The organism is Robertmurraya sp., assembly GCF_036676585.1.
GTDB lineage: Bacteria > Bacillota > Bacilli > Bacillales > Cytobacillaceae > Robertmurraya_A.
Genome location: NZ_JAKFCQ010000156.1, coordinates 1 through 44,774 on the forward strand (window position 1 = coordinate 1; position 44,774 = coordinate 44,774).

Genomic DNA, 44,774 nt, shown 5'->3' on the forward strand with positions numbered 1-44,774 from the left:
AGTGCAAATTCCTTGGTGTTCGGTCTGAATCCCCCTTGGATTCGGACTCTCAAAGGCAATTCCTTCAAGTTCGGTCTGAATCCACTTTGGATTCGACCTCCCAAGTGCAAATTCCTTCAAATCCTGTCCGAATTTCCTCTGGATTCGGACTCCCAAAGGCATTTTCTATCAAGTTCTGGCCGAATACCCCCTGGATTCGGACTCCTAAGTGCAAATTCCATCAAGTCCAGTCCAAATAACCATTGCAATCATTCAAGCAACAGGCAATCAAGCTTGGAACTCATTTATGATTATGACCATGCTTGGGTTCGGTATTGTATTATTAATGACTATGAAGCTCGCCATGGTCGGGTCTCTTGTTATACTTTTGATTTCGGTTGTAATTGGATACGTACTAGCTACCATGATCCTAGGAAAAGCTTATAACAATAGGAGCGGTAGAAGGGGAGCTGTTTGTTTCATTGATCACCGCTTCTAAAATGGCTCTTAAGCGTGGCAAGTTAATCAGGGTCCCATAATAGTCATATCGATAAGAGTCGCTAACCAAAGATCAACCCAACCCGTTCCCCAGCCCCAAGTCGTAAATACTAAATATAAACCAGGAAATAAAATAAATACAAAAAAGGAATTGGTAATTCAAAGGTGCTTTCGAAATGTGGTTCCGAATGATTCGCATGTATTTATTCATGGGTTTCGAAGGTCGCTTGCGAATGATTCGGAAGTATATATTCCTAGTTTCGAAGCTGGCTTTCTAATCATTCGTAAGGTAAAAAAAGTACGATCCAGGTTTTCGAAGGTTGTTTCCGAGTTGTTCGAAGGTTCTAATGAAACTTAAATAACCCTTATTCATTACCTATACGAAACAATAATATTGCAAGCAAAGCAGTAATTGGAGTCATTATGATGGTTTCAAAGAACGACGTAGAGGCTAAATTTCCAATCGTATTTAGGATCATAAGTACAAACATAGCCCAAATACCCATATTTACAACTCTATTGAATTTTCCCTTGAACATATATCCTGCCTTTACCAAAATTACAAAGAGAAAAAGGATTTGCACGGTGATGGAGATAGTTTCAAAGATGAACAAGTCAGTCGAATTGTTTAGTCGGCCACCCCAAACAAAATGATACGGAATGACTTGAAAAAGGATCAGGATATGCATGAAAAGGGCTAATGTACAGATGGTTATGATACTAGTACTTGCAAGTTTAAAACTGATGAACTTTTTCATTTAAATCCTCCCAATAAAACGAAGTTTCTCTTATTAATACTATTCATTGGGAAAGGAGATATGTTAGTTGAGCTATTTTATCAACTAGCCACACACCTGTAACAATTGGAAATTAAGTTGTGTAGGAACTGGCCGATATAAGTTAAGAGGGAACTAGTTATCATCTGAAATTTATATATACAATCACACAACAAACATGATTTCCTGGAGGTAGGTTTATGATAAAGAGAAAAAGTAGTATTAAAATGAAAATGCTCAGTATGTTTTTACCTATTATTCTTATTTCAACCATTGCAATCACGGCTTTAAGCTTTTTTAGCTCGAAAAAAGAAATTACGGTACTTACAGAATCTAGTGTAAATAACCAGATGTCAACGATTTTAGAGGAAATGGAGCATGGTTTCACGGCCCATACAAGGCTTGCTGAGTCCATTGCCACGTTGTACAAGGTAAAAGGGAACACTCTCGTAAAAGAAGATTACAAAAAGTCCTTAGAAGAAACCATAAAATTAAACGCCAATACATTCGGGCTAGGCATCTGGTTGGAACCATTCCAATATAACCAGAATACAGAATTTTTTGGGCCGTATGTTTATAGAGATGGTGAAACAATTTCGTACACAGAGGATTATGAAACTGCTGAATATAACTACCCGGAACTAGACTGGTATATTCAGGGGAAAGAAGTCGGGGAAGGGAAGATCGCATGGTCAGCGCCTTACTATGATGAGGGATTAAATAAAACATTAATTACAGCATCTGTTCCTATTTTTGTGGATGGGAAGTTCATTGGAAATATTACGGCAGATTACGATTTGACAACGATACAAGACTTGATTGTTACTCAAAAGTTTGAACAATCGGGCCATCTGTTCCTTGTAGGCTTAGCGGGAGAATTTATCGCCCATAAAGAAAAATCTATGACCGAGAACATAATGGAAGATTCCGAGCTAAAACAACTAGGAGAAGAGATCCTTGATAACGAAAATGGAACCAAGGTTTTTACAACGAACAATAAAGAATGGGAAGCTTTTTACTCTACCTTTCCTGAAACAGGATGGAAACTGGTTGCTGTAGCCCCTGCAAGTGAACTATATGATGGGATTACTTCTCTGCTACTGAAATCAATAGGTATTACTGCGTTCTTTTTAGTAGTGTCCATTACTTTAATTTTTGTATTTAGTTCGAGCTTGTCCAAAAAGATGAAACAGTTTGTTGAGAAGATAGGATTCCTTGCGGAGGGTGATTTAACCCATCCGATTCAAATAAAAACAAGTGATGAGCTGGGACAAATGGGTGATCATTACAATCAAGCCTTGAGTCAGTTAAACCAGATGTTTTATACGATCCGTTCTTCTTCTGAACAAGTAGCGGCTAGTGCAGAAGAATTATCAGCGAGTGCCGAACAGACAAGTTCATCCGTAGCGGAAGTGGCAGGGTCTATCCAGGATGTTGCTGCGAATAATAATGAGCAAAACAATTATACGAGCCAAATGAAAGACAGTACGAGTGCTATTTATCAAAGTATGGAACAAATTACGTCCAATATAGAAAATGTGAAAAACTCTTCTGCTCAAACGACGATTCTCGCCAAAGATGGAACCGACGATGTGAAAAGGGCCATTGAACAGATGAATGAGATCCATTCAACGGTTCAACAAACAGCTCAGTCTATTAACCAGTTAGATAACAAATCCAGGCAAATTGAAGAAATCGTCGGTCTGATTAATTCAATCGCTGAACAAACCAACTTGCTTGCATTAAATGCAGCGATCGAAGCTGCGAGAGCTGGGGAACATGGAAAGGGCTTTGCCGTTGTAGCAGATGAAGTGAGAAAACTAGCAGAGCAATCAAGTAAAGCTTCTGGAGATATTAAGGAATTAATTCACGAAATTCAGAATGAAATTAGTACCTCCGTATCTGTTATGAAATCGAGTACTGAGTCAACTCAGTCAGGAATTCATGTGGTTGAACAAACAGGACAATCATTCAATCAAATTTATGATGCGATTGGAAATATGACGCAGCACACGGAAGAGGTATATCACTCCATCGTTCATATCCTTAAAGAAGTGGATCAAATGAAAGATGTAGTAGATGCGGTGAACGAATTGGCTGTAACCAATGATGAAAAAGCTCAAAATGTATCGGCTGCAACGGAAGAACAAGCTGCCATGGTACAAGAAATGACGGCTTCGAGTGAAGCATTAGCACAAATTGCAACGGATCTTCAACTAGAATTAGCCAAATTTAAGCTGTAAAAAAGGGAAGGAAAGATGGGAATCATACATCTTTCCTTATTTTTTTCCGTCAAATTAATTCTTTCGCTTTCGATTGTTTTCTTGCAATCTCGAAGTCATTACAGAAACAAAATTCTGTATAAAGGCATTGTAATTGAAAGATAAAGCGATCTTATCAAGCGTTTCCACCGGTTCAACATCAGGTTTTGCTCGGAAATCTGCACTTGATGTTCCCCTAGAAAAATTCGAAATGTCAACTCTCGCTCTCCTCGAAATGAATTGAAAGGACTCGGGGCTGACAATGGAGTATAGAGTAAGAACATCATGAACTGCGGCAGCCTGTAAGCCAGGGATTAGTTTATTATACGCATTAATATAGTAATCCATTATGGGCTTAAATAAGCTTGAGAAAGGATTACTGTTAAGTGAGGATATATAGTTTACTATTTGAGGAGATATAAGAGAATAATTCGTAACATTTAGCGGTAAAATCGTAATGTTCCTGCCTTTTTCTAAGACCAAATCACTCGCGATTGGATCACCATAAAAATTAGCCTCTGCCGAAGCTGTTACATTTCCTGGGTGATTAAATGCACCTCCCATAATATACATAGAGTTTACTTGATTCATAAATTCTGGCCCTGCTAATATAAATGCGGTTGCAAGTGAGGTTGAGCGACCAACATCCACGATCGTTAATTCACTTTTGTACGTCTCAATAATTTTAAATATGCTAGAAAAATCCTGAATATTGGCTGTAAAGGTATCAGGTGGACGTATCGGTCCAAGCCCTTCTGGTCCATGTATTTCAGGATAATACTGTACTAATTCTCCGGAAAAAGGTCCTTTTGCTCCTCGTATGACCGGAATGTCTTGTCTCCCACCTAATTGGAGCAAATAAGCAGCATTTTTTGCAGCCTGTGTTTCATCCACATTTCCATATCCCGTAACTACACCCACTAATTCTATTTCTGGATGCAATAAGGCATAGATAATGGCAACTGCATCATCAATCCCTGGATCACCAAATAGCAACACTTTTTTCATTTCATTCACCTGTTTTACTAAGACTTTTTTATAATATATAGCTCTCGATAAAAACAGGTAACTTGTTTGTTTTGATTTGGTAATTCTTATCGGAGGAGTTAGTGAAAAGTGGTGAAAGCGTTAACCCGAAAAAACGTTTTCAAATTAAGACTTTATTGTTAAAATGGATAGGTTGGAGATATTTGGTAAATGGGTGATTATATTTCCAGTTGACCTATATGACGTTTTTTTTACGGAGGAACATAAAATGAGCTTTTTAAAAAATAAAATTGCGATTGTTACAGGGGTTAGTCGGCTGAAAGGAATTGGCGCGGCTATTTGTCAGGAGTTAGCAGAGGCAGGCTACCATTTATTTTTTACATACTGGACGAAATATGATCAAACGATGCCTTGGAGTGTTCAGAGTGATGAGCCAGAAAGATTAAAAGAAGAACTGCTGAAAAAAGGGGTGAAGGTGGGATGTATGGAGTTAGATTTAACGCTAGATGATGCGCCCACGCAACTACTCAATCAAGTTTGTGAAGAGTTGGGTGAGCCTGATATTTTAATTAATAATGCCGCCTACTCTACAAATAATGATTATTCAAATATAACCTTCGAAGAATTAGATAAGCATTATCTTGTAAACATTCGGGCAACTACATTAGTTAGTACGACATTTGCTAAAAGGTTTCATAAAAAATCTGGTGGAAGAATCGTCAATCTTACTTCCGGTCAATTTAAAGGACCGATGCCAGGTGAATTAGCGTATGCAACCACAAAGGGAGCTATTGATGCGTTAACGATTACGCTGTCAGCTGAAGTGGCTCCTTTAGGTATTACGGTGAATGCTGTGAACCCAGGTCCAACGGATACAGGCTGGATGACGGAGGAACTGAAAGAGGAGTTAACGCCCATGTTTCCTTTTGGTCGAGTAGGGATGCCAAGAGATGTGGCAAAAACGATCAAGTTTCTCGTCAGTGAAGAAGCGGACTGGATCACTGGACAGATTATTCATTCAGAAGGTGGATTTAAAAGATAACAAAAAGGCGGGGAAAATCCCGCCTTTTACGTGACGCTTAGAACTCTCTTTTCTTCCTTTTTAGGTTCTTTAATTAACATAACTCCGATCAAACCCATAAATGAAAAAAGCACGGGAATTAAAAACCCATAATGATACCCAATATGAATGGCTTGTTGTGGGAATAAATCTAGGATCTTTCCAAAAATACTAGGCAATAAAACGGCACTTAGAAATCCGCCTGTATTGGCAAAGCCTGATACCACACCAACTTCTTCTATAGGAAAAGACTTTCGTACGACAGCAAATGTTAGTGAACTCGCACCATTTCCAAATCCAATGATAAAAAGCAAAGCTACTACCATGAAAAAAGAAGGATTTACACCAGCAAAAAACAGTCCTCCCCAACTAAAAAAGACGGTTATATGAATGAGGGTGTAAACTCTTTTGATCGAATCTAATCTGCTTGTTATCCAACTGATTAACGGTCCACCAATAATGGAGCCAAATAGACAATACATAATCAGTTGACTGGCCTCAGAACGAGACAAGTCAAACACTTGAATACCATAAGGAACACCCCATGAACCGATAAATCCGATATAGGTACCGACGATTCCAAAGTGACAGAGGAACGTGGCCCAACCTTGCTGAGTGGAAAACACTCGCTTTAAAATCGCCCAAACACTTTCACGCTTTATGGTCGAACGTTTTTTTGATTTTGGATTTTCTGTAAATAGTTTTTTAGGTTTAGAAACGAGAACGGTATAGAGAAGAACCGATGATGCCACTAGGATAAGCCCGATGGTAAGAAAGGGTGTTCTCCAACCAGAAAAAGAAATCCACGCGGAAAAGGGAACAGTAGATGATAAGGATCCAAGACTGGCTGTCATAGAAACTACACCTAATAAACTAATAAATTCCTGAACTTTAAACCACTGATTCATAATTAAAACAAAATTGACAAAAATCGTGGCGTCTCCCATTCCCACTATTATTCGAGAGAGCAATAAAACATACTCATTCGGGGCAACACTGTAAATCACGCTTCCTATTCCATTAAGAAGGGTTCCAAAAATCAGAAAATGATTAGGTCCAAATCGATCAGACAACAATCCGACCGGTATTTGAAGTCCTGCATAGGCTAAAAATTGAATTCCCGTAATTAGTCCAATGAGAGAAGCGGAAACTTGAAAATCAGTCATTAATTGGTCAGTGATAAGACCAGGTGCCGTTCGTTGACTTACAATAATAAAATAGGCAAACAAGACGGTGCCAAACACTACCCATCTGTAGTTGCTTTCCTGTTTGTTCATGTAGATTAGATCCCTTCTGAGTACAAATAATTATTCTATTACATTTGATGTTTTACTTCGAAAAAAGCCACCTAAATCGGCGATAGAAGGAAAGATAAAACGAAAGGTTGTCCCGATACCGACTTCACTTTGCACACGAATCATTCCATTCATGGCTTTCACAATACTATATACCACCATCATCCCAAGACCCGTACCCTTTGATCCTTTTGTCGAATAATAAGGCTCTCCCAGTCGATCCAATTGTTCCTTTGTCATTCCAATTCCGTGGTCAATGACTGATATGGTTACATTTTTTTTGGTTGTATCTGTACGTATGATTAACTGCCCACCGCTAGGCATGGATTCAATTCCGTTTTTTATCACATTCAAAAAGCATTGATGAAACTTTAGGCGATCTCCTATAATATGTCCTTCTTTTTCAATTTGGGTAATTACCTCCACTGAATTTTGATTCGCAGTGGGTTGCAGCATTTTTACAATAAGAGTGAGCTCCTTGCTAACATCAATGGGTTCCACTTGTTCTAATGATGGTTTTGAAAAGGTTAGGTAATCTTTTATGACCTGTTCCGCTAAAATTAATTCATGTGAAATGATCTTCAGATAGTCTATATGTTTTTGAGATGTTTGTGGACCTTCTAGTAGCAATTGAACAAACCCTTTAGCCGAGGTAAGGGGATTTCGTATTTCATGGGATATGGCGGCACCCATTTGTTCCACGACTTCTAACTTACCTGATTTAATTAATTGATTTTGTAAATGAAAATTCTTTATAACAAACTCACTAGTTATGGAAATCATGGCGATTCCTAAATTAGGAACAACTAAATACGCTATGTATGCATCCAATCGATTGACATTTAAATCCATAAATACCAAAGAAGAAACAGTTATGACACTAAGTACAATACCAAACGAGATGGAAATGACTACCCGACGTGTTGGACGTTGATTCCAGAACCAGGGGTAAACCTTCCAAAAGAAAAAGGCTAAAGGCAAATAAAGGGCGATATTTGCATAGAATCCTGAATCGAATCCATATAATCCTCTAATAAAAATAACCATAATCGAAAGAATGGGTCCAATACCTAAGTAAAGTCCACCAATGAGCACGGGAAGCTCTCGTAAATCCATTGAAATATGTGGAACGGGATGGTAAGAGAACTGGAAGCATGACCAAAGGAGAACTATGCCCCAAAACAGTGAAAACCGTTTAGAAATAGAAAAATTCCTCATCTTGGCTGACCATACAAGTGCAAAGAACAAGAGAATGATGATTAAGGAAAGATTAAAAAAGAAGTGTTGAGTGATTTCCATGAGACTTCCTCCGACAGATTCAACCATTTGATTCTATTATATATAGGGTGATTAGAAAAAACATTAACATATTTTACGTTACTTTCTTGCTGTTGTAATCAAATTATAATATGGAAATTTATGTTATGATAGATAAAAAGAAAAATAGAAGGAGAGTGAATGGAATTTTACCTAGAAAAATCATCGCTGCATCCATATCGGGGTCTATTTTTACGATTATTTTAGGATTCGTATTTAATACTCTCGGTGAATCCAATAGCCAAGGATATTTGGTTTCCGCTATTACGATTATTCCTGTTTATATGATGTATAGCTTTCCAGTTATTTTAATCTACGGAGTAAGTACATCGATGATTAGTGACAAAATCGGTGAGTTTATTTCAAAACAGAATAAAAAGACCGAATGGGTCGTTTCAGCAGGGTTGCATATTCTTTTTGGCTCCATTTTGAAGTGGGTTAGCTTTGGAGCATCCGTCCTATTTTTTATAACTGATCGGTTATTAAGAAGACGTAAGCCTCATTACCCGTGGGGACAAGCGTTGAAAAGTTTGTGTATACCTATAGGAATCTGGCTAGTATGCATGGGTATGGTTTGGGCTGTTTTTTAATAAAATTAATCCACTAATGCAAGTGTATCTGGATTAGAACCACATGAGGATGAGTGATCATATGAAATGTAATTGCGAACAAGAGAAATGTAATGAAATAAGAGTGGAAGCGGATGTTGGGGCAGATCCTTTCTGGTGTCAAAGATGCGGATACAATTTTGACCTCGACCCATTCACACTATCTATGGAATTAAAGAAAGAATTGTTGAACTGGATGGTCCAATACGGTGAGTGGATCGATTGGGACACAGATAAGTTGGTTGAAAATGGTGTTAAATTGGAAGAGAAACATAACAAACAAGGAGAAAGACTTACAGAAAGCGTGAAAAAAGAACTTGGTGCAGCATACAGAGTTGTTTTTTCGCCATCCTCAATGGCACGTAGTTATGCTGAATAATTGCGATTAAAAAAACCAGCTTCCCAAGGGAAACTGGTTTTCATATGTAGCGCCGCCTTTGCCGTACGTAGTGTAAGAAAGTTTTAAACCACCACTCCTCAAAGTGGGTGTCCGCAGAAACATTCCTGCCTGTCCTCCAAATCATATAGATGGAGACTTGTCATTCCTGTTTCAATGTTAAACTCCCTATTACAGCTTAAAGGTTAAAACTTACTTATGAATACGAACAACGCAGCTTGTATTGTTATATTAATATAATAGTGAATGTTGTTCAATGGTAATTGTTTCCCAGTTGGTGGGTTTTAGAATGTGTTTGAATTAGCTGCTTGAAATTAACCAAAATCCAGTCACTCTTTTTGGAAAAACTCATAGATGAAGGACGTTCCGGTGTAGGTAGATGTTTGAAATGTTCTTCGTAAAGGTGATGAAAGACGTTATGGCATAAAAATAGTTTCAAAACGATCTTCATCGATGCTATGAAGATCGTTTCAGCTTTATACCGAGGCCGAAATGATGTTCATCGATACTATGAAGGTCATTTTAGGTTTAACCAAAGCCCAAAATGAAGTTCATCGATGCTATGATGATCATTTCAGCTTCAATCGCAGCGTTAATTGATGTTCATCAAGTATAGGAAGCTCTTATTTCACAAATATCCGCTACATTCCACAACTCCAACCACTCTCGGCTCCATCTATCTAAATAGCAACCTCCCAAATTTAGAACCATTTTTTTCACTTTTAGTTGGGAAAAGAAGAATATGAAAACGGTTTCAACATAAAATGAAATACACCGAGAATCAACCAGCTAGAATTGAAACGAAAGGGAGGGGACAAAGTGAGGATTTTATTATGTTGTGCCGCGGGAATGTCTACGAGTCTATTAGTGACGAAAATGGAGAAGTCCGCGGAGGAACAGGGGTTAGAGGCGAAAATTTGGGCGGTATCCGCGGACGTGGTTCGAAATCACGTCGATAATGCAGACGTGCTGCTCGTGGGTCCACAGGTTCGCTACATGCTGCCTCAACTGAAAAAACTAGGCCATGAAAAAGGGATTCCGGTGGACATGATTAATACCGTGCACTATGGAACATGTAATGGCGCCGAAGTGTTGAAATTTGCAAAACAGTTAGTCACCAAATAAGGAGTGATTGGAATGAGCAAATTTACGGATGTGTTGGAAAACAAGGTAATGCCAGTGGCTGGACGCATTGCCGGACAGCGTCATTTACAAGCTTTGCGTGATGGACTTATTTTAACGATGCCTCTTATTATTATAGGTTCGATTTTCTTAATACTCGGATTTTTGCCGATTCCTGGCTATGAAGACTTCATGGCGAATACTTTTGGGGACCAGTGGCTCACGAAGCTGCTCTATCCTGTGGGTGCGACCTTTGACATCATGGCGCTCATCGCCGGATTCGGGATCGCCTACCGGTTAGCGGAAAAGTACAATGTGGAACCATTGTCTGCGGGTGCGATTTCGGTTTCTGCCTTCCTGCTTGCCACTCCATTTGAAGTGTCCTTTTTAGCAGAAGGAGCAACAGATGCCGTTATGGTTGGCGGTGCGATTCCTGCTGCTTTGATGGGAAGTAAAGGGTTATTCGTGGCGATGTTAATCGCGATGCTGTCTACTGAAATTTATCGATACATTATCCAGAAGAATATTGTTTTCAGACTACCTGATGGAGTTCCGCCCGCAGTTAGTAAATCATTCGTTGCGTTAATTCCAGGTGCGATTGTTATTTTCGTTGTTTGGATTTTACGTATATTAGTAGAAAATACAGACTTCGTGAGCTTACACAATATCGTCGGAGAGCTTCTTGGAAAGCCACTTGGCGTGCTCGGTGGAAGCTTGATTGGTAGTTTAGTAGCCGTTTTCCTTGTACAGCTCTTATGGTCATGTGGATTACACGGTGCCTCCATCGTTGGTGGCGTTATGGGTCCGATTTGGTTAGCGTCAACGGATGCAAACCGCCTTGCTTTCCAAGAGGGAGCGGAAGAGTTACCGAATATTTTCACTGCTCAGTTCTTTGACTTGTTTGTCTATATCGGAGGATCTGGAGCGACGTTCGCATTAGTGGTCATGATGCTACTAAGGGCGCGGAGTCAGCAAATGAAGCAGCTCGGGCGGCTAGCGTTCGGACCGGGACTTTTCAATATTAACGAACCGATCACGTTCGGGATGCCAATCGTCATGAACCCGCTGATGATTGTTCCGTTCATTTTAGCACCACTTTCGATTGTGATTACCACTTATATCGCAATGAGCACCGGTCTTGTAGCGAAACCAGCTGGTATTGCGGTGCCATGGACGATGCCACCAATCATTGGAGGTTATTTAGCAACAGGAGGGAAGATTTCCGGAGCCCTGCTGCAACTCTTTAACTTCTGCGTCACCTTTGCGATTTACTATCCATTCTTTAGAATGTGGGATCGCCAGAAGTATGCGGAGGAACAAGGGAATTAAAGCATTTTAGGAGGAGCATATGACAAAGTTAGTGATCAACGCCGATGATTTCGGGTACTCGAAAGGAGTCAACCTAGGAATCCTTGAAGCTTACAACCACGGAGTCGTCTCCTCAACCACCATGATGGTCAATATGCCTGGAGCTGCGCACGCCGCAGCTCTAGCGCTTGCCCATCCAGGGTTGGGAGTCGGGATTCATCTTGTCTTGGACTGTGGATATCCTGTCCACTCAAACGTTCCATCGCTCGTCGATGGTACAGGCCGATTTTACAAAATGGAAGAAATGCTTGAAAAGGCAGATCCTCATGACATTGAAAAAGAACTGAATGCTCAAATCGAGAAGTTTTTCTCATTTGGCTTAACTCCGACACACTTGGACGGGCATCATCATGTCCACGGACAGGAAAAGATCTATCCTTTTGTGGAAAAATTGGCCAATGCCTTCAAGCTTCCGATTCGGAAGGTGTCAGCTGATAACAATCATTCAAGCAATCAACTTCTACAAACCACCCAAACCTTTCTGTATGAATTTTACGGTAACACATTAACTCCAACTTCTCTCATAGACTTAGTAAAGAAGTCTACTTCCTATGAAACCGCAGAAATCATGTCTCACCCAGCGTATGTTGACGAAGAGGTGCTAACGGGCAGTTCGTACAATGTCCAGCGTGCACGGGAGTTATCGATTTTAACCAATCCAGAAATCAAACAGATGATTGAGGAGAACCACATCGAGCTTGTTACATACAAAGACGTATTCAAGTAAGAGGGGGAGAAACATGGAACAAGAACAAATTGTGTTTCAAATCATTTTACACGGGGGAAACGGTCGGAGCTCTTCGATGGAGGCGATCATTGCAGCGAAGGCTGGAGATTTTGCAAGAGCACGGGCCAAGCTTCAGGAAGCAGCGGACGAGTTACATGAAGCACATAAAATACAAACAAATCTTATTCAATCTGAAATACGAGAAGGTCCATCTACAGTCTCGCTGTTAATGGTGCACGCGCAGGATCATTTAATGAACGCGATCGTCGTGAAGGATCTGGCATCTGAATTTGTGGATTTGTATGAAACACTAGGGTTTTCACAGGAGGGGGAAGCATGACAAAAAAACTCAAGGTAGCCACGATTGGCGGAGGATCTAGCTATACTCCGGAATTAGTGGAGGGGTTTATTAAACGATACGACGAGTTTCCGGTCAGTGAGCTTTGGTTAGTGGACATTGAGGCAGGCAAGGAAAAACTGGAGATTGTCGGAAACCTAGCGAAACGGATGGTGAAAAAAGCAGGCCTTCCGATTGATGTACATTTAACATTGGATCGCCGGGAAGCGTTAAAGGACGCGGACTTTGTGACGACTCAATTCCGCGTTGGGTTGCTGGAAGCCCGCGCGAAGGATGAGCGAATTCCGTTGAAATACGGTGTGCTCGGGCAGGAAACAAATGGTCCGGGAGGCTTGTTTAAAGGGTTACGTACAATTCCTGTGATTCTAGACATTTGTCGCGACATGGAGGAGCTATGTCCAAACGCGTGGTTGATCAATTTTACAAATCCAGCTGGTATGGTGACAGAAGCCGTTCTTCGTTATTCTACTATTAAAAAAGTCGTCGGGCTTTGTAATGTTCCGATTGGCATGGAAATGGGAATTGCGAAGTTGTTGGGTGTGGAGCACTCTCGTATCCGCATTGATTTTGCGGGGCTCAATCATATGGTGTACGGCTTGGATGTGTTTGTGGATGGGGAGAGTGTGAAGGAAAAAGTATTCACCCTTTTAACCGATCCGAATAACACAAGCTTTGTGAAAAACATCCCAGGCTACGGGTGGGAGCCACAGTTTTTGAAAGCACTAAATGCCCTGCCATGTCCGTACCATATGTATTATTACAAAACAAAAACGATGGTCGATAAAACACTTGAAAGTGCCGAAAAAGAAGGCACGCGAGCCGAAGTTGTTCAACGGCTCGAAAAAGATTTGTTCGAGTTATACAAGGACGAAAACCTAAACATCAAACCACCACAGCTCGAAAAACGTGGAGGAGCGTATTATTCAGATGCCGCCGTTCGCCTGATTACTTCTATTTATAATGATAAAGGGGACATCCAACCAGTCAACACAATGAATGCCGGTGCGATCGCAAGTATTCCGTACGACTCGGCCGTCGAAGTAAGCTGCATCATCACAAAGGACGGACCACGGCCCATCACGATGGGAGACCTCCCAGTCGCCGTTCGCGGATTGGTTCAGCAAATTAAATCGTTTGAACGAATAGCAGCAGAGGCAGCTGCGACCGGTGACTATTCCACCGCGTTACTTGCGATGTGCATTAACCCGTTGACTCCGTCGGATACAGTAGCGAAAGAGATCTTGGACGAAATGTTAGAGGCGCATAAGGAGCATCTGCCTCAATTTTTTAAAGAGAGCGACGTGTGAAAACACGTCGTTTTTTTGTTGGGGAGTGATTTATGCTGGTGGTTACCAGAATTTAGTGGGATGAGGGTGCTGGATGGGTGTAGTATCTGGTGATTCCATAAAGACTGATTTATTATGTTCATCATAGGTCGAAAATGGTAAAATTTACATTAACGAAATATTAAGGAGGTCCGGTTACGTATGCCCGTTATCATAACTAGTATTTTCTCAGCTCTCATTATCCTGATGACCGTATCATTCATGATCAAAGTGTTACATATCGCTTATAAACGTAAAGAAATTAGTTTTCGCCAGCTCATTTTGTACGTTGGTTCCTCCGTGGCTGTTGGAGCAATTGTTGCTATCAGCCTGCCTTTTGCTTATACAAAGCTTTTTCACTGGGTGCTAGGAGCTTAATTTTAAAAAAAGGAGTGGCCCTAATGACGCTATCAACCGAAAGATTAATCCTTAGAAAGCTGGAAACAACCGACGCCAAGCGAATTGAAGAATTAGCAGGAGACTATGATGTGGCAAAAACGACACTGAATATTCCTCATCCGTATCCAAAGGGATCAGCAGTGGTCTTTATTCATAGTGTAAAAGAATCTGAGAGCAAGGGGAAACTAGTCACTTACGCGATCACAAAAAAAGATACGAATGAGCTAATTGGACTGATGGCCATCAGCATTAACTCCACCTTTAACCGTGGGGAGCTTGCGTATTGGGTCGGAAAGCCTTATTGGGGACAAGGCTACGGAACCGAAGCGGCAAAGGCTCTTCTACAATATGGTTTTGAAGTACTCCAGCTTAACCGAATTTACGCACAAAGCTTTACCACCAACCCAGGCTCGTGGAGAATCATGGAGAAAATCGGTCTCAAATACGAAGGAACGTTGAGACAGCATGTTTCCCGTTTTGGTCAATACTATGATTTGGCTCAATACGGCATCCTTAATGAGGAATTTAATTAAAGAGGACCTGAGGTTGGAGAAGCAGACTATGAGAAAGCGAGATTTTTAAAGGTATCTACTTGAAACAGATGTTTATATAACCTTGAAAGCTGAAGAACATAAAATGTCCTCAGCTATTTTTTTTGAAAAATTAAAAAAATCCAGATGAAACCAATTCCTTACTATTGAAAAAGATTATAAATGTATTGTAAAAATATAAAATTAATCTGTAGAGATTTTATAAAATAGGAGGAGGTTTAGTATGTAAATGTTTTTAGGACGATTTTATGCTCAAAAATATTTTGTAAGCGCATTCACAAAAGGGCTACATCCTAGAACAAATCTAATTTAATAGGATTGGGGGATGGATAATGAAGACATTTAAGAGTTTAATTGTGATGATTCTATCTGTTGCTTGTGTTTTTTCCACCATTGAACCTTTACAATCTCAAGCAGCTCGACAGGAGGGGAAGAAAGTAGATATCGTAAAGGTTGAAGGCGGGTTAGTGAAAGGCGTAAAAACAGATGTGGACGGTGTTCAGTTATTTAAGGGAGTACCATTTGCGGGTTCTACTGCTGGTGAAAACCGCTGGAAGGAACCTCAACCAGTGGAGCCATGGAATGGAGTAAAGGTAAGTGATAGCTGGGGCGACCAAGTCATGCAAGAGGTCAATTTAAATCCTGTTGGAACGTTTTGGGGAGACGAGTTTTATTTCGATGATAGCTTTACTCCTAAAGCAAGTGAGAATGGACTAAACCTAAATGTGTATACTCCTGCTAAAAAAACAAACGATAAGCTCCCTGTACTTGTTTACATCCATGGCGGAGGAAATAATCATGGGCATGCATCGGAAATGGAGTTTTATGCATCAAAGTTAGCTGAAAAAGGGATTATTGTTGTTACGGTTCAATACCGTGTAAGCATGTTTGGATTCCTAGCCCTACCAGAGTTATCAGAAGAAAGTGAACAGGGAGTGTCAGGCAATTATGCCGTATTGGACTTGGTAAAATCTTTAAATTGGGTGAATGATTATATTGCTGGATTTGGTGGAAACCCAAATGAAGTTACCATTGCAGGACAATCGGCTGGAGCGATGAATGTAACGGCGCTTTTAAGAACGCCATTAGCTGATGGCTTATTTAATAGAGCTATTATTCAAAGTGGTTTTTACGGCCTATTAACGGCACAAGGTGCATCAGCCTATAAACCTCTTAAAGCAACAGAAACCCAGGCTGAAAATGCTGTTACGAAGGCTTTCGGAAAAGAGATGAGTCTAGATGAGTTAAGAGCTCTACCTGCGGAATATTACATGACAACAAAAACCGCTGATGGAACCCAAACTCTGTATGATTCATTAACGGCAGCTTCCTTACAAGGTGGTGGGTACATATTGGATGGGTATGTGTTCACAGAAGAATCTGTTGATCTTATGAGAGACGGTGCCTTAGATGGGATCGATATTATGATTGGCGGTACAGCAGATGAAATGACATCGCTTGTTCCTGGACCGTCTAACATGTCGTTGGAGGATTTTCAAAATACGATGAAAGCAACATATGGGGAGGAATATTCAAAGGCATACAATCCTACAAACACAACGGAAGCCTATAACTTATCTTTACGTGCACGAAGTGATCAGTTACATCAAACATACCTTCTATCAGCCGAATATATACAAGCACATAATAAAAACCTAAATGTTTACACCTACTACTTCGATCATGCTCCTCCTGGAAGAAATGAAGAATTTTATGGCGCATTTCATTCCTCAGAATTATGGTACTTTTTCAATTCAATAAGAAATACTGCTGGTCAGAGATCCTGGACCCCTGCAGATTACTCCATGGCAGAGAAGATGTCCTCTTACTATGCTAATTTTGTAAAAAAAGGGAATCCAAATGGAAATGGTCTAGCGAAGTGGCAGGAAACGAGCTATAAAACTGGCGAAAATTCTGCATTTGTAAGATGGTTTGATGGGAAGGCTGAAAATGTTACAAGCACTCCTTATCCATTGCGAGATGCTTTAAACCGAAACGTAGTTTTAAAAGCCTTTGGAATGACAGAGGAAGATCTTAAATAATGATGATAATAGCGCCTCTGTTTCATTGAGCATTCATTTAATGAGTGCTCTTTTTAACCTATTTGATAGAGCATCTAGAGAAAAAAATGAGTACATCACTAAAAAAGTGAGACTTTCTGTAAAAGACTACTCTTGATATGATCAAATTATAAAACGCTTACAACTTTTTGGGAGAATTGAGGGGAGGGAGAAGAAGAAGCTTTTTACTAGTGTTATAGATCTTAATAAATAGTTTGAAAGGGGAGTAAAAAATGAAATCACTGTTAAAAAGGTATATGTATTTTTTATTAATTGCCATATTTATAACGAGCGTCTTAGCATTGCCAGTTAGTGCACAAGATATTGGGGTGAATGTGGAAAATGGTGTAAAAAAAGAAGGAGTAACTGTTAATCGTGATAATCATTCCCCTACAGGATATACAGCAACTTTTGTATATAAGAATGAAACGGCTAATTCCGTTCAGTTTTATGGACAATTCCAATTTGCAAATCCCGGTGTAGACTACCCAATTGAAAATGTACCAACGTATAGTCCAGAAGAGTGGACAAAAGAAATGTTTCCGTTAAATATGAGCACGCCATACGTAAAGGAAATGACGAAAGTAGAAGGAACTGACTTTTGGACAATAAGCATGCCACTTCCTAGTGGCGGGTACCCATATTCCTATATTGTTGATGGGGTAACCATTGCAGATCCATCAAATATGCCAATCGCAAACCAGGATACTGGGAAACAGAATCTAAGCATGGCCTATGTACCTTTTGATTCAAAAAAACAATCCTTTGATTATTCCTATGTATTACCAAAAAAAGGAGCAAAGACTGGAAGTGTTTCCTTTGAAACATATTCAACCAGTGGATTATTAACAACCGATCAGTCTCTAGGAATCTATTTACCACACGGTTATGATCCGAATCGCAATGAGCCGTATAAAGTGATCTATCTTTCACATGGTGGAGGTGGTAATGAAGCGGATTGGTTTAATACAGGTAGCGCTGCCAATATTCTTGACAACCTAATTGCACAGAAGAAAACGGAGCCAGTGATTGTGGTAACGATGAATAATTCCGTATTTGGTTGGGACATGGCTAAAATTACAAAAAATATGATGGAAAATATAATTCCATTTATGGAATCAAACTATCATGTTTCTAAAGATTCCAATGATCGAGCATTTGCTGGTCTTTCCATGGGAGCTTTAACCACTACGAACATTTATTACAGCAATCCAACTAATTTTGGATATTTCGGGATCTTTAGTGGAGCAGATGCCAGGGTTGATTTAAGTAATTACAATTTAGATGACTTACGTAAACCTAAGCTATTCGTGGCTGCGGCATGGTATGATATGGCATACCATGATGTAGGCTTTAATTCGGAGATAAATACCCTAAAATTCATGTCAGTACTAGACGCAAACCAAATACCTTACGAATTTGAAAATGTAAATGGTGCTCATGATTGGTTCACATGGCCTCAATTATTGAATAAATTCTTAACAGACGTAGTGTGGAAATAGTAGGTTCGTAAACACTCTTATACTTTTACTCGTATAGGAGTGTTTTTTTTCTATAATAAACCACCTACTAAAGTCTGATTTTTCCGAATCGTTTGGAACTGTTACATTAATTTTGATAAAATTTATATCATAATTAACGTTCGTACAAACGATTTAAAAGAGAGGAAGATGGATTTTTCAATGAGAGCCCAATCAGATATTCAGTCAATGGACGCATCTATGCAAGACTCAGAAAATATGTTCATTGAATTTGAAGTATTTACTAATGATAGAATTCAAAAACAGTTTCTAATCGTAAAACAATTGATTGAGGGTGATCTAGAAAGTGCAGATCAATCAATCAGAGAATTATTGGGACTGATACAACGAAGTCCATTGCCCAATCATATAAAGAAACAAGTTGTATACGGATTTTTAGATATTTTAATGTTTAAAATTCAACATCTTTCCCTTTCAAAAGAAGGTACAAAGAAAGAAGACCTTTTATCGTTTTCTGAAATCAACAAAATGTTAACTACGAATGATTTCCATGAGATCGAGAGGATGTTATTAGTGGTTTATAGAAGAATAATAGATTTTGAAAATCATTTGAAAAACAGCAGCAAAATGAAAGAAGTCTTGAATTATATTGATACGAATTACCGAGACCCGGAGCTTACCTTAAACAGTATAGCTCAGAATTTTGAATTAAATCATTCATATGTCTCTAATACGTTTAAGAAAGAATTCGGTTATAATATCCTCGAATTAATCCAAATAAGAAGAATAACAGAAGCGAAATACTTACTTGAGAACACACAACAGAGCGTCTCTGAAATCGCATATAAAGTGGGCTATTACAGCTATAGAACACTATCAAATATTTTTAAACGCTTGGAAAAAATGACACCAACGCAATTTAGGGAATTAAAAGAGAATTTTAAATCAAATGGTTTAACGAAACATCCATCAAAATAATGTAGCTAGGGGACCAAAAAGGGTTTTTATACTTTCTCGTAATTTATCTGAAGTCATACCGATTTCAGGTTTTTTATTTGTAAATTTTTCTAGCTATTAGGAAAAATATGGTGTAACATTTAAGTGTACTTAATATTTAATAAAACTAAACTATTCATTCTTCTTAAGAAAGGAGAACCCCTATGGACATAAAACAAATTCTCATCGAAGCCAATCATTTTTCTGAAGACATCAAATTTGTTTTTATCAACGAATATAAAAAGCTACTCGACGAAAATGAGTTATCCCAAAAGCAATCTCTCGTTTTAAGCATTTTAGAGAAAAAACAACAACTGACGATGAACGAAGTAGCCAATATCATCAATGGAACCCCAAGTGCAGCAAGTCAGTTTGTCCAAAAGCTGGAGAAAAAGCAGTACGTGAAACGGGAGGTGAACAAGGACAACCGAAGAGAGGTGTTTGTGTTACTTGATGAAAAGGGAGAGGCCTTTTTTAACGAAATGACTGAGATTGATGAAAGGGTGTTAGAAAAATACTTTCTGCAGCTTCCAGAAGAGGATATTATCAAGTATCACGAAATTTTGAAAAAGCTCCACCAAATCGTCGTGAGAGGAGGGGAAGGGTAATGGAGACGGCTGTTGTCAATCAGCAATTCACGTATCATAAGAAGTCCGGGTACACGGGGTTTATCATTGCGATGGTCTGTGTATGTATGGTAGAAACGGTGGGGGTATCCTATCTACTCTACAAATGGAGCCCCTTTCTTCACTGGATTCATCTATTATTATCAATATCCACTATTCTTTTCCTCATCCTTGATTTACGAGCGGTCAACAAGAACCCTATCATCCTTCAAAACGACGAACTCATCATAAAAGTAGGACTTCGCCCGGCTGTTCATATTCAGCTTTCAGATATCTTAGAGATCAAGAGTGGAAAATTGAACTTTGAGAATGACCGAAAAAATAAAGAAGTGCTCGACCTCTCGTTATTAGGTTTTGACGAACCGACTTTTGAAATCGTTTTATCGGAGCCGATCCAAAACAAAAGCAAAACCATACAACGAATTTTTTTCACAGTTGACGATGAACGTGCCTTTTATGAACTAGTGAATCAAGGGAGGGGAAATCATTGAGTATTTTCTATTGGATCGTCCTTCTATTTCTCGTGACGTACGAACCCGTCTATGGTTATTTTGATTATCAGAAATTTAAACGGAGAGTCGCACAATTTCCATTGGAGAGAGTGAAGTATTATAAAAAAGTCATGCTCGGACTTTGGATTCCAACTTTTATAATCCTTGGAGTAACTGCATTTGGTCCTTTGAACTTCCATGACATCGGCTTAAAAGGAATCTCCATTAATACATCAACTTTAGGACCTTGGGTCACGTATGGTTCTTTCGGATTAGCAGGGATCTATTTGGTTAGTCTCATATATTATTTAGTAGGTTCCAAGGTTAGTATAAAAATGAGAACCGACATTGCCGAGCTAAAGAAAAGACAGCACGAGAAAATCGCGTTTAAAGACATCTTGCCACATTCGAAAGAAGACAAACGTGTATGGACGTATGTGTCTTGGACAGCGGGAATCACGGAAGAAATCATTTATCGAGGGTTTTTAATTTTTGTCCTATTTCAGCTATTTCCGGGTCTTTCCATTTGGCCCGTGTTGATCCTTTCCTCCTTGTTATTTGGTTTGGCCCACACTTACCAAGGAATTCTGAATGTCATTAAAACCTCATTGTTTGGCTTGTTTTTCGCCATTTTATATATTGGATTAGACTCGATTGTCCCTCTGATGATTTTGCACTTCCTCATCGATTATGTAGGAAAGATCGGGGATGATGAGGAATGAAATAACCCGATTTGTTTAATACCTATTTTAACAAGTACTTTCAGGATAATTATGGTAAAATCAAAGGGAAGATAGAAAAATTTTCTGGAGGAATTAACTCATGGAGAAAATTTTAGTGAAAACAGGGATATATTCATTTATAGGTTCTTTCTTCTTATTAATTATTTTTATGAAAAGGGAACAAAACACGATAGACGTAGACGGGATGACTACATTTACGGTGACACCTTACCCAGAGTTTTTCTTTAATATTTTAAGATATTCGGTAATTTCTGCAGTCATTGCAGTTGTACTTGTATGTGGTTATTTACTGACAAATAAGAAAAGTTCGGAATAAACTTAACAGATTTATTTTTGGTTTATGATGGAGCGTAGTTTTTTAAGCACCCGAGTTGAGAAATAGGCGGAGAAATTCCGCCTAATTAATAATTATTATTAAAAAACATTAAAATAGACGGAGAGATTCCACCTATTGGCTCAAAAAAATCGAAAAGGAGTGATTTTGCTTTGCGTAAGCGGAAAAACTCCTCTTATTCACCTCATAACAAGCTCCATTCTGCATTTAACGGAAAAATATCCGCTTATTTTACTTTAGCTGGTTACTCGATTAAGGACAATACATCTTATGAGTTTTACTTTTTTATATACCAATAGCGATGCCCATATAACTGTCATTTCGGCACGTATTTTGAAAATAGTACCTCAAAACGGAACCCTTTATTTTAGCACTAGTGGCTTTTTTTTTATGAAAGAAACCACCATAAAAAGCATATATTAAGGACAGGCCATAAATAGTTCGGAGATGAGTCAACATGGTGTATTTCCTTAAGAAAACAGGAATTGTCCTACTTGGCAGTATGTTATTGTCTTTTGGTATCAATTTTTTTTTAGTTCCTTTTGAGGTACTTGATGGTGGAATCATTGGGATTGGTTTAATAATAAAGTATTTAACGGGGATACAAGCGGGTTTAGTCATTATATTTTTGAGTGTCCCGATTTTTGTGCTAGCTTGGTTATATAACAAAAATTATTTTTATAATAGTTTGCATGGGATGCTCATATCTTCCTTTATCATTGATTTACTGGCCTCTTCTCAACTTTTACCATCTGATATGATTTTTCACCCGATAGTTAGTTCGATATTGGGAGGGATTTTTATTGGAGTGGGTATTGGGATCATGCTTAGATATGAAACAAGTACAGGAGGAACAGACCTCATTGCCCAATTTATATCAAAATTTTTTAACATCAATGTTGGAATGATCATATTTGTCATCGATACGGTTGTGATTTCCATAGGAGGATGGCTCATTTCAAAAGATACCTTTCTCTTGTCGATTTTGACCGTGATCTTTGTAGGCTTTTTTACTAGCTTTTGTACATGGAACTACAAAACAGAAAATGGTTAGAAATCTTCATTAGTTGTGCAAAATCTAACTTATATGAAAACGGGCATTCCTTTAAAATAGGGATGCCTTTTACTATTAAACAAAACTTGAATGTCAAATTCTTTTTTTACTCGAGCAGGGAGTTAAAAAAACGTTATAAAGAATAGATATTTGTAAAAAGTGTGAAATAAATGTGGCTGTGAATCGACTAATTGATGAGTATAAAAAATCGGGGGGAAAATGGAGTTGACCAGCTGATGATTAGCAACAAAATTTCGGAGTGGTTTTACTTGTACAACAAAGATATTTATCATTTTTTGGTTTATTACATTGGGTCGAGTGATGTTGAGGATCTGGTGCAGGAAGTTTTTATCCGAGCCATTAAAGGCTTTGATACGTTTCAGCAAAAATCGAGTCCTAAAACCTGGCTTTTTTCGATTGCACGCCATGTAGGGATGGATGAAATGAGAAAAAGGAAGCGCGTAAGGATGATGCAAAAGCTTTGGTTCTGGGAAGAGAAAACAGAAAAGGAAACACCGGAGATCATTTTTCAAGAAAATGAAAATAACCGGTTACTTTACGAGGCGATCCAAGCATTAAAATCAAATTATCGAGATGTTATCATCCTGAGAGGAATTAAAGAACTTTCTGTATCTGAAACAGCATCCATATTACAGTGGAATGAAAATAAGGTTCGAATCACCTATCATCGTGCACTAAAGGCACTGCAAAAAGCAAAGGAGGATTTTCTATATGAAAGATAATGAGAAATTTCATGATTTAGAGAGAAACATCCGATCCTTACCTGAACCGGATTATGATAAACAGTTTACAAAGGAAACCCAAAATCGCATCCATGAAAATGTATTACAGTTTGCAAGTTCTTATGATAAAAAGAAAAAGAGAGTGACCATTATGAAAAAGATTTCATTAGGTTTAGTTAGTGTAGCAGCCCTCGTGTTATTCGCCATTCTTACCCTTCCAATAAATGAGGATCGTCCATCTAGTTCTGATCCAAATGAACAAACACCAACAGATGAAACGATAGTGGACCATGAAAAAGAGGTTATTGATCAGAATAAAGACACAGAAATTCTTTATAAAAATACAGAATATGGTTTTACTTTTAACCTTCCAAAAAGTTGGGGTGATTACCAGATTGTATCGGATTCTTGGGAAGGGATTTCAGAACAAAATAATACAATGGAACATGGTCCCATTCTTTTCATTAGGCATCCTCAATGGTCAGAGGAAAAGCCAAGACAAGATATTCCGATATTGATTTTTACTCTTACTCAATGGTCCTCGCTTGAAAAAGGGGAATTTCATATAGGTGCTGCTCCTGTTGGTCCAACTTTATTAGGGCAAAATAATGAGTATGTTTTTGCGCTTCCAGCAAGGTATAACTTTGCCTTTTTAGAGGGGTACGAAGAAGTAGAAACGATTTTAGCAAATCAGCCACTTCAAGCGAATGAAGAGAGATAAAGAACAAATAATTGAGGAACAATAAGTGGAAAAGGTATATAAAGGCGAGGGAATTTATGAAAAAGAGTGCAATAGTGTTCCTATGTTTTCTTATTGTCCTGCTTCCATCACAAGTTTTCGCTCAGCAGAAAGTCCCTATTTTAATTTATCATTCGATCGATGAATTTAAGGGTGTGGGTTCTAAAGAGTTATATGTAACCCCTGAAAATTTCGAGAAACAAATGATATATTTACGAGATCATGGTTTTACCTTATTAACGTTTGAACAATGGGAAGACCGAAATAAAATTAAAAAGCCAATTTTCATTACCTTTGATGACGGATACAAAAACAATCTGAATGCATTTGCCATTTTTCAAAAACTAAAAAGTGAAAAGTTTCAACCAACCGGTACGGTGTTTGTTCTTTCTGACTTTATCGGCCGTTCCAACCGATTATCATCATCGGATCTAAAAATGATGGTTGGTTCCGGTATGATCTCGATCCAGTCTCATACCGCCACACATCCTGATTTGACGAAAATAACCAATTTTGAAATCGAACTAAAAAAGTCCAAAGAAAAAATTCAACAGATAACGGGCGAACAAGTGATTGCTCTTGCTTACCCATATGGCAATACAAATAGAAAGGTGGTAGAAGAAACGAAGAAGTACTATAGGTTTGGACTAACGACAACTCCTGAATTATTTTCTGAGAAGGGCTTGAAGGATGAGCTTTACTTTTTACCGAGAATTTATATTACGTATTCCACTACTCTTGAGGAATTTGCAGAGATTGTTGAGGGGAAATGAAATGCATATATGAATGAGAACAGCTGCTTACCAGGCAGCTTTTCTTGTTCAACGGATAATTTATAGTGGGAATTTGTTGAAAACTCATGAAATCTGCGATTGTATTTTTTTAGTAATGCAAGAGATGATAAAAATGACGGAAAATATGATTTAAGGTGTGGCTTACTTGTATTATTTACTATCTATTGGATTGATTGGATTAGGAACAGTAGGACTGTATGTGACTATTTTTAAATATACAAAAGAGCAATACAAGTCGGTGAAATTCACAGGAACGGGTCAAGGTTTAGATGGTGCTATCTTCGCAGCCATTATGAATGTACTTCCGTGGTGGATGGTCAAAACCTTTCTTATTTTTAGTAGTGTGGTTGCGGTTTTCATAGGCGTCATGATCCTAATAACGATGTAAAAACCAATTTGACCTAATGTTGCCAGATTTAAGGTTAGGGAATGTTTGAGGAACGCACAAAAAGATAAAATTCTTATTAAATGAACTCTTGGGTGAATATATATGAAAAAGAATGTAATCATTATTTCATTGTTGTTACTTTGTTTATTTGCATATGGTGTATACTGGCTGTTATTTGATATTAATCGATTAAATTCAGGAGAATTTATTTCACAATCTACTTCCCCTAATGGTGATTACACGATAAAAGCTTATGAAAATAATGGTGGGGCAACAACAGATTATGCTGTTCTAGGAGTATTGTATTTCAATGAAGAGAATAGAAGGCCAAAGAATATATATTGGAACTATCATGAGGAACAAGCGGAAATAAAGTGGGAAAATGAAAATACGGTTGTTATTAATGGCCATAAATTAAAGATACCTAACGAAACATACGATTTTAGAAAAGATTAATTTTTCGATGACCGTATAGTGTAACTGGAAGGTATTACGAATTTTCATGATTTTAAGTACGCTGAAATTTAGAGCTACGTTAGTTTCAAGTAATGCGAAAATACCTTCTTGAACGAACCCTGTTAGATTGAAACTTTTCCCATGTTTAATCGTAAATAAGCTAGTGACAAATCGTTCTATGGAGGGGATAGAATGAAATTTATTGTAATTCTAGCTGTTCTGCTTTTGTTGTTTTATGTATTAGAAAAATTAATCAATAAGTTCCTTGGAGTAGAAAAAAAGAAAATCTCTGATACACCTGGGAAAAAGATAGATCAATGGGGTAGAGGGATTATTCTTGTCATTTTTTTAACCATATTATGGTCTACCGTAAATAATGATTCGATATTTATTAAAAAGCTGTTTTGGATGAGTTACCTTATCCTTTTAGGAGGATTTCAAGCCGTTCTAGAATATATTTATCTAAAGAATACTAAGCAATATATTACGACAGTAATTATGGTAATAGTAACTCTTATCTTTATTTTTAATATGGAACTTTTTATAGACTTATAGTAAAGATTCTAGACTCTTATCAAGAAGGATTAGAGTCTTTCACTACTTATACGGATTTTATTTATCAGGGGGCTATTCAAATGGAATCAATAATTATGGTAATATTCGTGTTCTTAATTTGTTTTTGTATTAGTTCCGTTTTAAATATTCTTTTTAAAAAGACAGAGAAAAGGGATTGGCTTATCACATTATTAATCAGTGTAGGTTTTTCTATGATCATTGTTCCCTTGCTTGCTGGTTAAGAAATTGAAAAGATTGCTCCAACTGAAGCATGGAATAAAAATTAGCAGAATAACAGAGTGGATTAATAGATTAAAACTGAATATTGGACCACAAAACTCTCAACTTTTTGTTCCCCAATGATAGTTTTTATGTTTAAATGAGGACAGAAAAGGGAGAGGATGGATCCAATGGCAGAATTTACGAATGTAACAATCTCTACGAAAGCAAATATTTACTTTGAGGGAAAGGTAACTAGTAGAACGGTAGTTTTTCAAGATGGAACCCGAAAAACGTTAGGAATTATGCTTCCGGGAGAATATGAATTTTCAACATCTCAAAAAGAAGAGATGGATATTCAAGCGGGAGTACTTGAATATAAATTACAGGGACAAGATTGGAAAACGATCGAAAATAATGGCGTGTTTTATGTGCCTGCAAACGAAAGCTTTTCTTTAAAAGTTCATTCGGTTGTTGATTATTGTTGTTCCTATTTTTCTGAGGAATAATGAATGTAGAATGACCAATTTGTTAGTAAAAGGAATTAATCCATCTTTTCGGATTAATTCCTTTTTTAATTAGAATGGTTGACATGAATTCGCTTACAAAAAAATCCAGTCTATTTAAAGAATAATTAAATAGTTTGTGTCAAATGATGATGGTAATATGTCATTTTATCTTTAGGGGGCAAAAAAATGGATGATTTCGGATTAATTATTGCTTTGCTTGCACTTGTAACCACATTCATATTTTTAATCATAGGGATTCTCTCTTTAGTGAGAAAATCTGGTAAAGCTAAAAAACAATTCAGGAATGCGGGTATCTCTTTTGTTGTGATGATTATTGGTTTTGTAGTCTTTGGCATGAACAGTGAACCAACGGAAACTGCAACACCTGAACCAACTACAGAAGAAGAGAAGGATGTAACCGACGAAGAGAGCGCATCAGAGGAACAAGTTGAAGAGGAAGAAGAGGTAGTAGAAGAAGCGGAAAAGGAAGCAGAGAAAACGCCTCAGCAAAAAATGATAGAAGGTATTCAAGCGTTGTTTGCGTCGAAACAAGCATTTGATTCTGGTTCGTACATTAAGGGGGATATTCCTCCAGGTGAATATGCGTTCGTATCGTTTGCAGGGAGCGGCAAGTATTATTCCGAGAATGACGCATCCAATAACATTATTGATAATAATAATTTTGACAGTTTCGGTTATGTGTATGTCCATGGTGCTGGTAACATAGAATCACAGGGTGTATTAATTAGTACGGTTGCCTTCCCTACATTAGATGTGTCGGGAGCAAAGCAAATTTATGAAGTCTTAAACAATGTGACAGATTATAAAGATGCTGGCTTTTATAAAGTGGGAGTCGATATTCCAGCAGGAGCATATGTTTTGGAAAGCTATGGCGAAGGTTACGCCGCTGTTCTAGCAGGGCCTATCGGAAAAAGTGATATCGTTGATAATGAACTATTCAATGGGCGGTATAGTGTAACGGTAAGCAATGGTCAATATTTACAAATGTCACAAAGTAAGATTTCACAATAGAATATCTCTGAACATGGGGTGTCTTCGGGTATCCCTATTTTAGTTTGAATTATTAAAATGCCCTAATAAAATACATTACAATAAAGGCCGGCACATGATCCTATTGGGCAGTGTCCGGTCTTTTTTTGGTAAAATATTCTTGACTTCATGTAAAGTTTATTATACATTATGTATAACAAGTTTAACATGATGTAAAAGTAAATTGACAAGGGAGGTTTATTATGACGTATCAAGAAAAGAAAAGTATCGTTTCGTTGATTAGTGCTATTCTCATTTTCGGATTTTATTGTTTGTATATGTACCCTCAGTATCCCGAAGGAGGGCTAGAGTCTTCTGAAGCCTTTCGTTTTTGGGGTAGTTTCGTCCTCATCTTGACTGTCGTTTCAATCGTCGCACACATCGTAATCAGCATCATCTTTAACATCATCTTTAGAATGACAACCAGAGAAAAAGAACCAAAATTTGCGGATGAATTGGATAAGTTAATCGATTTGAAAGCGTTCAGAAATTCGTTTTTTGTGTTTGTCATCGGCTTTCTTCTTGCCATGGGATCACTGATCATCTATCAGCCGTTACACGTCATGTTCATGATTCTGATCATTTCGGGCTTTGTTTCTGATGTGACCGGATCGGCTACGAAACTTTATCACTATCGGAGAGGAGTCTGAAATGGGTAAAAATCTTGTCGGCAATCACATTCGAAGATTACGATTCAATCATGATGAAATGACCCAGCAGCAATTAGCTGACAAGGTGGGCGTAACAAGACAAACCATCGTGGCTCTCGAAAAGGGAAACTACTCCCCATCTCTTGAACTCGCTTTTCGCATTGCTCACGCCTTTCACTTACCGTTGGAAGAAGTATTCTTTTATGGAGATGATCCAACGCAGTAAGAATTATTGATTGTTTTTGCTTTACCGTTTGTCATTTTATGTACAGAAGGGGATAAGTAAATGAAGTCAAACCAAAAAGCAGCCAAAATAGTGGGAGTATTGTTTATTCTTGCAGCCGTATCGGCGGTAGCAGGTGTGATGTTATACGATCCGATCCTAAACGGTTCCGATTACTTGATCAATGGTTCCAAACACGCCAACCAAGTCATATTGGGAGCACTAATGGAATTAATTCTTGTCGTTTCAGCGGTTGGTACAGCAACCACAATGTTTCCGATTTTAAGAAGGTATAACGAAACCATCGCTTTATGGCATGTTTGTTTTCGGTTTCTTGAAGCGATTGTCATTACGGTTGGTGTGATCAGTGTGCTGTCTCTTTTGACTTTAAGTCAGGAATTTGTTGCTGCTGGAGCTCCAGATGTAGCAGCTTTTCAAACGTCAGGTACCGTATTAAAAGCCATCCATGAATGGACATTTATGCTAGGTCCCAATTTCATGCTCGGTATCAATACGATGATGTACAGTTATATATTTTATAAAACAAAGCTCGTACCAAGGTTTATCCCAATCTTAGGTATGACAGGGGCAACTCTTGTATTTATTTGTGCCTTGTTAGTCATGTTTGATGTCATTGAACAAGTGTCTGTTTGGGGTGGGCTGTTGGCATTACCAGTAGCAGCGAATGAAATGATTTTAGCCGTATGGCTGATCATGAAAGGATTTAATTCCTCAGCGCTTGCTAGTTTATTTTCAAAAAAGGATTAGACACATGTAACGGACCTCCATATCACTGGAAGTCCGTATTTTTAAATCTTGCTAGAAAAATAGTTAGTAATTCCCTTATTTTGGTCATGTTTGTTGTGTTATCTTGTGTTAAGAAGATCTACTAAAGTAAAGTTGGTGCAATAATATTGAGTAAAAAGAAGCGGAAAGCAAAGAAGGAAGCGAAGTCATGGATGACCGGACTGAAATTGTTCGGCTGTTTCTTCGTCGTATTACTATTGGGCTGGTATCTGATCGTGGACCATATTGAAGGGGATTCCTTTCAAGGAGTCGTGGAGCTGCCACTAAATGAGAGTTATGCAAACGCCTTATATGGGTGGGCGCTGATATATTGGGTCTTTGGAATTCCGGCGGTCATTGTAGCATTGGTGCTGATCATACGAGAAAGCAAAAAGGAATTCATGGCTACCTGTTTTTATAGTGTGCCCTTGTTTTTACTTAGCATGAGCTTTACGATTCAGTACATGGTTTTCTTAATCAAGGTCGATGCGGAATTTTCGGGCTGGTTGTATATTGTGGTTGCCGCAATAGGGTTCATCCTTGTTAATGTGTTAATTTATTTGAACAAATCTAAGATACATAGTTGGTTGGTGCGTCTCGGCTTGGTGTTAGTGACTCTAAGTTGGGTAATCTTAATCATTGCGGACTCTGCGGTTGGGAATTATATCATAACCTATAAATCAAGCTTAAGAGGAAGCTTTATGGTGAAAACAATCGTGGGGACCTTTCAGACGTTGGGAATCTTTATTTTCTTAGCTATGTACGGGTATCTATTAAAGCTTCGATTAGATGGGGAAGAGTGAACCTCTCTTTCCCAACCCCATCCACTTCTATGTCCATTCCTTCCTTAACAACTCGACTGCCGGAATATCGGCAGGTGCCCAAACAAGGGAAGACAGATCTTCTCGTTTCAGCCAAAGGAGCTTCGAGTGTTCACTCGGCAGGGGGATCCCATCCACCAAACGACATTTGATCGTGATCAATTGAATGAAAAACGAGTCATATTCATGGATATGTTCGTTATGTAATTCATCGGGTTCGATGAGACAGCCCAGTTCTTCGTGAATCTCGCGCTTAATCGCTGTATTCAAATCCTCTTCCTCTTCGACCTTTCCTCCAGGAAACTCCCACATATTTGGCATGGTCATCGTTGATGAGCGGAGGACACATAAAATTTCTTCGTGTTCATTTTCAATCACAGCTGCCACGACTTTGACTTGTTTCTTCATGAATACCTCCACAAGAGTAATTTCTTACCCAATAGTAACACTTTCTTTTTCCCTTTAAAAACATGTAAAAGTAGCTTGTCCATGAAATATGAACCATGCGAGAAAACGGTTTCAATAGTATAATAGAAGAAAGAAGGATTTTTTAACTTAGCTGCAAGAAAAAAGATGTAGTTTTACAAGCTTAGGCCTCATACACATAATAGTACCTAATTTCGTTGGAAACAAACTAAAAATGATTAAATGGGAGTGAGGTCCATGAAAAAGAGTGAATATTTATTCTTCTGCCAGCATTGTGGAGTGCCTCAACGTATTCCAGAGTTTGCGTTAAAAACGTACCTGTGTGATGACTTAGTGAAGAAATATTATTGTAATAATTGCAGTCGAGAAAATAAAATTCCGGAATACGTGAAAAAATTGAAATCGGAGCTCTAGATAGGGCATGGATTCCACATATGGCTAGACAGATACCATGTAAATGCTTACATGGTATTTTTTTATTGTCTTAGATTTTTAAATAGAATGGTAGATAGAAAAAAAGTTATCAAAAAATTTAAAAAAGAAGTTGTCGAATTGTGAAACATCTATTATAATACATTTTAATGAATGTCATATAATATAACATAATGGTGGGGGATTATCTAACATGTCAAAAACTTTAGTAGAATTAGAAACTTCAACTCTAGATCAAATTAAAGAAACGATAAAAGAAAAAAGTGTGGAACTATTACACTTACAATTCGTTGATATTGAAGGTATCTTAAAGCATGTGACAGTAACAGTTGAGCAATTAGAGGATGTAGTAGAAGGAAAAATGATGTTTGACGGATCTTCTGTTAAAGGGTTCTCTCCTATTAATAAGTCCGACCTTTACTTACAACCTGATTTAACAACATTTGCTGTTCTTCCTTGGTCAGTTGAAGAGGGGTATTCGGAAGCAAGATTTTTATGTTCTGTAAAAAACCCAGACGGAACACCATTTGATGGAGATACAAGAAATGTTTTAAAGAAAACGGTTGAGCGTGCTGCTGAAAGTGGATATACGATTTCAGTTGGACCTGAGCTAGAGTTTTTCTTATTCAAGACAGATGAGAATGGCTACGCAACTCAAGAACTAAGTGATAAAGCAGGTTATTTCGAGCCATCACCACACGATCTTGGAGAACGCGTTCGTTTAGAAATTTACCGTGCGTTAAAGGCAATGGGCTTTACAATTGAAGCATCTCACCACGAGGTAGCTGAAGGACAGCATGAAATCAATTTCAAGTATGCAGATGCTTTAACAGCTGCAGATTTGTCTACTACGTATAAGTGGGTTGTTAAGACGATTGCTCAGAAATTTGGATTGCATGCAACATTCATGCCGAAGCCAGCATTTGGAATCAATGGTTCTGGTATGCACGTGAATATGTCATTCTTTGAAGGAAGCGAAAATGCCTTCTTTGATCCATCTGATGAGTTACAATTATCGAAGAAAGCGTACCATTTCATTGCAGGAGTACTTGAAAACGTAAAGAGCTTCGCGGCTGTAACGAACCCGCTAGTAAACTCTTACAAGCGTTTAGTACCAGGTTATGAAGCACCTTGTTACCTTGCTTGGTCAGCGTCTAACCGTTCTGCTCTTATCCGTATTCCAGCTAAGAAAGGTCTTGCGACTCGTGTCGAATTGCGTTGTCCAGATCCATCTGCAAACCCATACTTAACGTTTGCAGTAATTGCAGCTGCAGGTTTAGATGGAATTGAAAAAGAACTAGAAGCTCCAGCTCCGATTAACGAAGATATCTTCCATATGTCTGATGAGAGAAGAGCTCATTTAGGAATTGAGAACCTTCCTGGCAGCTTAAAAGAAGCAGTAGTTGAATTAGAAGCAAGCAATTTTGGTGCTAAGGCATTAGGCGAGCACGTATATGGTGAATATGTGGCAATGAAAAAAGCTGAGTGGGATAGCTACCGCATCTCCGTTCACGCTTGGGAAATTGAAAACTATCACTCTAAATTCTAATACTAACAATTAAGTAATATAGAAGTATTCAAGGATGGAACGCATATGTTCCATCCTTTCATTTTGTCATGAGAAGGTTGTCCAAGAGGAAAAAGGTAAAGATTTTTATATGAAAGGTCAAAATAACATTTATTCATACCCTGTTTAAATTTATAAAATTAATAAAATAGGACTAAAAGAAAGGAGAAAATATAGATGGATGCAACAGGGGTAACAGGGAAGCTGTATCATGCTTGTCAATGGTTCTCTCGATTGGCCTATTTAAATCTTCTATGGTTGTTATTTATGGGACTGGGGCTGTTCATCTTTGGAGCTGCGCCTTCGACAGTGGCGATGTTCACGATTATTCGGAAGTGGTTACAGGGGGAAAAGGAGTTGCCCATTTTTTCGCTCTTTTTTAAGATTTATAAAAAGGAGTTCTGGACAGCGAATCGTTTAGGATTGGTGTTACTGGGTTTTACCTTAATTTTATTCTTAGATTGGATGTTAATCGGATCATTACAAGGAATTCTTTATCCAATATTACTAGGTTGTTTAATAGGTGTGGTATTGCTTTTTAGTATCGTCATGCTGTATATATTCCCTGTCTTTGTTCATTTCGAACATAACACGATTCAATATGTAAAAGTGGCTTTTTTGCTCGGAATTTCCTATCCACTTTATTCCTTTGTCATGTTCCTTGCAGTGATTTGTATGGTCACCATTAGTATCTTTTTCAATGGGGTAGGATTCCTCTTTTTCGGCAGTGGGATAAGTTATATACTAATGTATATTTCAACTCTATTATTTCATAAAGTAGCTCAAAAATTTGAGGTGGAAGTTTCTAGATCCTAGTAGTCTCTTGCGAAATAGTGGTCAAATTATTCTCATAACAGGTAAATTTATTGATATGTTGGTAAAAATTGATTTTGCTACACTTGTTTTGTAAGGGTTTTCAATAAATAAAGTAGTAGGGGGAAAGAGAATGAAAAGGAAGATCTGGTCCATATTTATCTTAGTCTCTGTTTTTTGTATCGCATTAGCTGGTTGTTCTGGAAACAGCACCAAGGAACAGGCATCGTCCGAATCGGAATCAGATGAAAAGGTAACGATTAAATTCCACACGCACGGAAACGAAGCATCTTATAACTGGAAGGAAACGATTGCTGCCTTTGAAGAAAAATACCCGAACATCAAAGTAGATCTCGTTATTCTTAGTGAAAAAGGTGATACGCAGGAAGCAACGAAAAAGCTAGATTTAGCTGCTGCTTCAGGAGAGCAAATGGATGTGCTTATGTTCAGTGATCCAGCAAGCTATGCTCAACGTGTGAGTATGGGAATGGTGGCCCCAATCGATGAGTTTATTACAGAAGAAGGCTACAAGGTAACGGATGAATATAAAGTAGATACACAAATTGACGGGAAGTATTACTCGCTTCCAGGTAAATTTAATCCATGGTATGTTCTGTTAAATAAAGATCATTTGGACGCTGCTGGTTTAGAAGTACCAACAGATTGGACATGGGATGAATTTGCTGAATACGCGAAGGCCATGACAACAGACGATCATTATGGAACCTACTTCCACGGACCGCAAAATGGGGGCTGGATGGAATTTTTAAAGCTGGCGTTAGCGAGTGAAGAAGAAGATACGGAATTTACAACAGCAGATGGAAAATCGAATCTTGATCATCCACTGTTCAAAAAGACGCTTGAGCTACGTGTAAAAATGGAAAAAGAAGATCAATCAGCCGTTCCTTACACAGATATCTTATCGCAAAAGCTTCATTACCGTAATCAGTTCTTTAATCAGGATGCTAGTTCGATTCTAATCGGTAGCTGGATGAATACAGAGCTTGGCGGGACAGAACAGTTCCCATTAAACTTTAATGTCGCGGTTGCACCTTATCCGAAGAATGAAAAAGATGCTACAGGCGGATTCACACCTGTAACAACAGACTTCATGGCAGTGGCGGGCACATCTGAACATAAGGATGCAGCGTATACATTTATTCGTTGGTATACAACAGAAGGGCAAATTGTACAAGGGAAAAACATTCCGTCTTGGAGCAAGGTGAGTGAAGGGGATTTAGCAGGCATTGTTGACAAAATCCTTAGCGGAACAGTGAGCCCTGAAAAAGTTGATAAAGACTCTTTAATTAATGTGTTAACAAATGCGAAGTCCTCTAAGATCATTTCACCTGTATCCTATCAGGCTGAAATCTACAAAGTCATCAATGAAGAATATGAAAAACTCATCTTTGGTGAACAAGATGTAGAAAAAACGATTGAAGCTTCCCAAGAAAGAGTACAGGGAATCATTGATAGTAATAAATAGTGATAGACAGCATGTAACGAAACTATAATAATAGAAAGAAAGGGTTGTAAACGATTACAACCCTATCTTTGTATTAAAGGGTGTTTAGCGTATGAAGCTTAAGAAACATTGGAAGCTAGAGCCGAAATCCTTTCGGTTCAAAGTGATTTTTATTTCAATTATTTGCCTCGTTATCCCTGCGACGATCTCTTTGTTTATTTATAATTACTTAACCACCGATACGCTGAAGGAACAGGCGCTTTCGAACGCCAATCGCGAACTCACAATCGCGAATGAATACGTGGAAAAGCTATTGGAAGACATGCTTTACATAACAAATTTTATCCAACTAGATGCGGAAATGAATACCATTTTAAAAGAAAAAGCGAAAAGCACCAGTGACCCGACATTATCAGAGTACGAAAAATTTATGGATGAAAACAGAATCAATAAAACGATTGAAAATATTACCCTTGTTGGGGAAAAGTCGTATGTGACGATTCTTTTGAAAAATGGAAAATCCTACTCGAATTATTCTAGTTGGGAATACGATCCCAATCTTTTGGTTCATGAAAAATGGTTCAATCAATTAAATGATCTCCAAGGCTATGAATCGATATGGATCGGCAGTCAACCAACCATGATTAAATCAGAAGTAAAAAATAATCCATACCAACTATCTGTGGCTAGAACGTTAAGAGACGAAAATGTAAAAGTGTATGGGTATGTGATTGTCACCATTATGGAGAATAAAATTAATGAACTGTTCAGTGGCTTACATGGCCACGAAGAAATGATGTTATTAAATGCTTCGAATCAAATCCTTTCCCACCGTGACGATTCAAGAATCGGTGAAAACTTTCAATATAGTTCACAGCTGAAGGAACAGAACTCATCCAATATTTTTCAAATATCTAAAAAAGATTACTTGATTGCAGAGCATAATATATCGTTTACAGGGTGGAAGCTGGTTTCACTCGTGCCCTACAAACAGGCTGTCAATAAAATTAACTCAATATTCAATAAAGTATTTGTGGTCCAAATTGTTTCATTTGCCCTTTTCCTTTTTTTAATGGCTTATTTACTGCGAACGATCACCAAACCAATCGTTCATCTTGGAAATGTGGCACAGTCGGTAAAGCAAGGAAATTTAACAGTTCGTTCCCGTATTCAGAGTAGAGATGAGGTTGGTAGGCTTTCAGATTCGTTTGATCATATGTTAGATCGGGTGAATGAAATGATTGACGAGATAACAGATACCCAGGAACGGAAACGGAAAGCAGAGCTCGCCATGCTGCAAGCGCAAATCAATCCTCATTTTCTCTTTAATGTTCTAAATTCGATTCGAATGAAGGTGTTAGTAAAAGGAGATAAGGAAAGTGCGAATATGATTACCTCCTTATCCAAACTGCTACGCATGACGATTGATAAAAATAAAGAAACCATTACCTTTCAAGAAGAAATTCAAATTGTGTTGGATTATATCAATCTGATGAATATGAGACAAAAGGAAGAAGTAAAGGTAGAACTTTGTGTACATGAAGAAGCCCAAACGATCAGAATTCCACGATTCATCTTGCAGCCAATCATTGAAAACTCGATCATTCATGGGTTGAATCAAAGTGCAGGGACCATCGTAGTAAGAACCGAAATCATCGACTCTCAGATGGTGATTGTGATTGAAGATGACGGTCAAGGCATGGATCACGAAACATTGGTTCATTTACGAAGAAAGCTAAGTCAAACTTCCGGAATTGAATACAGAAACAGTGAAAATCATAAAGGATTTTCGTCCTTAGGGTTATCTAATGTGTATGAGAGAATGTTTATCACTTTTGGCAAGTCCTTTCAGATGGATATCCAAAGCAAACCTGGAGAGGGAACGAAAGTGTTGTTAACGATTCAAAAAGGAGGCTGTCATCCTGATGTACAAAGTGATGCTAGTTGATGATGATTATCCGGTGTTACAGTTATTATCTGAAACCATTGAATGGGACAAAATAGGGGTAACGTTACATAGCACACATGAAAATGGGGCAAGTGCCTATGAAAAGGCCATGCAAGACATGCCAGATATTTTAATTACGGATATTGGAATGCCCAAAATGAACGGAATCGAATTGACGAAAAAATTAAAAGAGAAAAACCCTAAATTACAGGTAGCTATTTTATCTTGCCACTCCGATTTTGTGTATGCCCATCAAGCATTAAAGCTTCAGGTACAGGATTACCTAGTGAAAGACACGTTTGACCCAGATGATTTATGTGAGTTAGTAAAAAAATTCAAGGATACTCTTGATGAACAAAATCATAAAAGAATTAAGCAAATTCAGCTTCAGGAAATGCTTGATCGGAACAAAGAAAGTGTGAAACAAAGATTTATTAGAAACGTGGTTGATGGGTGTGAAATTCATGAGAAAGAAAGATTAGCAGAGTGCAAATCTCTTGGGCTGCATATTGACCAAACAGGTTATGTGGGGTCATTGGCTATGATTCATAACTTTCCACTAGCAAAAGAAAAATTTATATCTGAGGACACATTGATGTTTGCGATGAACAATGTCGTTTCAGAAGCCATTGAGCGATATTGTTCTGGTGCCGTTCATTTCCAATTGGGACCAAGAGAACTTTTTGTCTTTTTTCCTTCCTCATTAGTGCTAAAGAACAATGCTCTTTCTGAAGCAAAGGAAAGTATGAAGAAAATCCAGCACGCGTTAAAAAGATCAGCGGGTCTTTCTCTATCTTTTCTAGCCGGGGATGGCTGTAAAACATTAGTAGAGTTCAAACAGGAAGTAATCACCCTCATCAATAGCAAACACCAGAGTTTTTACATGGAACCAGGAGCCATTGTTGATAAGGTGAGCCTGCAGGAGTCGCAAACAGAAGAGTTGTATTCCAAATATGATGAAGCAGCCAGAGAAATGAGAGAGCTAATCATGCTTAGAGACCCAGCGAGAATTCCGGTTTTTGTTACCAAGTGGACATCGTTTCTTAAAGATTATCAATTCCCACCTGAAATGGTTAAGGACTGGGTACTTAAATTATTATTAGATTTAAGAGGAAAGCTCCAAGCCCTACAGTTTTTCCGGTCTCAACATACAGTAGAACATATGCATAATGAAATTCTAGATATTCAATTTTTAAGTGAACTGCAAGCGTGGTGGATTCATTACTTTAAAACGACGTTAACGTTAGTAAATGACGTGTACGAGCAAACACGACGTAAAGAAATACTAGATGCATTTAAGTATGTTTCTTTACATATCGAAAAGAAGATCAGCCTAGACGAAGTGTCTAGCCATCTCTACCTTAATCCTAGTTATTTTAGCCGCCTGTTTAAAAAAGAGGTCGGTGAAACATTTGTTGAATACGTAACAAAAATGAAAATCAACCGAGCGAAAGAATTACTAGAACAAACGGCGGATTCTGTAGGGAAAATATGTGAAAGACTAGGCTATGACAATCAAAGTTATTTTATAAAAATCTTTAAAAACTATGTTGGTGTTACACCGATCGAGTTTCGAACAGGGAAGATGTAAGGGCTTAAAATCGTTTATTTGAATCGATTTGAGTGGAGGGTGGCGACTCCAGCGGGAAAAGCTGTAGATTTTTTTTCTAAGAAAGGTATAACTTTTTAAAAAAGTTAAACTGTTTATAAAAATGTCGAACCGTTTAAAAAAGATGTCCCTGAATATTCTACTTTTGATTTTTCTTCTTGAACAATAGGGCAGTTTTATTCAATAAGGTCGAAACCTTTTTCTTTCTTGAACGTAATCTAATTAGGTAACGAAATCCTTATCAGGGGTGTAGTCGTTGAGAAAACAAGATGACAACCGAGAAAAGAGTAAAATCGAAACAGATGATGGTTGGAATCGAACCTTTTATGGAAGCCCTACTATCGGTGGAATTATAGTTGTAGTAATAGTAATATTTTATTTAATCTTTCAATAAATAATGAACCATTGGACAGTGTAAAAAAGGTGTCCATTATTTCACTCCATAAGCAGGATAGTAAAAAAAGTTTCAACATATTCACTTTACTAAATGGTACAATTTGGGTAATGAGTTGTTTAATAAAAAATGGGGTGCATTATCATTAAAAAGATTCCATCGTTATTAGTTGTCCTAATGTTATTACTTACCGCTTGTAGTTCAAAAACTTTTACATTTTCAGGAAAAACAGATAATTGGTCTGCTGAATTAAAGGTTACACAAACCAATGATGACTATGAAACACAGGAATTCAAACTTCAATACAAAGGTAAAGATATTAACTCCGTTGGTGAATTAACTTATAATATCGAGACTAATGCAGGTGGCTTTGGGGAAAGTGGTATAAAATTGACAAAGGGTGGTTTTCTTATCGGTAAAGATGAAGCGAATCCAACCAATGCCAAAGTCATTGAAGATTCTGAGGTAAAAGTGACAGTGGAATGGAATGGTAATACTGAAACCATTTTATTAAGCAAGAATTAGATAGAAAGCTATTTGAAGCGATACTCAAAAGGCATCGCTTTTTTGTATAAATAAGTAAGATTGTAAAATATTGAACTTAAACTATAGAGGGCATTAATCCAAGAAGGATTGATGCTTTTTTGTGTTGAAGTTCCTTTTAAACAATAAGGCAGTATTCTTTAATAATCTTAAGTAGGATAATTATGGTAGAATTGAAATAAACAATTAAAGTGGGTAACTATTTTGGAGTTTATTTCTGAGAAATTAATCTTAATATCGCTTTTCATTTTTATAATTCATTCAATTGAAACTCTTGCCTATGCAGTTAGATTGTCTGGTGCAAGGGTAAGGTTATTAGCTTCAGCCCTATCATTATTTAACCTAATGGTCATTGTTTCTAGAATGGCTAATATGATGCAACAACCCTTTACAGGAAGCCTAATAGATAATGCACCAAAAGTTGATACCTTACATTTTGTAGAGTCTCAGTATAGAGTAATTATAGGGGCATCAACATTTGGAACAATAATAGGGATTCTTTTACTTCCTACATTTATAGCGATATTTTCTAGGGCTATCATTCATTTGTCTGAGGAACGTGGGTCCATTCCTTCTTTGATAAAGAAAGGTTTGACTTTTGAGTTTATGAAACGTGGAATAAAACATATCCACTTACCTAGACCCTCTTACTTAGTGGATATTAGATTAAAAGATATTCCGATTAGATTGTTTATCATAAATATGATCATAACGGCCATTTATACAATTGGTGTACTATCAGCCTTATATGCATCTTTAATAGCTCCAGAAAGAGCATCGACCTCTATAATGGCATCGGGACTTATTAATGGAATGGCAACGATCCTACTTACCATATTTATTGACCCGAAAATTTCTATACTTGCTGATGATGTTATTAATCAAAGGGGAAGTTATACCAATCTAAAGGCTGTATCGCTAATGATGATTACCTCTCGTTTGTTAGGTACTTTATTAGCTCAATTGTTCTTTATACCAGGGGCTGAATATATCGCTTGGTTTACAAAATTCATTGTATAGGAAAATAACGTTGGCATTGATTCGGCTGAAGAATTAATGCCTATATTTTTTATAGTTATAGGCCCAAATAATTCACTATCGGGAGGTTTGCGGAAGAAGGGAATAGAGCATTTATTAAAGAATTTTATAGATTAAGATTGTTGTTTTGAACTGGAATTAAATATGTACAAATTTAGGAGTGGTCCAATGGACGCATTAGCAATTATTATCGTCATAATTATCTCTCTCTGGTCTATAACTAAAACGTTAGAAAAAATAACTAATAAAATTTTGGATAGCCACAAACAACAAAATGAATTATTAGAAGCTATAAAATCAAAACTAGATGAGCAATCAAAAAATAAGTAACAAATTAGAAAAAGTTATTAATTTATTTATTGGATTTTACTAATCTTAGTTCATAATACGAAATAACAATAATTAGTTTAGAAGGAAATACATATATTTCACCGATCCTTAGTTGCGCCCATAAACTAACAGTGGGTGATGTATATGCAAAAACGGAATAAATTGGACAAAACTTCTTATCATCAAAAATATTTCCGTCCATCTTGTTTGAAAGCTTTAAATTTAAGATTTGACAGTTCGGAGTTCTTTTCACTTTTTTCTGAAAAAACTCATGACCAAATCAAATTACCTTCTGAATTGACTAGAACCCCTGAAGATACCCTTCTTAATTATTTTAGCGTCCTGCGTGAAGCTGAATATATGGGTGGGAGGAGTTGCGGTTCGGTTGGTCAGGCACGTACTCCATTTCCAATTGCCTATAATTTTCTGTCTAAAGAGTATCAAAATAAATTAAGCTATGATGAATATTTTAATTCGTTTGCTGGAATAGGGCATACGAGTTTAATAAAGCTTTTTCGAGTACCCGATAGTAAAAGAGGAATAAAGTTTTTTTATGAAATAGAAACGATTGAGGGGTTTAAAGGTGAGCGAGCGGAGTATTTTGGTTATTCATACGGATTTATTTATCTTATTCATGAAAAAGAAGGTTTTCGAATCTCAGATTTGAGTAAGTTTGAAGAGGATTTTTTATGTGCACCCTATCATGGTTGGGACCATGATGGGGAAGCTGTCATAGAAGTGAAATATGGGAGTTGGTGCAAATTAATACAACAAATGTACCCAACTGTGAAAAATGGATACTTTAAAAATATTTATTTTCATGGTACGGATGGAGCTGATTATGGTTTTATTTTTGTTACATTGACGAATGGGACTGATGTAGAAATTGCTCAATATCGAAAACTAAGCAATGATTTGTGGATACAGGTGAACATGAATCCCGAAGAAGAGTGTTTAACAAAAAAAGGACGTTAATATCGGGTTAGCGTTCACCCGTAGTGGAAATCTAGGAGTACTGTTTAATAGAGGTCCATCTCTTTATGAGGTGGATTTTTTTTATTCACCGTAGGAAAAGAAGTCAAAATAGTGTAGTGATACATCAAAATACTGTTAATAAAGAAAATTAGTATTCTTTTATAATAAAACTATACAAAAAATCGAGGTGAAAAAGATGAGTGCCAACACTGAACTCTCCAAACCAGCAAAGGTGATTGGAAGACGTACGACTCGAAAAATGAATAAAGAGAAAAATGAAAATGTAGTAGGGCTGTTATTTGTTTCTCCCATGCTCATCGGTGTGTCCGTTCTCGTATTGATTCCTATTTTGGCGACATTTGTACTTAGTTTTTCTGAATGGAGTTTTATTACCCCATTATCACAATTGCAATGGGTGGGATTTGATAATTTTACAAGACTGTTTGAAGATCCCGTCTTTTTAAAATCGCTCCTAAATAATGCGATCTTCATCCTGACCGTTCCTATTTGTATGATCATCTCACTATTATTGGCTATTACCATCGATCGGAATGTGTATCTAAAAGGATTTTTTAAAGTAGCCTTTTTTATGCCATATATCTCGAGTGTGGTGGCAATCGCTGTTGTTTGGCAGGTGCTATTCCATCCATCTGCAGGGCCGATTAACCAAGTCTTGATGTCTCTTGGAATCGACAGTCCTCCAAAATGGATTGCCGATCCGAACTTTGCCCTGTTTTCCATCATGCTCATTCAAGTCTGGGTGTCCATTGGCTTTAATATGATTATCTTTCTAGCAGGCTTGCAAAATATTCCTAAGGATTTATACGAAGCGGCAGATATTGATGGAGCGAATGCATGGGTGAAATTCAGACATATTACGGTACCGATGATCTCACCAACGTCCTTCTTCTTATTCATCACGGGAATCATCTCGACCTTTAAAGTATTTGACCTCGTTGCGGTATTAACCAAGGGGGGGCCGATGCATTCAACCTCCATGATTGTTTGGAACCTTTATGAAACCGCTTTCGTTAATTTAAAAATTGGTCCTGCTTCAGCCATGGCCGTCGTGCTTTTTGTAATTGTGTTCGCTATTACCATTATTCAATGGATCGGACAGAAAAAATGGGTGAATTATTAAGGGGGGAGTAAGAATGACAAAGTCTTTAGGGATTAGAAAAAGTGTGATCACAGTGATCATGCTTGCAGTGAGTATTTTGTTTTTGTTGCCTTTTGTATGGATGCTTTCCACATCCTTTAAAATTGAAGCGGACGTGTTTAAATTTCCCATTCAGTGGATTCCTGAAAGATGGAATGGCTTTAATAACTATAAGGAAGTATGGTTCGGAGATTATCCATTTTATGTTTATTACTGGAACACGATTAAAGTAACGGTTTTAACCACCTTGGTTTCTGTCGTTGTTTCGGCACTTGCGGCTTACGGATTTTCAAAGGTGAAGTTTCCGTTTGGAAAATTCCTTTTTATCATCGTGTTAGCCACTTACATGGTGCCTCCACAGGCGATTCTAGTTCCACAATTCATTTTATTTAGGAAAATTGGTTTGTTTGACAATCATTTAGGACTGATTCTCCTTGGGAGCTTTAGTGTGCTTGGAACATTTATGCTGCGCCAATTTTTCATGAGTATTCATAATGATCTGATCGAAGCAGCCAAAATTGATGGTGCGGGCCATTGGAAAATATTCTGGTCGATCGCCTTGCCCATCGTAAAGCCAGCCATAGCCACGTATGGAATCCTTAGGTTTATCTGGACGTGGAATGATTATCAAAATCCATTGATATTCCTACGAACCGATCATTTATTAACGATTCAGCTCGCTATGCAAAAATTCACCACCATTAATGGTGAATTCTACTCGTTGATCATGGCAGCAGCGGTATCAGCCATTCTTCCGCTGGTCATCGTATTTATGATCGGTCAAAAACAGGTAATTGAAGGAATTGCGCTAGGTGGAGTCAAAGGCTAGGAGGGGGAAACTTTGAATATAGCCGATCTTAAAAGATTAGTAGATATGGAAGCCCCATTATTGTATGAGACTACTGTAGAGAAGAATCTTTGGTGGAGGAAGGTAAAGAACAACCCAATATACCAGCCATTTCTCGATGAAATTCGAATGGAAGGGAAGAGACTACTCCAAGAAAAAGACCCAGAACTCTCCTTTTCCTTGTTTAAGCTTTTTGAGGAAAACGGCTCACGAGTGGAGTATGAAAAGGTGTATTTTGAAAAAAGAAGGCGTCTGACTACCTTTGCCCTTATAGTATTGCTCGAACCTGACAATAAAGTGTATCGAGAAGAATTAGAAAATGGTATTTGGTCCATTTGTAATGAGTACTCTTGGTGCCTGCCTGCTCATTTATTACACAGCAACGAAACATCAACGACGATTGAATACTCCTTGGATTCCCCGATGATACAGCAGTATTCGATTGACTTATTTGCTGCAGAAACGGCCTTTTCGTTGGCAGA

General features: G+C 37.8%; 51 protein-coding genes and 1 pseudogene. 47 read left to right on the top strand and 5 right to left on the bottom strand.

Annotated features, from left to right (window positions below; translation table 11 throughout):
* Positions 1–208: 208 nt before the first annotated feature.
* Positions 209–478: a hypothetical protein gene (locus ACGLXV_RS19605; RefSeq protein ID WP_391559997.1), complete on the top strand. Its 270-nt coding sequence runs from the start codon at positions 209–211 to the stop codon at positions 476–478.
* A gap of 364 nt (positions 479–842) precedes the next feature.
* Here the strand turns inward: ACGLXV_RS19605 and ACGLXV_RS19610 are convergent, their stop codons facing one another.
* Entirely contained in the window at positions 843–1,235 is a 393-nt protein-coding gene (locus ACGLXV_RS19610) for a hypothetical protein (RefSeq protein ID WP_391559998.1), read from the bottom strand.
* Positions 1,236–1,453: 218 nt separating this feature from the next.
* Between ACGLXV_RS19610 and ACGLXV_RS19615 the strand changes: the two genes are divergently transcribed.
* Positions 1,454–3,496 (top strand): methyl-accepting chemotaxis protein, encoded by a 2,043-nt coding sequence (locus ACGLXV_RS19615; protein ID WP_391559999.1) that lies wholly within the window; start codon positions 1,454–1,456, stop codon positions 3,494–3,496.
* A 54-nt stretch (positions 3,497–3,550) separates the two neighbouring features.
* On the opposite strand, the gene ACGLXV_RS19620 is transcribed toward ACGLXV_RS19615, so the two are convergent.
* Positions 3,551–4,522 (bottom strand): nucleoside hydrolase, encoded by a 972-nt coding sequence (locus ACGLXV_RS19620; protein ID WP_391560000.1) that lies wholly within the window; start codon positions 4,520–4,522, stop codon positions 3,551–3,553.
* 247 nt (positions 4,523–4,769) lie between these two features.
* Between ACGLXV_RS19620 and ACGLXV_RS19625 the strand changes: the two genes are divergently transcribed.
* Positions 4,770–5,543 (top strand): SDR family oxidoreductase, encoded by a 774-nt coding sequence (locus ACGLXV_RS19625; protein WP_391560001.1) that lies wholly within the window; start codon positions 4,770–4,772, stop codon positions 5,541–5,543.
* A gap of 26 nt (positions 5,544–5,569) precedes the next feature.
* Here ACGLXV_RS19625 and ACGLXV_RS19630 read toward each other — a convergent pair whose 3' ends face one another.
* Positions 5,570–6,838 carry an MFS transporter gene (locus ACGLXV_RS19630; RefSeq protein ID WP_391560002.1) on the bottom strand — a complete coding sequence of 423 codons (1,269 nt, stop codon included), beginning with the start codon at positions 6,836–6,838 and terminating at the stop codon, positions 5,570–5,572.
* Between the two features lie 30 nt (positions 6,839–6,868).
* Positions 6,869–8,155, bottom strand: a complete 1,287-nt coding sequence (locus ACGLXV_RS19635; RefSeq protein ID WP_391560003.1) for an ATP-binding protein — start codon at positions 8,153–8,155, stop codon at positions 6,869–6,871.
* A 155-nt stretch (positions 8,156–8,310) separates the two neighbouring features.
* Here ACGLXV_RS19635 and ACGLXV_RS19640 point away from each other — a divergent pair, with 155 nt between their 5' ends.
* From ACGLXV_RS19640 to ACGLXV_RS19790, 30 genes are all read left to right on the top strand, one after another.
* Positions 8,311–8,763, top strand: a complete 453-nt coding sequence (locus tag ACGLXV_RS19640) for a hypothetical protein (RefSeq protein WP_391560004.1) — start codon at positions 8,311–8,313, stop codon at positions 8,761–8,763.
* A gap of 61 nt (positions 8,764–8,824) precedes the next feature.
* Entirely contained in the window at positions 8,825–9,160 is a 336-nt protein-coding gene (locus ACGLXV_RS19645; protein ID WP_391560005.1) for a hypothetical protein, read from the top strand.
* A gap of 837 nt (positions 9,161–9,997) precedes the next feature.
* Positions 9,998–10,303: a PTS sugar transporter subunit IIB gene (locus ACGLXV_RS19655; RefSeq protein ID WP_119708028.1), complete on the top strand. Its 306-nt coding sequence runs from the start codon at positions 9,998–10,000 to the stop codon at positions 10,301–10,303.
* Positions 10,304–10,315: 12 nt separating this feature from the next.
* A complete protein-coding gene (celB, locus tag ACGLXV_RS19660; protein WP_391560006.1) occupies positions 10,316–11,629 on the top strand; it encodes a PTS cellobiose transporter subunit IIC in 1,314 nt (437 codons plus the stop codon).
* A 19-nt stretch (positions 11,630–11,648) separates the two neighbouring features.
* The gene (gene chbG, locus ACGLXV_RS19665; RefSeq protein ID WP_391560007.1) at positions 11,649–12,395 is read left to right on the top strand and encodes a chitin disaccharide deacetylase; all 747 of its coding nucleotides are present in this window, start codon (positions 11,649–11,651) and stop codon (positions 12,393–12,395) included.
* A gap of 13 nt (positions 12,396–12,408) precedes the next feature.
* Positions 12,409–12,735 (top strand): PTS lactose/cellobiose transporter subunit IIA, encoded by a 327-nt coding sequence (locus tag ACGLXV_RS19670; RefSeq protein WP_119708031.1) that lies wholly within the window; start codon positions 12,409–12,411, stop codon positions 12,733–12,735.
* Positions 12,732–14,060 carry a 6-phospho-beta-glucosidase gene (locus ACGLXV_RS19675; RefSeq protein WP_391560008.1) on the top strand — a complete coding sequence of 443 codons (1,329 nt, stop codon included), beginning with the start codon at positions 12,732–12,734 and terminating at the stop codon, positions 14,058–14,060. The genes ACGLXV_RS19670 and ACGLXV_RS19675 overlap by 4 nt, the downstream gene beginning before the upstream one ends.
* A 180-nt stretch (positions 14,061–14,240) precedes the next feature.
* A complete protein-coding gene (locus ACGLXV_RS19680; protein ID WP_391560009.1) occupies positions 14,241–14,456 on the top strand; it encodes a hypothetical protein in 216 nt (71 codons plus the stop codon).
* A gap of 23 nt (positions 14,457–14,479) precedes the next feature.
* A complete protein-coding gene (locus ACGLXV_RS19685) occupies positions 14,480–15,010 on the top strand; it encodes a GNAT family N-acetyltransferase (protein WP_391560010.1) in 531 nt (176 codons plus the stop codon).
* Between the two features lie 350 nt (positions 15,011–15,360).
* Positions 15,361–17,070 (top strand): carboxylesterase/lipase family protein, encoded by a 1,710-nt coding sequence (locus tag ACGLXV_RS19690; protein WP_391560011.1) that lies wholly within the window; start codon positions 15,361–15,363, stop codon positions 17,068–17,070.
* 251 nt (positions 17,071–17,321) lie between these two features.
* Complete coding sequence (locus tag ACGLXV_RS19695) at positions 17,322–18,590, top strand: alpha/beta hydrolase-fold protein (protein ID WP_391560012.1); 1,269 nt, start codon at positions 17,322–17,324, stop codon at positions 18,588–18,590.
* A gap of 168 nt (positions 18,591–18,758) precedes the next feature.
* On the top strand, positions 18,759–19,547 hold the full coding sequence (locus tag ACGLXV_RS19700) for a helix-turn-helix domain-containing protein (RefSeq protein ID WP_391560013.1): 789 nt from the start codon (positions 18,759–18,761) through the stop codon (positions 19,545–19,547).
* Between the two features lie 182 nt (positions 19,548–19,729).
* Positions 19,730–20,173, top strand: coding sequence for a MarR family winged helix-turn-helix transcriptional regulator (locus tag ACGLXV_RS19705; RefSeq protein ID WP_391560014.1), 444 nt, complete (start codon positions 19,730–19,732; stop codon positions 20,171–20,173).
* A complete protein-coding gene (locus ACGLXV_RS19710; RefSeq protein ID WP_391560015.1) occupies positions 20,173–20,682 on the top strand; it encodes a hypothetical protein in 510 nt (169 codons plus the stop codon). Before ACGLXV_RS19705 ends, ACGLXV_RS19710 begins: the two co-directional genes overlap by 1 nt.
* Positions 20,679–21,404 (top strand): CPBP family intramembrane glutamic endopeptidase, encoded by a 726-nt coding sequence (locus tag ACGLXV_RS19715; RefSeq protein WP_391560016.1) that lies wholly within the window; start codon positions 20,679–20,681, stop codon positions 21,402–21,404. Before ACGLXV_RS19710 ends, ACGLXV_RS19715 begins: the two co-directional genes overlap by 4 nt.
* 100 nt (positions 21,405–21,504) lie before the next feature.
* On the top strand, positions 21,505–21,741 hold the full coding sequence (locus ACGLXV_RS19720; protein ID WP_391560017.1) for a hypothetical protein: 237 nt from the start codon (positions 21,505–21,507) through the stop codon (positions 21,739–21,741).
* 478 nt (positions 21,742–22,219) lie between these two features.
* Positions 22,220–22,813, top strand: coding sequence for a YitT family protein (locus tag ACGLXV_RS19725; protein WP_391560040.1), 594 nt, complete (start codon positions 22,220–22,222; stop codon positions 22,811–22,813).
* A gap of 236 nt (positions 22,814–23,049) precedes the next feature.
* The gene (locus ACGLXV_RS19730) at positions 23,050–23,556 is read left to right on the top strand and encodes an RNA polymerase sigma factor (RefSeq protein ID WP_391560018.1); all 507 of its coding nucleotides are present in this window, start codon (positions 23,050–23,052) and stop codon (positions 23,554–23,556) included.
* A complete protein-coding gene (locus ACGLXV_RS19735; RefSeq protein ID WP_391560019.1) occupies positions 23,546–24,277 on the top strand; it encodes a hypothetical protein in 732 nt (243 codons plus the stop codon). The genes ACGLXV_RS19730 and ACGLXV_RS19735 overlap by 11 nt, the downstream gene beginning before the upstream one ends.
* A gap of 56 nt (positions 24,278–24,333) precedes the next feature.
* Positions 24,334–25,068 (top strand): polysaccharide deacetylase family protein, encoded by a 735-nt coding sequence (locus ACGLXV_RS19740; RefSeq protein ID WP_391560020.1) that lies wholly within the window; start codon positions 24,334–24,336, stop codon positions 25,066–25,068.
* Between the two features lie 166 nt (positions 25,069–25,234).
* A complete protein-coding gene (locus tag ACGLXV_RS19745) occupies positions 25,235–25,477 on the top strand; it encodes a hypothetical protein (RefSeq protein WP_391560021.1) in 243 nt (80 codons plus the stop codon).
* 102 nt (positions 25,478–25,579) lie between these two features.
* Complete coding sequence (locus ACGLXV_RS19750; protein ID WP_391560022.1) at positions 25,580–25,933, top strand: DUF5412 family protein; 354 nt, start codon at positions 25,580–25,582, stop codon at positions 25,931–25,933.
* Positions 25,934–26,125: 192 nt separating this feature from the next.
* The gene (locus ACGLXV_RS19755) at positions 26,126–26,488 is read left to right on the top strand and encodes a DUF4181 domain-containing protein (RefSeq protein ID WP_391560023.1); all 363 of its coding nucleotides are present in this window, start codon (positions 26,126–26,128) and stop codon (positions 26,486–26,488) included.
* A gap of 80 nt (positions 26,489–26,568) precedes the next feature.
* Positions 26,569–26,730, top strand: coding sequence for a hypothetical protein (locus ACGLXV_RS19760; RefSeq protein ID WP_391560024.1), 162 nt, complete (start codon positions 26,569–26,571; stop codon positions 26,728–26,730).
* Between the two features lie 168 nt (positions 26,731–26,898).
* Positions 26,899–27,216, top strand: a complete 318-nt coding sequence (gene ppnP, locus ACGLXV_RS19765) for a pyrimidine/purine nucleoside phosphorylase (RefSeq protein ID WP_391560025.1) — start codon at positions 26,899–26,901, stop codon at positions 27,214–27,216.
* A 186-nt stretch (positions 27,217–27,402) separates the two neighbouring features.
* Positions 27,403–28,248 carry a hypothetical protein gene (locus ACGLXV_RS19770; RefSeq protein WP_391560026.1) on the top strand — a complete coding sequence of 282 codons (846 nt, stop codon included), beginning with the start codon at positions 27,403–27,405 and terminating at the stop codon, positions 28,246–28,248.
* Between the two features lie 221 nt (positions 28,249–28,469).
* Positions 28,470–28,916 carry a hypothetical protein gene (locus ACGLXV_RS19775; protein WP_391560027.1) on the top strand — a complete coding sequence of 149 codons (447 nt, stop codon included), beginning with the start codon at positions 28,470–28,472 and terminating at the stop codon, positions 28,914–28,916.
* Between the two features lies 1 nt (position 28,917).
* A complete protein-coding gene (locus ACGLXV_RS19780; protein ID WP_119708050.1) occupies positions 28,918–29,142 on the top strand; it encodes a helix-turn-helix transcriptional regulator in 225 nt (74 codons plus the stop codon).
* A 60-nt stretch (positions 29,143–29,202) separates the two neighbouring features.
* Positions 29,203–29,907: a DUF4386 domain-containing protein gene (locus ACGLXV_RS19785; protein ID WP_391560028.1), complete on the top strand. Its 705-nt coding sequence runs from the start codon at positions 29,203–29,205 to the stop codon at positions 29,905–29,907.
* 146 nt (positions 29,908–30,053) lie between these two features.
* Positions 30,054–30,728, top strand: coding sequence for a hypothetical protein (locus ACGLXV_RS19790; protein ID WP_391560029.1), 675 nt, complete (start codon positions 30,054–30,056; stop codon positions 30,726–30,728).
* A gap of 27 nt (positions 30,729–30,755) precedes the next feature.
* Here ACGLXV_RS19790 and ACGLXV_RS19795 read toward each other — a convergent pair whose 3' ends face one another.
* On the bottom strand, positions 30,756–31,154 hold the full coding sequence (locus ACGLXV_RS19795; protein WP_391560030.1) for a (deoxy)nucleoside triphosphate pyrophosphohydrolase: 399 nt from the start codon (positions 31,152–31,154) through the stop codon (positions 30,756–30,758).
* A 255-nt stretch (positions 31,155–31,409) separates the two neighbouring features.
* On the opposite strand from ACGLXV_RS19795, the gene ACGLXV_RS19800 reads away from it, so the two are divergent.
* The 14 genes and pseudogenes from ACGLXV_RS19800 to ACGLXV_RS19865 all read left to right on the top strand — a co-directional run.
* Entirely contained in the window at positions 31,410–31,586 is a 177-nt protein-coding gene (locus tag ACGLXV_RS19800; protein ID WP_162927740.1) for a hypothetical protein, read from the top strand.
* A gap of 211 nt (positions 31,587–31,797) precedes the next feature.
* Positions 31,798–33,153 (top strand): type I glutamate--ammonia ligase, encoded by a 1,356-nt coding sequence (glnA, locus tag ACGLXV_RS19805; RefSeq protein ID WP_119708054.1) that lies wholly within the window; start codon positions 31,798–31,800, stop codon positions 33,151–33,153.
* Positions 33,154–33,348: 195 nt separating this feature from the next.
* Entirely contained in the window at positions 33,349–33,987 is a 639-nt protein-coding gene (locus tag ACGLXV_RS19810) for a YesL family protein (protein WP_391560031.1), read from the top strand.
* A 130-nt stretch (positions 33,988–34,117) separates the two neighbouring features.
* Positions 34,118–35,470: an ABC transporter substrate-binding protein gene (locus ACGLXV_RS19815; RefSeq protein ID WP_391560032.1), complete on the top strand. Its 1,353-nt coding sequence runs from the start codon at positions 34,118–34,120 to the stop codon at positions 35,468–35,470.
* Between the two features lie 91 nt (positions 35,471–35,561).
* On the top strand, positions 35,562–37,397 hold the full coding sequence (locus ACGLXV_RS19820) for a sensor histidine kinase (protein WP_391560033.1): 1,836 nt from the start codon (positions 35,562–35,564) through the stop codon (positions 37,395–37,397).
* On the top strand, positions 37,375–38,988 hold the full coding sequence (locus ACGLXV_RS19825; protein ID WP_391560034.1) for a response regulator transcription factor: 1,614 nt from the start codon (positions 37,375–37,377) through the stop codon (positions 38,986–38,988). The genes ACGLXV_RS19820 and ACGLXV_RS19825 overlap by 23 nt, the downstream gene beginning before the upstream one ends.
* Before the next feature lie 274 nt (positions 38,989–39,262).
* A complete protein-coding gene (locus ACGLXV_RS19830) occupies positions 39,263–39,400 on the top strand; it encodes a hypothetical protein (protein ID WP_391560035.1) in 138 nt (45 codons plus the stop codon).
* Between the two features lie 129 nt (positions 39,401–39,529).
* On the top strand, positions 39,530–39,925 hold the full coding sequence (locus tag ACGLXV_RS19835) for a hypothetical protein (protein WP_391560036.1): 396 nt from the start codon (positions 39,530–39,532) through the stop codon (positions 39,923–39,925).
* Between the two features lie 222 nt (positions 39,926–40,147).
* Entirely contained in the window at positions 40,148–40,963 is an 816-nt protein-coding gene (locus ACGLXV_RS19840) for a lipid II flippase Amj family protein (RefSeq protein WP_391560037.1), read from the top strand.
* A gap of 186 nt (positions 40,964–41,149) precedes the next feature.
* Positions 41,150–41,311, top strand: a complete 162-nt coding sequence (locus ACGLXV_RS19845) for a hypothetical protein (RefSeq protein ID WP_391560038.1) — start codon at positions 41,150–41,152, stop codon at positions 41,309–41,311.
* Between the two features lie 138 nt (positions 41,312–41,449).
* Positions 41,450–42,286, top strand: coding sequence for a hypothetical protein (locus ACGLXV_RS19850; RefSeq protein WP_391560039.1), 837 nt, complete (start codon positions 41,450–41,452; stop codon positions 42,284–42,286).
* Positions 42,287–42,545: 259 nt separating this feature from the next.
* Positions 42,546–43,427: a carbohydrate ABC transporter permease gene (locus tag ACGLXV_RS19855; RefSeq protein WP_391560041.1), complete on the top strand. Its 882-nt coding sequence runs from the start codon at positions 42,546–42,548 to the stop codon at positions 43,425–43,427.
* A 13-nt stretch (positions 43,428–43,440) separates the two neighbouring features.
* Positions 43,441–44,274 (top strand): carbohydrate ABC transporter permease, encoded by an 834-nt coding sequence (locus tag ACGLXV_RS19860; protein ID WP_119708063.1) that lies wholly within the window; start codon positions 43,441–43,443, stop codon positions 44,272–44,274.
* A gap of 12 nt (positions 44,275–44,286) precedes the next feature.
* A pseudogene (locus ACGLXV_RS19865) lies at positions 44,287–44,774 on the top strand (hypothetical protein); the annotation flags it as partial.

Excerpts from the sequence above, each read along its gene's own strand:
- ACGLXV_RS19625 (WP_391560001.1), top strand. The coding sequence starts at position 4,770 with ATGAGCTTTTTAAAAAATAAAATTGCGATTGTTACAGGGGTTAGTCGG.
- ACGLXV_RS19730 (WP_391560018.1), top strand. The coding sequence starts at position 23,050 with ATGATTAGCAACAAAATTTCGGAGTGGTTTTACTTGTACAACAAAGAT.
- ACGLXV_RS19710 (WP_391560015.1), top strand. The coding sequence starts at position 20,173 with ATGGAGACGGCTGTTGTCAATCAGCAATTCACGTATCATAAGAAGTCC.
- ACGLXV_RS19680 (WP_391560009.1), top strand. The coding sequence starts at position 14,241 with ATGCCCGTTATCATAACTAGTATTTTCTCAGCTCTCATTATCCTGATG.
- ACGLXV_RS19825 (WP_391560034.1), top strand. The coding sequence starts at position 37,375 with ATGTACAAAGTGATGCTAGTTGATGATGATTATCCGGTGTTACAGTTA.
- ACGLXV_RS19685 (WP_391560010.1), top strand. The coding sequence starts at position 14,480 with ATGACGCTATCAACCGAAAGATTAATCCTTAGAAAGCTGGAAACAACC.
- ACGLXV_RS19740 (WP_391560020.1), top strand. The coding sequence starts at position 24,334 with ATGAAAAAGAGTGCAATAGTGTTCCTATGTTTTCTTATTGTCCTGCTT.
- ACGLXV_RS19755 (WP_391560023.1), top strand. The coding sequence starts at position 26,126 with ATGAAATTTATTGTAATTCTAGCTGTTCTGCTTTTGTTGTTTTATGTA.
- ACGLXV_RS19850 (WP_391560039.1), top strand. The coding sequence starts at position 41,450 with ATGTATATGCAAAAACGGAATAAATTGGACAAAACTTCTTATCATCAA.
- ACGLXV_RS19610 (WP_391559998.1), bottom strand. The coding sequence starts at position 1,235 with ATGAAAAAGTTCATCAGTTTTAAACTTGCAAGTACTAGTATCATAACC.
- ACGLXV_RS19700 (WP_391560013.1), top strand. The coding sequence starts at position 18,759 with ATGGATTTTTCAATGAGAGCCCAATCAGATATTCAGTCAATGGACGCA.
- ACGLXV_RS19750 (WP_391560022.1), top strand. The coding sequence starts at position 25,580 with ATGAAAAAGAATGTAATCATTATTTCATTGTTGTTACTTTGTTTATTT.
- ACGLXV_RS19775 (WP_391560027.1), top strand. The coding sequence starts at position 28,470 with ATGACGTATCAAGAAAAGAAAAGTATCGTTTCGTTGATTAGTGCTATT.
- ACGLXV_RS19760 (WP_391560024.1), top strand. The coding sequence starts at position 26,569 with ATGGAATCAATAATTATGGTAATATTCGTGTTCTTAATTTGTTTTTGT.
- ACGLXV_RS19770 (WP_391560026.1), top strand. The coding sequence starts at position 27,403 with ATGGATGATTTCGGATTAATTATTGCTTTGCTTGCACTTGTAACCACA.
- ACGLXV_RS19720 (WP_391560017.1), top strand. The coding sequence starts at position 21,505 with ATGGAGAAAATTTTAGTGAAAACAGGGATATATTCATTTATAGGTTCT.
- ACGLXV_RS19860 (WP_119708063.1), top strand. The coding sequence starts at position 43,441 with ATGACAAAGTCTTTAGGGATTAGAAAAAGTGTGATCACAGTGATCATG.
- ACGLXV_RS19735 (WP_391560019.1), top strand. The coding sequence starts at position 23,546 with ATGAAAGATAATGAGAAATTTCATGATTTAGAGAGAAACATCCGATCC.
- ACGLXV_RS19635 (WP_391560003.1), bottom strand. The coding sequence starts at position 8,155 with ATGGAAATCACTCAACACTTCTTTTTTAATCTTTCCTTAATCATCATT.
- ACGLXV_RS19630 (WP_391560002.1), bottom strand. The coding sequence starts at position 6,838 with ATGAACAAACAGGAAAGCAACTACAGATGGGTAGTGTTTGGCACCGTC.
- ACGLXV_RS19855 (WP_391560041.1), top strand. The coding sequence starts at position 42,546 with ATGAATAAAGAGAAAAATGAAAATGTAGTAGGGCTGTTATTTGTTTCT.
- ACGLXV_RS19810 (WP_391560031.1), top strand. The coding sequence starts at position 33,349 with ATGGATGCAACAGGGGTAACAGGGAAGCTGTATCATGCTTGTCAATGG.
- celB (WP_391560006.1), top strand. The coding sequence starts at position 10,316 with ATGAGCAAATTTACGGATGTGTTGGAAAACAAGGTAATGCCAGTGGCT.
- ACGLXV_RS19675 (WP_391560008.1), top strand. The coding sequence starts at position 12,732 with ATGACAAAAAAACTCAAGGTAGCCACGATTGGCGGAGGATCTAGCTAT.
- ACGLXV_RS19620 (WP_391560000.1), bottom strand. The coding sequence starts at position 4,522 with ATGAAAAAAGTGTTGCTATTTGGTGATCCAGGGATTGATGATGCAGTT.
- ACGLXV_RS19800 (WP_162927740.1), top strand. The coding sequence starts at position 31,410 with ATGAAAAAGAGTGAATATTTATTCTTCTGCCAGCATTGTGGAGTGCCT.
- ACGLXV_RS19695 (WP_391560012.1), top strand. The coding sequence starts at position 17,322 with ATGAAATCACTGTTAAAAAGGTATATGTATTTTTTATTAATTGCCATA.
- ACGLXV_RS19780 (WP_119708050.1), top strand. The coding sequence starts at position 28,918 with ATGGGTAAAAATCTTGTCGGCAATCACATTCGAAGATTACGATTCAAT.
- ACGLXV_RS19795 (WP_391560030.1), bottom strand. The coding sequence starts at position 31,154 with ATGAAGAAACAAGTCAAAGTCGTGGCAGCTGTGATTGAAAATGAACAC.
- chbG (WP_391560007.1), top strand. The coding sequence starts at position 11,649 with ATGACAAAGTTAGTGATCAACGCCGATGATTTCGGGTACTCGAAAGGA.
- ACGLXV_RS19835 (WP_391560036.1), top strand. The coding sequence starts at position 39,530 with ATGGGGTGCATTATCATTAAAAAGATTCCATCGTTATTAGTTGTCCTA.
- ACGLXV_RS19690 (WP_391560011.1), top strand. The coding sequence starts at position 15,361 with ATGAAGACATTTAAGAGTTTAATTGTGATGATTCTATCTGTTGCTTGT.
- ACGLXV_RS19705 (WP_391560014.1), top strand. The coding sequence starts at position 19,730 with ATGGACATAAAACAAATTCTCATCGAAGCCAATCATTTTTCTGAAGAC.
- ppnP (WP_391560025.1), top strand. The coding sequence starts at position 26,899 with ATGGCAGAATTTACGAATGTAACAATCTCTACGAAAGCAAATATTTAC.
- ACGLXV_RS19670 (WP_119708031.1), top strand. The coding sequence starts at position 12,409 with ATGGAACAAGAACAAATTGTGTTTCAAATCATTTTACACGGGGGAAAC.
- ACGLXV_RS19845 (WP_391560038.1), top strand. The coding sequence starts at position 41,150 with ATGGACGCATTAGCAATTATTATCGTCATAATTATCTCTCTCTGGTCT.
- glnA (WP_119708054.1), top strand. The coding sequence starts at position 31,798 with ATGTCAAAAACTTTAGTAGAATTAGAAACTTCAACTCTAGATCAAATT.
- ACGLXV_RS19820 (WP_391560033.1), top strand. The coding sequence starts at position 35,562 with ATGAAGCTTAAGAAACATTGGAAGCTAGAGCCGAAATCCTTTCGGTTC.
- ACGLXV_RS19615 (WP_391559999.1), top strand. The coding sequence starts at position 1,454 with ATGATAAAGAGAAAAAGTAGTATTAAAATGAAAATGCTCAGTATGTTT.
- ACGLXV_RS19815 (WP_391560032.1), top strand. The coding sequence starts at position 34,118 with ATGAAAAGGAAGATCTGGTCCATATTTATCTTAGTCTCTGTTTTTTGT.
- ACGLXV_RS19785 (WP_391560028.1), top strand. The coding sequence starts at position 29,203 with ATGAAGTCAAACCAAAAAGCAGCCAAAATAGTGGGAGTATTGTTTATT.
- ACGLXV_RS19645 (WP_391560005.1), top strand. The coding sequence starts at position 8,825 with ATGAAATGTAATTGCGAACAAGAGAAATGTAATGAAATAAGAGTGGAA.